Annotated in this window: 45 protein-coding genes, 1 tRNA gene and 1 riboswitch (1 of these 47 only partly in view); of the genes, 15 read left to right on the top strand and 31 right to left on the bottom strand. The window is 72.6% G+C overall.

What is annotated here, in order from left to right; all coding sequences use genetic code 11:
• From ACFY1T_RS31300 to hutU, 7 genes are all read right to left on the bottom strand, one after another.
• Positions 1-745, bottom strand: the 5' portion of a protein-coding gene (locus ACFY1T_RS31300; RefSeq protein ID WP_390791192.1) for a neocarzinostatin apoprotein domain-containing protein. It extends 308 nt beyond the left edge of the window; the window shows 745 of its 1053 coding nt (coding positions 1-745); the start codon lies at positions 743-745; its stop codon lies off the left edge, out of view.
• Between the two features lie 23 nt (positions 746-768).
• Complete coding sequence (locus ACFY1T_RS31295; RefSeq protein WP_390791153.1) at positions 769-1848, bottom strand: hypothetical protein; 1080 nt, start codon at positions 1846-1848, stop codon at positions 769-771.
• A 17-nt stretch (positions 1849-1865) separates the two neighbouring features.
• Positions 1866-2537: an LPXTG cell wall anchor domain-containing protein gene (locus ACFY1T_RS31290; RefSeq protein WP_390791152.1), complete on the bottom strand. Its 672-nt coding sequence runs from the start codon at positions 2535-2537 to the stop codon at positions 1866-1868.
• 113 nt (positions 2538-2650) lie between these two features.
• On the bottom strand, positions 2651-3829 hold the full coding sequence (gene hutI / locus ACFY1T_RS31285) for an imidazolonepropionase (protein WP_390791151.1): 1179 nt from the start codon (positions 3827-3829) through the stop codon (positions 2651-2653).
• A 186-nt stretch (positions 3830-4015) separates the two neighbouring features.
• The gene (locus tag ACFY1T_RS31280; RefSeq protein WP_390791191.1) at positions 4016-5380 is read right to left on the bottom strand and encodes a formimidoylglutamate deiminase; all 1365 of its coding nucleotides are present in this window, start codon (positions 5378-5380) and stop codon (positions 4016-4018) included.
• On the bottom strand, positions 5371-6561 hold the full coding sequence (locus tag ACFY1T_RS31275; protein WP_390791190.1) for an allantoate amidohydrolase: 1191 nt from the start codon (positions 6559-6561) through the stop codon (positions 5371-5373). The genes ACFY1T_RS31280 and ACFY1T_RS31275 overlap by 10 nt, the downstream gene beginning before the upstream one ends.
• Positions 6562-6596: 35 nt before the next feature.
• Complete coding sequence (hutU, locus tag ACFY1T_RS31270) at positions 6597-8261, bottom strand: urocanate hydratase (protein ID WP_390791150.1); 1665 nt, start codon at positions 8259-8261, stop codon at positions 6597-6599.
• A 104-nt stretch (positions 8262-8365) separates the two neighbouring features.
• Here hutU and ACFY1T_RS31265 point away from each other — a divergent pair, with 104 nt between their 5' ends.
• Positions 8366-9727 (top strand): diaminopimelate decarboxylase, encoded by a 1362-nt coding sequence (locus ACFY1T_RS31265; protein ID WP_390791149.1) that lies wholly within the window; start codon positions 8366-8368, stop codon positions 9725-9727.
• A 22-nt stretch (positions 9728-9749) separates the two neighbouring features.
• On the opposite strand, the gene ACFY1T_RS31260 is transcribed toward ACFY1T_RS31265, so the two are convergent.
• Both ACFY1T_RS31260 and ACFY1T_RS31255 read right to left on the bottom strand, forming a co-directional pair.
• A complete protein-coding gene (locus ACFY1T_RS31260; RefSeq protein WP_390791148.1) occupies positions 9750-10595 on the bottom strand; it encodes a MurR/RpiR family transcriptional regulator in 846 nt (281 codons plus the stop codon).
• A 404-nt stretch (positions 10596-10999) separates the two neighbouring features.
• A complete protein-coding gene (locus ACFY1T_RS31255) occupies positions 11000-12382 on the bottom strand; it encodes a cystathionine beta-synthase (protein ID WP_390791189.1) in 1383 nt (460 codons plus the stop codon).
• A gap of 122 nt (positions 12383-12504) precedes the next feature.
• On the opposite strand from ACFY1T_RS31255, the gene ACFY1T_RS31250 reads away from it, so the two are divergent.
• From ACFY1T_RS31250 to ACFY1T_RS31240, 3 genes are all read left to right on the top strand, one after another.
• Positions 12505-13578, top strand: coding sequence for an SGNH/GDSL hydrolase family protein (locus tag ACFY1T_RS31250; RefSeq protein ID WP_390791147.1), 1074 nt, complete (start codon positions 12505-12507; stop codon positions 13576-13578).
• 206 nt (positions 13579-13784) lie between these two features.
• Positions 13785-15005 (top strand): acetyl-CoA C-acetyltransferase, encoded by a 1221-nt coding sequence (locus tag ACFY1T_RS31245; protein ID WP_030865921.1) that lies wholly within the window; start codon positions 13785-13787, stop codon positions 15003-15005.
• A 387-nt stretch (positions 15006-15392) separates the two neighbouring features.
• Positions 15393-16202 carry a hypothetical protein gene (locus ACFY1T_RS31240; protein ID WP_390791188.1) on the top strand — a complete coding sequence of 270 codons (810 nt, stop codon included), beginning with the start codon at positions 15393-15395 and terminating at the stop codon, positions 16200-16202.
• Between the two features lie 35 nt (positions 16203-16237).
• Here the strand turns inward: ACFY1T_RS31240 and ACFY1T_RS31235 are convergent, their stop codons facing one another.
• A complete protein-coding gene (locus tag ACFY1T_RS31235; protein WP_390791146.1) occupies positions 16238-16609 on the bottom strand; it encodes a hypothetical protein in 372 nt (123 codons plus the stop codon).
• 106 nt (positions 16610-16715) lie between these two features.
• Between ACFY1T_RS31235 and ACFY1T_RS31230 the strand changes: the two genes are divergently transcribed.
• The gene (locus ACFY1T_RS31230; protein ID WP_030865915.1) at positions 16716-16946 is read left to right on the top strand and encodes a DUF4287 domain-containing protein; all 231 of its coding nucleotides are present in this window, start codon (positions 16716-16718) and stop codon (positions 16944-16946) included.
• Positions 16947-17094: 148 nt separating this feature from the next.
• Here ACFY1T_RS31230 and ACFY1T_RS31225 read toward each other — a convergent pair whose 3' ends face one another.
• Together ACFY1T_RS31225 and ACFY1T_RS31220 are read right to left on the bottom strand one after the other, a co-directional pair.
• Positions 17095-17943 (bottom strand): Bax inhibitor-1/YccA family protein, encoded by an 849-nt coding sequence (locus ACFY1T_RS31225; protein ID WP_390791145.1) that lies wholly within the window; start codon positions 17941-17943, stop codon positions 17095-17097.
• Positions 17944-18202: 259 nt separating this feature from the next.
• Positions 18203-18282: transfer RNA gene (locus ACFY1T_RS31220), tRNA-Leu, on the bottom strand.
• A 453-nt stretch (positions 18283-18735) separates the two neighbouring features.
• Between ACFY1T_RS31220 and ACFY1T_RS31215 the strand changes: the two genes are divergently transcribed.
• Both ACFY1T_RS31215 and ACFY1T_RS31210 read left to right on the top strand, forming a co-directional pair.
• The gene (locus ACFY1T_RS31215; RefSeq protein WP_390791187.1) at positions 18736-19500 is read left to right on the top strand and encodes an ABC transporter ATP-binding protein; all 765 of its coding nucleotides are present in this window, start codon (positions 18736-18738) and stop codon (positions 19498-19500) included.
• 53 nt (positions 19501-19553) lie between these two features.
• Positions 19554-22106, top strand: coding sequence for an ABC transporter permease (locus ACFY1T_RS31210; protein WP_390791144.1), 2553 nt, complete (start codon positions 19554-19556; stop codon positions 22104-22106).
• 75 nt (positions 22107-22181) lie between these two features.
• Here the strand turns inward: ACFY1T_RS31210 and ACFY1T_RS31205 are convergent, their stop codons facing one another.
• Together ACFY1T_RS31205 and ACFY1T_RS31200 are read right to left on the bottom strand one after the other, a co-directional pair.
• A complete protein-coding gene (locus tag ACFY1T_RS31205) occupies positions 22182-23573 on the bottom strand; it encodes a class I SAM-dependent methyltransferase (protein ID WP_390791143.1) in 1392 nt (463 codons plus the stop codon).
• A 204-nt stretch (positions 23574-23777) separates the two neighbouring features.
• Positions 23778-25163: an NAD(P)/FAD-dependent oxidoreductase gene (locus ACFY1T_RS31200; protein ID WP_030865901.1), complete on the bottom strand. Its 1386-nt coding sequence runs from the start codon at positions 25161-25163 to the stop codon at positions 23778-23780.
• 514 nt (positions 25164-25677) lie between these two features.
• Here ACFY1T_RS31200 and ACFY1T_RS31195 point away from each other — a divergent pair.
• Complete coding sequence (locus ACFY1T_RS31195) at positions 25678-25950, top strand: type II toxin-antitoxin system Phd/YefM family antitoxin (RefSeq protein WP_390791142.1); 273 nt, start codon at positions 25678-25680, stop codon at positions 25948-25950.
• Positions 25947-26216, top strand: coding sequence for a type II toxin-antitoxin system RelE/ParE family toxin (locus tag ACFY1T_RS31190; protein ID WP_390791141.1), 270 nt, complete (start codon positions 25947-25949; stop codon positions 26214-26216). Before ACFY1T_RS31195 ends, ACFY1T_RS31190 begins: the two co-directional genes overlap by 4 nt.
• Before the next feature lie 85 nt (positions 26217-26301).
• On the opposite strand, the gene ACFY1T_RS31185 is transcribed toward ACFY1T_RS31190, so the two are convergent.
• From ACFY1T_RS31185 to ACFY1T_RS31155, 7 genes are all read right to left on the bottom strand, one after another.
• The gene (locus tag ACFY1T_RS31185; RefSeq protein WP_030865900.1) at positions 26302-27243 is read right to left on the bottom strand and encodes a Ppx/GppA phosphatase family protein; all 942 of its coding nucleotides are present in this window, start codon (positions 27241-27243) and stop codon (positions 26302-26304) included.
• The gene (locus ACFY1T_RS31180) at positions 27240-27788 is read right to left on the bottom strand and encodes a DUF501 domain-containing protein (RefSeq protein WP_390791140.1); all 549 of its coding nucleotides are present in this window, start codon (positions 27786-27788) and stop codon (positions 27240-27242) included. Before ACFY1T_RS31180 ends, ACFY1T_RS31185 begins: the two co-directional genes overlap by 4 nt.
• 46 nt (positions 27789-27834) lie before the next feature.
• Positions 27835-28323 (bottom strand): septum formation initiator family protein, encoded by a 489-nt coding sequence (locus ACFY1T_RS31175; protein WP_030865896.1) that lies wholly within the window; start codon positions 28321-28323, stop codon positions 27835-27837.
• A 127-nt stretch (positions 28324-28450) separates the two neighbouring features.
• Positions 28451-29737: a phosphopyruvate hydratase gene (gene eno / locus ACFY1T_RS31170; protein WP_384712847.1), complete on the bottom strand. Its 1287-nt coding sequence runs from the start codon at positions 29735-29737 to the stop codon at positions 28451-28453.
• Positions 29738-30000: 263 nt separating this feature from the next.
• Positions 30001-30690 carry a transglycosylase family protein gene (locus ACFY1T_RS31165; RefSeq protein WP_390791139.1) on the bottom strand — a complete coding sequence of 230 codons (690 nt, stop codon included), beginning with the start codon at positions 30688-30690 and terminating at the stop codon, positions 30001-30003.
• A gap of 2 nt (positions 30691-30692) precedes the next feature.
• Positions 30693-30863, bottom strand: a riboswitch (cyclic di-AMP (ydaO/yuaA leader).
• A gap of 282 nt (positions 30864-31145) precedes the next feature.
• Positions 31146-32174 carry a transglycosylase family protein gene (locus ACFY1T_RS31160; protein WP_390791138.1) on the bottom strand — a complete coding sequence of 343 codons (1029 nt, stop codon included), beginning with the start codon at positions 32172-32174 and terminating at the stop codon, positions 31146-31148.
• Between the two features lie 102 nt (positions 32175-32276).
• Positions 32277-33560 carry a cytochrome P450 gene (locus ACFY1T_RS31155; protein ID WP_390791137.1) on the bottom strand — a complete coding sequence of 428 codons (1284 nt, stop codon included), beginning with the start codon at positions 33558-33560 and terminating at the stop codon, positions 32277-32279.
• Positions 33561-33681: 121 nt separating this feature from the next.
• On the opposite strand from ACFY1T_RS31155, the gene ACFY1T_RS31150 reads away from it, so the two are divergent.
• Entirely contained in the window at positions 33682-34890 is a 1209-nt protein-coding gene (locus ACFY1T_RS31150) for a globin domain-containing protein (RefSeq protein ID WP_390791136.1), read from the top strand.
• Positions 34891-34902: 12 nt separating this feature from the next.
• Here ACFY1T_RS31150 and ACFY1T_RS31145 read toward each other — a convergent pair whose 3' ends face one another.
• The gene (locus ACFY1T_RS31145) at positions 34903-35889 is read right to left on the bottom strand and encodes a nucleoside triphosphate pyrophosphohydrolase (RefSeq protein WP_390791186.1); all 987 of its coding nucleotides are present in this window, start codon (positions 35887-35889) and stop codon (positions 34903-34905) included.
• Positions 35890-35974: 85 nt separating this feature from the next.
• Positions 35975-36601 carry a SurA N-terminal domain-containing protein gene (locus tag ACFY1T_RS31140; RefSeq protein WP_030865876.1) on the bottom strand — a complete coding sequence of 209 codons (627 nt, stop codon included), beginning with the start codon at positions 36599-36601 and terminating at the stop codon, positions 35975-35977.
• A 192-nt stretch (positions 36602-36793) separates the two neighbouring features.
• Between ACFY1T_RS31140 and ACFY1T_RS31135 the strand changes: the two genes are divergently transcribed.
• The gene (locus ACFY1T_RS31135; protein ID WP_390791135.1) at positions 36794-39223 is read left to right on the top strand and encodes a YfhO family protein; all 2430 of its coding nucleotides are present in this window, start codon (positions 36794-36796) and stop codon (positions 39221-39223) included.
• Positions 39224-39277: 54 nt separating this feature from the next.
• Here the strand turns inward: ACFY1T_RS31135 and ACFY1T_RS31130 are convergent, their stop codons facing one another.
• Both ACFY1T_RS31130 and ACFY1T_RS31125 read right to left on the bottom strand, forming a co-directional pair.
• On the bottom strand, positions 39278-40792 hold the full coding sequence (locus tag ACFY1T_RS31130; protein WP_390791134.1) for a protein kinase: 1515 nt from the start codon (positions 40790-40792) through the stop codon (positions 39278-39280).
• Positions 40789-41397: a hypothetical protein gene (locus ACFY1T_RS31125; RefSeq protein ID WP_390791133.1), complete on the bottom strand. Its 609-nt coding sequence runs from the start codon at positions 41395-41397 to the stop codon at positions 40789-40791. Before ACFY1T_RS31125 ends, ACFY1T_RS31130 begins: the two co-directional genes overlap by 4 nt.
• A 270-nt stretch (positions 41398-41667) precedes the next feature.
• Here ACFY1T_RS31125 and ACFY1T_RS31120 point away from each other — a divergent pair, with 270 nt between their 5' ends.
• Complete coding sequence (locus ACFY1T_RS31120) at positions 41668-42513, top strand: hypothetical protein (protein WP_390791132.1); 846 nt, start codon at positions 41668-41670, stop codon at positions 42511-42513.
• 63 nt (positions 42514-42576) lie between these two features.
• On the opposite strand, the gene mfd is transcribed toward ACFY1T_RS31120, so the two are convergent.
• The 3 genes from mfd to ACFY1T_RS31105 all read right to left on the bottom strand — a co-directional run bounded on the left by mfd (position 42577) and on the right by ACFY1T_RS31105 (position 49680).
• Complete coding sequence (gene mfd / locus ACFY1T_RS31115) at positions 42577-46110, bottom strand: transcription-repair coupling factor (protein WP_390791131.1); 3534 nt, start codon at positions 46108-46110, stop codon at positions 42577-42579.
• Positions 46111-46321: 211 nt separating this feature from the next.
• On the bottom strand, positions 46322-48847 hold the full coding sequence (locus ACFY1T_RS31110; RefSeq protein ID WP_390791185.1) for an ABC transporter permease: 2526 nt from the start codon (positions 48845-48847) through the stop codon (positions 46322-46324).
• A gap of 56 nt (positions 48848-48903) precedes the next feature.
• Positions 48904-49680, bottom strand: a complete 777-nt coding sequence (locus ACFY1T_RS31105) for an ABC transporter ATP-binding protein (RefSeq protein ID WP_390791130.1) — start codon at positions 49678-49680, stop codon at positions 48904-48906.
• Between the two features lie 361 nt (positions 49681-50041).
• Here ACFY1T_RS31105 and ACFY1T_RS31100 point away from each other — a divergent pair, with 361 nt between their 5' ends.
• The gene (locus tag ACFY1T_RS31100; RefSeq protein WP_390791129.1) at positions 50042-51631 is read left to right on the top strand and encodes an MFS transporter; all 1590 of its coding nucleotides are present in this window, start codon (positions 50042-50044) and stop codon (positions 51629-51631) included.
• 94 nt (positions 51632-51725) lie between these two features.
• A complete protein-coding gene (locus ACFY1T_RS31095) occupies positions 51726-52586 on the top strand; it encodes a hypothetical protein (RefSeq protein ID WP_390791128.1) in 861 nt (286 codons plus the stop codon).
• A gap of 22 nt (positions 52587-52608) precedes the next feature.
• On the opposite strand, the gene ACFY1T_RS31090 is transcribed toward ACFY1T_RS31095, so the two are convergent.
• Complete coding sequence (locus ACFY1T_RS31090) at positions 52609-53466, bottom strand: alpha/beta fold hydrolase (RefSeq protein WP_390791127.1); 858 nt, start codon at positions 53464-53466, stop codon at positions 52609-52611.
• Between the two features lie 81 nt (positions 53467-53547).
• Here ACFY1T_RS31090 and ACFY1T_RS31085 point away from each other — a divergent pair, with 81 nt between their 5' ends.
• Positions 53548-54108 (top strand): CGNR zinc finger domain-containing protein, encoded by a 561-nt coding sequence (locus ACFY1T_RS31085; RefSeq protein WP_390791126.1) that lies wholly within the window; start codon positions 53548-53550, stop codon positions 54106-54108.
• A gap of 97 nt (positions 54109-54205) precedes the next feature.
• Here ACFY1T_RS31085 and ACFY1T_RS31080 read toward each other — a convergent pair whose 3' ends face one another.
• Both ACFY1T_RS31080 and ACFY1T_RS31075 read right to left on the bottom strand, forming a co-directional pair.
• Positions 54206-55087 carry a cellulose-binding protein gene (locus ACFY1T_RS31080; protein ID WP_390791125.1) on the bottom strand — a complete coding sequence of 294 codons (882 nt, stop codon included), beginning with the start codon at positions 55085-55087 and terminating at the stop codon, positions 54206-54208.
• A gap of 135 nt (positions 55088-55222) precedes the next feature.
• Positions 55223-56734: SUKH-4 family immunity protein (locus tag ACFY1T_RS31075; RefSeq protein ID WP_390791124.1), on the bottom strand; the 1512-nt coding region annotated here is incomplete at its 5' end.

Here is a 56734-nt window from a genome sequence, read left to right as displayed (position 1 = left end):
ACGGGCGGTCCACGCCCCAGGGCTGGGTCGCCACGACCGTGTCCCCGTACTTGAGGGAGACGGTGTAGTCCCCGTGCGCCCCCGCCGCGAGGCTGACGTCCAGCCGGACCTCCGCCTTGCCGCCCGGCGGGATCGTGCCCTTCCACCGGACCTCGTCCCACAGCGGCGCGAAGACCCCGTGGGCGGTCCCGAGCTGGAAGACCGGATCCTTGACGGGCGCCGAGCCGAGGTTGCCGACGGTGACCGTGAACTTCCGGCTGGGCGGGGCGCCGAACCAGGTCAGCACCCCGTCCCCGCCCTCCAGCCGGACCCCGGTGAGCATCGCCAGGCGCGCCGTGCCGGACTCGGCCGGCAGCTCGGCCACCGGATGGTCCGTGATCTTCAGCGGGGCGGCCACGGTGGACTGGTCCCCGTTGACGGAGGTCACGTTGACCACGCAGGGGCAGGGCTTGGGCGGTGCGGCCACGGCCAGCCGGGCGGCGAAGCGCCCGTCGTCGCCGACGGAGACCGCGGCCCCGTCGGCGTTGGCGCAGCTGTTGGTGCCGCCGATCATGTTCTGCCCGCAGACCAGCAGCATCACCAGGGTCTTGGCGCGCCAGCCGGTCCCGGTGACGGTGATCTCGGTGCCCTTCGCGGCCTCCTGGAGCGAGAGCGCCACGGCGGGCTTGCCCTCGGCGGCGAGCGCCGCCGGGGCCGGGAAGAGGAGCAGGGCGCACAGCGCCAGCCCCGCCGCGATGAAGGCCATGGCCCTGCCGCCGACCGTCGCGCTCACCTGAATGCTCCCGTCAGCTCGTGTTCCGGTGCCCGCTCCCCCGCGGGTGCGGGCTCCTCGTCCGCCGTCGCCGCGCCCCGGCCCCGCCTGCCGCGCACGAGGAGCAGCGCGGCCAGGGCGACCCCGCCGAGGCCGAGCAGCCCGGCGCCGACCCGGGCGGCGACCCCCCAGGGCAGGAACCGGGCGGAGGCGGTCGCGGTGGCCGGGGCCGCGCCGGGGGCGGTGACCGTCAAGGTGAGGTCGACGTCGTCGAGGACCGGGGCTCCGGGCCAGGGCTCGGTCAGCGACACCCGCTGGCCGGGGAGCAGTTCCAGGGGCAGGGCGCGGGCGGTGCGGCCCGGGACCTCGCCGAAGAGGCCCTCGGCGCGCAGGGCCAGTTCGGGGGCGAGGGCCACGTTGCCCCGGTTGACCAGGGTGTAGGCGACGACCGTGCGGGCGCCCCGGCCGCGTACGGAGACGTCCTCGACCGTGAGGGCGGCCAGCGTCGGGCCGCCCACGCGCAGGTGGACCCGTACGCCCGCCTCGCGGCCGTCCGCGGCGGCGATCACGGCGGCCGGGTGGTCGCCGGGGAGGGAGGCGGGCGGCAGGGTGACGGTGAAGGGGACCACCGCGCGGGTGCGGGGCGGGACCTTCACGGTGGTGGCGGCCCCGAAGCTGAACCAGGAGCCGGCGCCCGGGTCCGCGCCGCTGCGGGAGCCCTCGGCCTCGGCCGGGCGGACGGCGAGGGCGCCGGCGGCCGTGTTGTAGGCGTCGGCCCCGCGCAGGGTCACGGTGCGCTCCCGGTCGGAGGTGTTGGTCAGGGCCAGCCGGTCCTCCAGGACGGTTCCGGCGGGGCCCGCGAGGTAGAAGTACGGGCGCGCCGGCGCGGTGCCCGCCGCCGCGGGCTCTGCGGTCCAGCCGGCCTCGTCGGCTCCGGAGGCGGCTGGGCCGGAGGCAGCGGGGCCGGAGGTGTCGGAGGCGGCGGTGGCGCCGCCCGCGGCCCCCAGCAGCAGGGCCGCGGCGAGCAGCGCGGTGCACAGGCGCCGGCCGGTGGCGGCCGTGGGGGACAAGGGGGTGGGGGTGTGGAGCACGGGCATGGCCGGGGGTGCTCCGTTCAGGACCGGGGGGCCCGCTGGCCGCGCCGGGTCAGCCAGAGCACTCCGGCGGCGCCGGTCAGCAGCACGGTGGCGCCGAGGGTGCCGAGGGCCAGGGCGGAGTCGGTGGGACCGGTCTGCGGGAGGGTGTCCTGCGCGGCGTCGGAGCCGCCGGACGACGCGGCGCCCGTCACGTCCAGCTCCAGCGAGGGCTTGGGGCTGTTGCCCGGAGTGCAGGTGGTGGTGGTCCCCAGTGCCTTGATGGTGAGCACGCCCGCGGTGAAGGTGACCTTGCCGCTCTTCTTGGGGGTGTAGGTGCCCGAGAGGTCGGTGATCTTGATGGGGGTGTTGGCGGGCACGGCCTCGGGGTTGGACGCTCCCGAGACCGGCACCGACGCCGTCTCGGCGCCTGCGACGAGGACGACGGCGCTGGGGCTCATGGCGCCCTTGCCGAGTTCGACGGGGCTGGACGAGACGCCCTTCTGGAAGGACATCGTCAGCTTGTACCCGTCGCCCTCCTTGACGGCCTTGATGTCGATCGGCGAGACCGCCGACTTGTCCCCGATGGGGGTCTTGCAGTCGTACGCGACGTCGACGACGTCCGCATGGGCTGCGGGGGCGGCCAGCAGGACCGCCGTTCCGGCCAGCGCGGAGGCCAGCGCGAGCGCGGTGGAGCGTTTCCGGTCGGACACCTTCGTCTTCCCCTCGTGCCACAAGTTCCTGACGGGACATCAGATTGGTGGCTCAAGGTACGCCCGGGGCCTTACGGAGGGAAGACAAAGGACAGGCCGGGATTGACCGTTCGTCAGTGCGCGCGGACGCCCTTCTGCCAGACCGCCGATACCAGCGGAACACCGGGCCGGTAGGCCAGGTGGACGTGGCTCGGAGCCTCCAGGAGGGCCAGGTCGGCGCGGGCCCCGGGGGCGATCCGGCCGATGTCGCCGCGGCGCAGTGCGCGGGCGCCGCCGGCGGTGGCCGACCAGAGCGCCTCGTCCGGGGTCATCCCCATGTCGCGCACGGCGAGGGCGATGCAGAAGGGCATCGAGCTCGTGTACGAGGAGCCCGGGTTGCAGTCCGTGGACAGCGCGACGGTGGCGCCCGCGTCGATCAGGCGGCGGGCATCGGGCCACTGCGCGCGGGTGGAGAACTCGGCGCCGGGCAGGAGGGTGGCGACGGTGGTGTCCGCGGCCTGGACCAGGGCGTCGACGTCGGAGTCGGTGAGGTGGGTGCAGTGGTCGGCGGAGGCGGCCTCCAGCTCCACGGCGAGCTGCACGCCGGGGCCGTAGGAGAGCTGGTTGGCGTGGACGCGCGGGATCAGCCCGGCGGCGGCGCCGGCGGTGAGGATCGCGCGGGCCTGGTCGCCGTCGAAGGCGCCCTTCTCGCAGAACACGTCGACCCAGCGGGCGTACGGGGCGCAGGCCGTCAGCATCTCGCCGGTGACGAGGTCGACGTAGCCGGCCGGGTCCTCGGCGTAGTCGGGCGAGACGATGTGCGCGCCGAGGTAGGTGACCTCCTCGGTGTGCGCGGCGGCGATGCGCAGGGCACGGGCCTCGTCGGCGACGGTGAGGCCGTAGCCCGACTTGGTCTCGAAGGTGGTGGTGCCCTGGCGGCGGGCCTCGTCGAGGTGGCGGACGAGGCCCGCTTCCAGCTCGGCGTCGGTGGCGGCGCGGGTGGCGGCGACGGTGGTGCGGATGCCGCCGGCGGAGTAGGCGCGGCCGGACATCCGGGCGTTGAACTCCTGCGTGCGGTCGCCCGCGAAGACGAGGTGGGAGTGGGAGTCGACGAAGCCGGGGATGACCGCGCGGCCGTTCGCGTCGAACGCGGAGTCGGCGCCCGGGGCCCGGCCGGCGGGGCCGACCCAGGCGATGGTCTCGCCGTCGATGACGACGGCCGCGTTCTCGATCAGGCCGAGGGGTGACCCGTCGCCGAGGGAGGGGTCGTTGGTGACGAGGCTGCCGATGTTGGTGACGAGGGTGGTGGTCATGGGTTCCTCTCGGGAGGTTCGTTTCCCCCACCCCGCCCCTTCCCGAAACCGGGGCCTGAGGCCCCGGCCCCCGCTCCTGGGGGCTCTGCCCCCGCACCCGGGTGCACCGGGCGCGGTACGCCGGTATCGGGGTCGGCGGCGGTGCCCCGGGGAACGGGGGAAGGGCGGGTGGGGGGCTTCCGGGCGTCAGCCGCGGACGGCCGCGATCGACTCGGACAGGGCGGACGGGACGTCCGGGACGAGGGTGTGCGCGCCGTCGCGGACGATGTGGCGGCCGCCGACCACCGTGTGGCGGACGTCCGAGGCCGTGGCCGCGAAGACGGCCGTCTCGGCGCCGAGCCGCGGCAGCGGACCTGCCGTGCGCACGGAGTCCAGCGCGATCGTGGTGAAGTCCGCGAGCGCGCCGACCTCCAAGCGGCCCGCGTCCGGCAGCCCGAGGGCGGCGTGGCCGTCCTCGGTGGCGGCCGTGAGCAGGGAGTTCGCCGTCCAGTGGCCCCGGGTGCGGCTGCGCAGGCGCTCGTTCAGCTCCATCGCGCGTGCCTCTTCCAGCAGGTCGATCACCGCGTGGCTGTCGCTGCCCAGGGACAGCGGGCTGCCCGCGTGCTGGAGCCGGGTCGCCGGGCCGATGCCGTCCGCGAGGTCGCGTTCGGTGGTGGGGCACATGCACGTACCGGTGGTGGTCCCGCCCAGCAGGGCGATGTCCGTGTCGGTGAGGTGCGTGTTGTGGACGCCGGTGGTGTGCGGGCCGAGCACCCCGTGGTCGGCCAGCAGCTGCGTCGGCGTGCGGCCGTGCGCGGCCTGGCAGGCCTCGTTCTCGGCGGTCTGCTCCGAGAGGTGCACGTGCAGCGGGGCCCGCCGCTCCTGCGCCCAGCGGGCGACGGTGCCCAGCTGGTCCGCCGGTACGGCGCGCACCGAGTGGATCGCCGCGCCGATCAGCGCGTGCCCGCGCGGCTTCAGGGCCGAGACCCGTTCCGCCCACGCCTCGGCCGCCCCGTCCGAGAACCGCAGCTGGTGGTGGTTGGGGGCCTCGCCGAAGCCCGACGAGAGGTATGCCGTGTCGAGCAGGGTGATCCGGATGCCGGCCGCCGCGGCCGCCTCGATCAGCGCCTCGCCCATCGCGTTGGGGTCGGCGTACGGGGCGCCGCCCGGCGCGTGGTGCACGTAGTGGAACTCGCCGACGTTGGTGATGCCGGCCAGCGCCATCTCCGCGTACACGGCCCGCGCGAGCGCGAAGTACGTGTCGGGGGTGAGGTTCTGGGCGACCTGGTACATGAACTCGCGCCAGGTCCAGAAGGTCCCGGAGCCCACCTGCACCAGCGAGCGCAGCGCCCGGTGGAAGGCGTGCGAGTGCGCGTTGGCCAGCCCGGGAACGGTCAGGCCCCGCAGCACCTCGGCGCCCGGCGGCGGGGTCTCGACCCCGGTCCGCAGGGTGCTGATCCGCCCGTCGGCGCCCCCCGCGGCGGAGCCGCCGATGGACACGGTCAGGGCCACGCCGGGCTCGACGTGCGTGCCGAGCCAGGCGTGTTCCAACCAGTACGTCTTCACCGGCAGGCCAGTCCTTCCAGTACGTCGGCCAGCGCGAGGACACCGGCCACGCAGTCGTCCTCGGGGGCGAACTCCTTCGGCGAGTGGGAGACGCCGGTCGGGTTCCGTACGAACAGCATCGCGGTCGGGACGGCCGCGGAGAGGATTCCGGCGTCGTGTCCCGCCCCGGTGCCGAGGACGGGGACCGAGCCGCCGAGGATGCGGTTCATCTCGTCGCGCAGGGCGTGCTCGAACTCGACGACCGGGGTGAAGGACTCCCGTACGACGGCCAGGTCGATGCCGTCCTGGTCGGCGCGCTCGCGGGCGGCCTTCTCGATGGCGGTGACCACGGTGTCCAGCGTCGCCTGGTCGGCGGCGCGGGAGTCGAGCCAGCCGCGTACCAGCGAGGGGATGGCGTTGACGCCGTTCGGCTCGACGGAGATCTTGCCGAAGGTCGCGACGGCGCCGGCGAGGGCCGCCTCCGTACGGGCGGCCAGGACCGTCGACGCGTACGTGAGCATCGGGTCGCGGCGGTCCACCAGACGGGTGGTGCCGGCGTGGTTGGCCTCGCCGCGGAAGTCGAACCGCCAGCGGCCGTGCGGCCAGATGGCGGACGCGATGCCGACGGCGTCGCCGGACAGGTCCAGGGCCCGGCCCTGCTCGACGTGGAGCTCGACGAACGCGCCGATGCGCGACAGCCGCTGCGGGTCGGCGCCGATCGCCGAGGGGTCGTACCCGGCGGCCTCCATGGCCTCGGGCAGGCTGACCCCGTCGGCGTCGCGGAGCTCGTACGCCTTCTCCTTGGTCAGCTGCCCGGCGGTCAGCCGGGAGCCGACGCAGGCGAGGCCGAAGCGGGCCCCTTCCTCGTCGCCGAAGTTGGTGATGGCCAGTGGCCTGGCGAACTCCACGCCCCTCCTGCGGAGTTCGTCCAGGGCCGCGAAGGAGGACACCACGCCGAGGGGGCCGTCGAAGGCGCCGCCGTCGGGCACGGAGTCCAGGTGGGAGCCGGTGACGACGGCGTCACCGGCGAGGGGGTCGCCGAGCCAGGCCCACTGGTTGCCGTTGCGGTCGGTCTCGTACGCGAGACCGCGGGCCTCGGCCTGCGCCTGGAACCAGGTCCGGCAGTCGGCGTCGGCCCCGGTCCACGCGTAGCGGCGGTAGCCGCCGGATTCGGCGTTGCGGCCGATGGGGGCGAGCTCGTTCCACATGCCGTGGAACGAGGTCGCCCCGGCGGGGTTGTCGCTCACGCGTCGTCGCCCTCGCGCATGGGGACGCGGACGCCGCGCTCGTCCGCCACCGTCTCGGCGATGTCGTAGCCCGCGTCGACGTGGCGGATGACGCCCATGCCGGGGTCGTTGGTGAGCACGCGGCGGATCTTCTCGCCCGCGAGCTTGGTGCCGTCGGCGACGGTGACCTGGCCGGCGTGGATGGAGCGGCCCATGCCGACGCCGCCGCCGTGGTGGATCGAGACCCAGGAGGCACCGGAGGCGACGTTGACCATGGCGTTGAGCAGCGGCCAGTCGGCGATCGCGTCGGAGCCGTCGAGCATGGCCTCGGTCTCGCGGTACGGGGAGGCCACCGAGCCGCAGTCGAGGTGGTCGCGGCCGATGGCCAGCGGGGCGGCGAGGGTGCCGTCGGCCACCATCTCGTTGAAGCGCTCGCCCGCCTTGTCTCGCTCGCCGTAGCCGAGCCAGCAGATGCGCGCAGGCAGGCCCTGGAAGTGGACGCGCTCGCCGGCCATCTTGATCCAGCGGTGGAGGGACTCGTTCTCGGGGAAGAGCTCCAGCATCGCCTTGTCGGTCTTGTGGATGTCCGAGGCCTCGCCGGACAGTGCCGCCCAGCGGAAGGGGCCCTTGCCCTCGCAGAAGAGGGGGCGGATGTAGGCCGGGACGAAGCCGGGGAAGGCGAACGCGCGGTCGTAGCCGGCCAGCTGGGCCTCGCCGCGGATGGAGTTGCCGTAGTCGAAGACCTCGGCGCCCGCGTCCATGAAGCCGACCATGGCCTCGACGTGCTTCGCCATCGACTCGCGGGCGCGGGTGGTGAACCCGGCCGGGTCCTTGGCCGCGTACGCCGCCATGTCGTCGAAGTCGACGCCGACGGGCAGGTACGCGAGCGGGTCGTGGGCGGAGGTCTGGTCCGTCACGATGTCGATCGGGGCGCCCTCGGCGAGCATCTGCGGGAGCAGCTCGGCGGCGTTGCCGAGGAGGCCGATGGAGAGCGGCTTGCGGGCGTCGCGGGCCTCGACGGCCAGCTGGAGGGCGTGGCGCAGGTCGTCGGCCTTGACGTCCAGGTAGCGGTGCTCGATGCGGCGGTCGATGGCGCGCGGGTCGACGTCGATGCAGATCGCGACGCCGTCGTTCATCGTCACGGCCAGCGGCTGGGCGCCGCCCATGCCGCCGAGGCCGGCGGTGAGGGTGATGGTGCCGGCGAGGGTCCCGTTGAACTTCTTGGCGGCGACGGCCGCGAAGGTCTCGTAGGTGCCCTGGAGGATGCCCTGGGTGCCGATGTAGATCCAGGAACCGGCGGTCATCTGGCCGTACATGGTCAGACCGAGGGACTCCAGGCGCCGGAACTCCTCCCAGTTGGCCCAGTCGCCGACCAGGTTGGAGTTGGCGAGCAGCACGCGCGGCGCCCACTCGTGGGTCTGCATCACGCCGACCGGGCGGCCGGACTGCACGAGCATCGTCTCGTCCTGCTTGAGGGTGCGCAGGGTGCGGACCATCGCGTCGTACGAGCGCCAGTCGCGGGCGGCCTTGCCGGTGCCGCCGTAGACGACGAGCTTGTCGGGGTGCTCGGCGACCTCGGGGTCGAGGTTGTTCTGCAGCATCCGGAGGGCGGCTTCCTGCTGCCATCCCAGGGTGCTGAGCTCGGTGCCGCGCGCAGCGCGTACGGGGCGGGGTCCTGACATGGCGGTGCCTCCTCCGATGTTGGGCAATCTATTCACATCCTGGCTTCCTGAATAGATTCAGTCAACAGCTGCGGGGCGGGCGGCCGGATGATTGGCTGGCGGACATGGCTGCCGAGACGCACGCGATGGACGCTCCGGACGCGGCGACGCGCCGGGATCTGGCCGTACGGGCCGCGGTGGAGCAGGGCCTGGTGGGCGGGGCGGAGGGCACGCCGCCCCTGGTCTGCCTGCTGGACGTGGCCGGGATCCGCGCCTCCGCCACCGCCCTGACCGGCGCCTTCGCGGCGGCGGTGGCGCCGGGTACGCCGCTCCTGCACGCCTTCGCCGTGAAGGCCTGCCCGCTCGTACCGGTGCTGCGGCTGCTGGCGGAGCTCGGCCTGGGCTGCGAGGTGGCCGGCCCGGGCGAGCTGGCGCTGGCCCGGGCGGCGGGGGTGGAGCCGGAGCGCACGGTGCTGGACTCCCCCGCCAAGACGGTGGCCGAGCTGCGCGAGGCACTGGCGCTCGGGATCGCGGTGAACGCGGACAACCGCCAGGAGCTGGACCGCCTGGACGAACTGGTCGCGGGCGCTCCCCCGCGCTCACCGATCGGGATCCGCATCAACCCCCAGACGGGCGCGGGCACCATCGGCGCCCTGTCCACGGCGACGGCCACGTCGAAGTTCGGGATCGCGCTGCGGGACCCGGGTGCCCGCGAGTGGCTGGTGCGCGCCTACGCCGACCGCCCGTGGCTGACCCGGCTGCACGTCCACTCGGGCTCCCAGGGCGTCCCCCTCCCCCTGATCGCGGAGGGGGTCCGGGACCTGCACGCCCTCGCCGAGGAGATCAACACGGCGGCCGGACGCCGCCAGGTCGACACCCTCGACATCGGCGGGGGCCTGCCGGTGGACTTCGCCTCGGACGCGCAGGCGCCGACGTACGCGCAGTACGTGGCCGCCCTCCGGGAAGCGGTCCCGGCCCTGTTCGACGGCCGCTACGGCCTGGTGACGGAGTTCGGCAGGTCACTGCTGGCCAAGCACGGGCTGGCGCTCTCCCGGGTCGAGTACACGAAGACCACCGGGGGCCGCCGCATCGCGCTGACGCACGCGGGGGTCCAGCTGGCCACCCGTACGGTGTACGCGCCGGCGGCCTGGCCGCTGCGGATCCTGCCGTACGACGCGAAGGGCGCCCCGAAGACGGGCCCGCCGGTCCCCCAGGACATCGCGGGCCCGGCCTGCTTCGCCGGCGACCTCCTGGCCACGGCCCGGGAGCTCCCGGAGTTGGCCCCGGGCGACCTGATCGCGGTCCCGGACACGGGGGCGTACTTCTTCACGGCCCACTACGGCTACAACAGCCTCCCCCGCCCCGCGGTCCACGGCTTCCGCACCACCCCGGCCGGCGAAACCCGCTTCACCCCGGTCCGCCCGGCCCAGTCCCCCGCCTCCCTGGTGGCGGAGGCGGGGGGCGGCTCCCGGGACGCGCTCCTGTGACGGAGCACCGCTCCGCGGACCGCTACTCCACGAACAGGCCGCGGGACGCCGCGCGGGCGTCGAAGGCCTCCAGGCGGGCCTGGGCATCGGGGAGGGCGTCGGCCATGGCCTCCAGGAGGACGCGGCCCAGCAGCATCGGCGCGCACGCCGTGTCGAAGGCCAGACCCGTGCCCACCGGCGCCGGGATCAGGAGGTCCGAGGAGCGGGCCACCGGCGCGAAGGCCGAATCGGCGACCGTCACCACCGTGAGCCCCGCCTCCCGCGCGTGGTCCAGCGCCTCCGCCACCTCCCGCGGATACCGCGGCAGCGCGAAGCACAGCAGCGCCGAGGCCCCCGCCCCGGCCGCCGCGTCGATCCGGTCGGCGAGCATCGAGCCGCCCTCGTCGAGGAGCCGTACGTCCGGATGCACCTTGGCGGCGAAGTACGCGAACCCGCGCGCCTGGGAGGACGCCGCCCGCAGCCCCAGTACGGGCAGCGGGCTGGAGGCGGCCAGCACCCGCCCGGCCTCCTCGACCGGCGACGGGTCGGCGAGCATCGCCGACAGCTGCCGCAGGTTCTCGATCTCGCCCTGGACGGCCTGCTGGTACTCGTTGTACGCGTCGTCCTGCGCGGCCGCGGCCGCGCGCTCGGCCGGCGCCACCTCGCGCAGGTGCCGGCGCAGCGCCGGATACCCGTCGAAGCCGAGCGCCACCGCGAAACGGGTCACCGAGGGCTGGCTCACCCCGGCCAGCTCCGCGAGCTCCACGCTCGACAGGAACGGCACGTCGGCCGCCCCGCGCACCATGCAGTGGGCGATCCGGCGCTGGGTGGGTGTCAGCCGGTGCCCCTCAAACAGCTTCTGCAGCCGCGCTGCCGGGCTGTCGCTCATCCCGACCCCTCCGTCCCCGTGCTTATTCAGTCACGGAGCACTCTGCATGCGGTTATGCAGCACGGCAAGCCGCGGACCGCTCCGCGAGACGTTCGCGGGCGGGGAGGGCGCGGAAGGAGTGTGCGCGGGGACCGCCGCACCCTCGCTGAGCGAGGGGCGGGACGACGGCGGTCCCCGCGAAGGACACGGGCCGGGTCAGGGCCGTCCGCGTCCGTGGCGTTCGCGCGGTCCGGGAGCCGCTCCGGAAGTACGCCAACGCCGTTCGGTGGTGCCGGCCGGAGCGTTCGCGCCCCTGCCGACAACCACCACTGTGCCGGAGCCGTGTTAAGCCGGTGCTGCCGCCACATGACGGGCCCGTACCTTTTGTGCGACGGGCACTTCGGCCATTCCTCGCGGCAGTTCGGCTACTTCGCGCCCTTGGCGAGGAACGCCAGCAGGTCCTGACGGCTCACCACACCGGTCGGCTTGCCCTCGACCAGCACGATCGCCGCGTCCGCCTCGCCCAGTACGGACATCAGCTCGGAGACCGGCTCGCCCGAACCGACCTGCGGCAGCGGCCGGCTCATGTGCTTCTCCAGCGGGTCCGACAGCGAGGCCTGCTTCGCGAACAGCGCCGCCAGCAGCTCCTTCTCCACGACCGAGCCGATGACCTCGGCGGCCATCACGTCCGGGTGGCCGGCGCCGGGCTTGACGATCGGCATCTGCGAGACGCCGTACTCGCGCAGCACCTCGATGGCCTCGCCCACGGTCTCCTCGGGGTGCATGTGGACCAGGGAGGGGATGCCGCCCTCCTTGTCGTTCAGCACGTCGCCGATGCGCGCGGCGGGGCCGGCCTCCTCCAGGAAGCCGTGTCCCGCCATCCACTCGTCGCTGAAGATCTTGCTGAGGTAGCCGCGGCCGCTGTCCGGCAGCAGGACGACGACCACGTCGTCCGGGCCGAGGCCCTCGGCGGCCTTGAGCGCCGCGACGACCGCCATGCCGCAGGAGCCGCCGACGAGCAGGCCCTCCTCCTTGGCGAGGCGGCGGGTCATCTGGAAGGAGTCCTTGTCGGACACCGCGATGATCTCGTCCGTCACGTCCGGGTCGTAGGCGGTCGGCCAGAAGTCCTCGCCGACGCCCTCGACCAGGTACGGACGGCCCGAGCCGCCGGAGTAGACCGAGCCCTCGGGGTCGGCGCCGATGACCTTGACCTTGCCGCCGGACACCTCCTTGAGGTAGTTGCCCGTACCCGAAATCGTGCCGCCCGTGCCGACGCCCGCGACGAAGTGGGTGATCTTCCCGTCCGTCTGGTCCCACAGCTCGGGACCGGTGGTCTCGTAGTGCGAACGGGGGTTGTTCGGGTTGCTGTACTGGTCGGGCTTCCAGGCGCCGGGCTCGCGCGCGAGGCGGTCGGAGACGTTGTAGTACGAGTCCGGGTGCTCCGGGTCGACGGCGGTCGGGCAGACCACGACCTCGGCTCCGTACGCGCGCATCACGTTGATCTTGTCCATGGACACCTTGTCAGGGCAGACGAAGATGCACTTGTAGCCCTTCTGCTGGGCCACGATGGCGAGTCCTACACCGGTGTTGCCGCTGGTGGGCTCCACGATGGTGCCGCCGGGCTTGAGGGCACCGCTCTGCTCGGCGGCCTCGATCATCCGGACGGCGATCCGGTCCTTCACGGATCCACCGGGATTGAAGTACTCGACCTTGGCAAGGACGGTGGCCTGCAGGCCTTCGGTCACACGGTTGAGCTTCACCAGCGGGGTGTTGCCGACGAGGCTGATCATCGAGTCGTGGAATTGCACCATGTTCTCCAGGGAGGGGACTCCACGGGTTCTCCGGGAGGTCCCGCCAGACTAAGCGGAAAGGGATTGGCCGACCGGCACTACGGGGCAGGTAGGTCATCGAGACCCGACGGGAAAGGGAGGTGGCTCGAGGGGTGTCCAGAGCGAGGACGGCCCGCCGGATCGCGGCGGGCGCGGCGTACGGCGGAGGCGGGCTCGGGCTGGTCGGAGCCGCCGCCGTGGGGCTGGTGCTGGCGGAGGTGCAGTTCGCGAAGCGGACGGTGGGCACCGGGCTCGGTGATCCGCCGCGGGCGGACGGGCTGTACGGGAGCGAGTTCGCGGCGCTGGCCGCCGCCGGTCCGCAGCCCGGCCAGGCCCCGCTGCGGCTCGGCATGATGGGCGACTCCACGGCGGCCGGGCTCGGCGTGCGCCGGGCCAGGCAGACCCCGGCCGCGCTGCTGGCCTCGGGGCTGGCGGCGGTGGCCGAGCGGCCGGTGGAGCTGCGGAACGTGGCCGTCTCCGGGGCCATGTCCGACGACCTCGACCGGCAGGCGGGGCTGCTCCTGGACGGGGAGCCGCCGCCGCCGGACGTGTGCGTGATCATGATCGGCGCGAACGACGTGACGCGGCGCATGCCGCCGACGCAGTCCGTGCGGCACCTGACCTCGGCCGTACGGAGACTGCGGCTCGCGGGCACCGAAGTGGTGGTCGGCACCTGCCCCGACCTGGGCACCATCGAGCCCGTCTACCAGCCGCTGCGGTGGCTGGCCCGGCGGGTCTCGCGCCAGCTGGCGGCCGCCCAGACGATAGGGGTCGTCGCCCTGGGGGCCCGTACGGTCTCCATGGGGGACCTGCTGGGTCCGGAGTTCGCGGCGAACCCGCGCGAGATGTTCGGCCCGGACTCCTACCACCCGTCGGCGGAGGGCTACGCGACGGCGGCCATGGCCGTCCTGCCCACGCTGTGCGCGGCGCTGTCGCTGTGGCCGGAGTCGGACCGGCTGGAGGTGGCGCGGAACGAGGACATGCTGCCGGTGGCCAAGGCCGCGTCGGCCGCCGCCGGGCAGGCGGGCACGGAGGTCACCCCGGCCCGCGGGCCGTGGGCCCTGCTGAAGCACCGCCGCCGCAGGCGGGTCCCGGCCGAGGACCTCACGGCTTCGGCCCCGCGGTCGGCGGGCCCGGCCCTGCCGCCCCGGGCCGACACCCCGTCCCCGAGCTGACGTCCCCCCGGGGGCCGGGTACGTCCGGCCCCCGGGGGCGTTCGAGGCGTGGGGACGCGCCGGGGTGGAACAGAAGCCCCGCCGGGCGCGTTGCACCGGCGGAGCGACCGGCATCACACGCCCAAGTCGGTGACCTCGACCGTACGGGCCGGTAACTTCGCTTGCGGTCCAGCAACGAGCCGCAACTCACCCCCCTTGGAGCCCCGATGCCCGAAGCAGTCATCGTTTCCGCCGCCCGCTCCCCGATCGGGCGCGCCTTCAAGGGGTCCCTCAAGGACGTGCGCCCGGACGACCTGACCGCCACGATCATCCAGGCCGCCCTCGCCAAGGTCCCCGAGCTGGACCCGCGCCAGATCGACGACCTGATGCTCGGCTGCGGCCTCCCGGGCGGCGAGCAGGGCAACAACCTGGCCCGCATCGTGGCCGTGCAGATGGGCATGGACTTCCTGCCCGGCACCACGATCACCCGCTACTGCTCCTCCTCCCTGCAGACCTCCCGCATGGCGCTGCACGCCATCAAGGCGGGCGAGGGCGACGTCTTCATCTCGGCCGGTGTCGAGACGGTCTCGCGGTTCGCCAAGGGCAACTCCGACTCCTGGCCCGACACCCACAACCCGCTCTTCGCCGACGCGGAGGCCCGTACGGCCGCCGTCGCGCAGACCGAGGGCTCCTCGTGGCAGGACCCGCGCGCGGAGGGCCTCGTCCCCGACGCCTACATCTCGATGGGCCAGACCGCCGAGAACCTGGCCCGCCTCAAGGGCGTGACCCGCCAGGACATGGACGAGTTCGGCGTCCGCTCGCAGAACCTCGCCGAGGCCGCCATCAAGAACGGCTTCTGGGAGCGGGAGATCACCCCGGTCACCACCCCGGACGGCACGGTCGTCTCCACGGACGACGGCCCGCGCGCCGGCGTCACCCTGGAGGGCGTCCAGGGCCTCAAGCCCGTCTTCCGCCCCGACGGCCTGGTCACGGCCGGCAACTGCTGCCCGCTCAACGACGGCGCCGCCGCGCTGGTCATCATGAGCGACACCAAGGCGCGGGAGCTGGGCCTGACCCCGCTGGCCCGGATCGTCTCCACCGGTGTCACCGGCCTCTCCCCCGAGATCATGGGCCTCGGCCCGGTCGAGGCCTCGAAGCAGGCCCTCAAGCGCGCCGGGCTGACCGTCGGCGACATCGACCTGTTCGAGATCAACGAGGCCTTCGCGGCCCAGGTCATCCCGTCGTACCGGGACCTGGAGATCCCGCTGGAGAAGCTGAACGTCAACGGTGGCGCCATCGCCGTCGGTCACCCCTTCGGGATGACCGGTGCCCGCATCACCGGCACGCTGATCAACAGCCTCCAGTTCCACGACAAGCAGTTCGGCCTCGAGACCATGTGCGTGGGCGGCGGCCAGGGCATGGCGATGGTCATCGAGCGGCTGAGCTGAGCCGGAGCGGAGGGTAGGGGTCGCCGTGAGGAACGAGCGGCGACGCCTGCCCTCAGCGGTGGCGAAGACCAGCGCGACCGGAAGAGGCGAGCGGCCGAGCTGATTCCACCGTCCAGGCGCCGCAAGGGATCTGCTTGATCCCTTGCGGCGTACTGACGCCGAATCTAATCCCGTCGCGGCCGACCTGTGACCGAATCTCCCCCAGGATGTGACCTTAGTCCTGGGGGTTTGGCATTTCCGCAGGTCAGAGCAGATTTGCAGGTCCCGAGTGTGACGAAAGCCCTGTCCAATTCGTGACGTAATGCACTGCACGCCATTCCCAGGTCAGGACACTCTGATGTAGGAAGTCGGGGGATCGAATCAATCAGGAGTTAGTCAGTGAGCGCCATGTCTCTTGCCCTGCTGCTGACCACGGCCGCCGCCGCGACCGTGGGCGCTGCTGCGCTGCACGCCGTACACGGCCTGCGCAAGCAGGTGACGGCCCTCCGCGGTGAGCTGGCGGCACCCGCCCACACCCGCGGCACGACCGTCCCGCACGCCCGCAGTGCCGTGCAGTCCCCCGCCGCCGAGATACGAGCCGCCGTCGCCGAGGCCCTGGCCGAGGAGCGCGAGCGCGAGCTCGCCGAGGCGCGGGCCTTCTGGGCCGCGCAGGAGGCCCGTGACGCGGCCGACGCTCCCTCGCTGCTGGGCGGGCTGCCCGGCCTCGGCGAGGACGGCCCGGCCGTCTTCCTGCCCCGTCAGGCCGACCTGGTGGGTCTGGAGCCGCTCCTCGGCGACGAAGCCGCCGACGACTACCCCGAGGACTCGGCCGAGCTGGCCGCCGCCCGCCGGCGCCACCCCTCGCACCCCGACTTCGTACCGGTCCAGGCCCCGGCCCCCGGCGCCGACCACGAGCGCACCGTCTCGCGCCTGGAGGAGCTCGCGGAGGCCCGCACGGCCCTCGCGGACGTCCGCCCGGGCCCGCTGGGCACGCTCGACGTGTACGTCTTCACCGACGGCACCACGCTCTGCATGACCCCGGGCCACCGGGAGACGGCCGAGCGCCTCGCCGAGGCACTGCGCTCGGGCACCGCGCCGGTCCTGCTGGGCGGCTCCGGCATCTCGGGCGCCTACGCGCTGACCTTCTCCTGCGGTGACACCCAGGACCCGGACAGCAACGTCTACATCCTCGCGGACCGCGTCATCGCGTCGCTCTGATCCGCGGCGCCACCGCGATCACGGCGCCGCCCTGATCACCGCGTCGCTCCGGCTTCCGCCCGCTCCACCAGCCGTACGGCCTCGTCCAGCATCTCGGACGGGGCCTTCGCTGTGTCCGGGAGCCCCAGCGGCCCCTCGGCGGCGGCGCGCAGCGCCTCCGCGAGGTCCAGTCCGGCCACCGCCACCTGATCCCCGACCACGAACACGCCCGCGTCGGGCATCTCCCGCGCCGGAGCCGCCCCCGCGCCCCGCCACGGCGCCTCCAGCGCCTGGGCCCGTACGGAGAGCTCGCGGGCCAGCTCCAGCGCCTCGGCGGCGGCCCCGCGCCGGAGACGGCTCTGCGGCATGGCCCGCAGCCGGTCGGCGAAACGTTCCACGGCGGCGGTCAGAGGCGAAGTATCAAGCACCCGGCCGACCTTACGCGCCGCCGCGGCGCCATTGCCAACGGGCGAACTCTCCGGCACGGTGGCGTGAAGAGAACAGCACAGAACGGCGATACCTCCGGAGGCGCCCATGTCCGTAGAGTTCTCCGAGCAGACCCACCGCAACATGATCGACAGAATCCCCCTGACCACCGGTCGTGAAGTGTCCGACTGGCTCCGCGCCGTGGACGACGGCCCCTCTCTCGTCCGGTTCGAGGAAAAGGTCAGCTGGCTGCGCGGCGCGCACGAACTCTCGTACGGCCAGGCCAAGGCGATCATCCACGAGTACGACCTGCGCAGGGCGGCCCGCAAGTTCGGCTGAGCCGTCCGCCGGCCCGATCCCCCGACCCGATCCCCCGACCCTCCGTCCCCGACCCCGTACCGACTCCGAAACGCGGGAAGGCCCCGCGAGCGGTGAGCTCGCGGGGCCTTCCCCCTGCCGTCCGCGCCGGCGCGGACGGCAGGGGCGACTAGTCGTCGCCGGAGAGGATCTGGAACAGGCGCAGCAGCTCCAGGTAGATCCAGACCAGGGTCAGCGTGAGGCCGAAGGCCGCCAGCCAGGCCTCGTCGCGCGGGGCGCCGTAGGCGATGCCGTCCTCGACCTGCTTGAAGTCCAGGGCGAGGAAGCAGGCGCCGAGGACGACGCCGACGATGCCGAACAGGATGCCGAGGCCGCCGCTGCGGAAGCCGAGGCCGTCACCGCCCGCGAAGACCGAGAACAGCAGGTTCGCGACCATGAGCAGCATGAAGCCCATGGCGGCCGCCATCACGAACCCGTAGAAACGGCGGGTGACGCGGATCCAGCGCATCTTGTACGCGAACAGCACGGAGGCGAAGACGCACATCGTGCCGAGCACGGCCTGGATGACCACGCCGGCACCGAAGTAGGTGCTGGTGGCCGCGGAGAGGACGCCGAGGAAGAAGCCCTCGAAGGCCGCGTACGCGAGGATGATCGGCGGGGAGGCCTTGCGCTTGAAGGACTGGACGAGCCCGAGGACCATCGCGACGAGCGCGGCGCCGACGGCGATGCCGTACGACTTGTTGACGTTCGCCGGGTCGACCGGCATGGCGATCCACGCGATCGTCGCCGTGAGGATGACCGTGCCGAGCGTCATGGCCGTACGGCTCACGACGTCGTCCATGGTCATCACGTCGGCGCGGGCGGGCGCCTGCGGCATGCCGGTGGCGGCGTCCGTGGCGTAGGGATTCGTCGCGTACGGGTTGGTCCCGGCCTGCTGGTGCTGCGCGTCAAAGCCCGCGTAGCCACCGTTGTCGCGGCTGAACCCCCGTCGCGAGAAGACCGGGTTGCTGCTCCTCATCTCACTCCTCCATGGCCACCGTGCGCGGCCTTGCAACAAGAGTAATGCGTTAGCAAAAATCTGACCCTACTGCTCAGGGAGGATCTTTGCCCACGACCCGCTGCCGCATTTATGCAGACCGCACGACAGATTTCCAATGATTTCCGCACATGGGGCCCGTCGGAGCCGGAGGCCGCCCCGGGGGAGGGAACAGGACGGCGGGGGCGCCCCTGGGGCGCCCCCGCCGTTCGTGTGTTCCGGTGCGTGCGGAACGTTCTCGTGCCCGGAGCCGGACTTGAACCGGCACGGCCTAAGCCAGCGAGGTTTAAGCTCGCCGTGTCTGCATTCCACCATCCGGGCGGGGTGTCGCGGCTCCCGCACAAAAGCACTGAACGCTGTGCCGAGCCTATCCGGATCATCGTGGTCGACAGTGGGCCCTCTATCCGATGTTGTCTGATTTTATTGGCGCTTGAGGGGCCGTCAGGCGCCAGAACGCACGGTGGGCCCGTTACGGACGGCGATCACCCGCGATACGGGATTGACGGGATTTCGACGGCCTTCGCCACCCGCGCGCCACCCCGGGCCACCCCCGCCCGCGGAAGCCGTCCCGAGGCCCTTCCCCCGACGCCGCACCGGGGCCGCCGTCATACCAGAGGAGGAGGCGGCCCGCCCCGTGATCAGACTCCAGTGGGCCAGGGAACGGGCACCTCGGCTGATCCCCCGCGGGGGTGCGCACGGCGACGATGGGAGCGTCCCGCCGATCCGCAGACCGCACCCCGGTCCGCAGCCCGAGGAGTCGCTTCCGTGACCACCATGAACTACGCCCCGCACACCACCCAGGCCGTGGCCGCCCGGGCCACCGGCCTCTCCAAGGTGTACGGCCAGGGCGAGACCCAGGTGGTCGCCCTCGACAACGTCTCCGTGGACTTCGGCCAGGGCCAGTTCACCGCGATCATGGGCCCCTCGGGTTCCGGCAAGTCCACCCTGATGCACTGCGTCGCCGGTCTGGACACCTTCTCCGCCGGCTCCGTCCGCATCGGCGAGACCGAGCTCTCCACCCTCAAGGACAAGCAGCTGACCCAGCTGCGCCGCGACAAGATCGGCTTCATCTTCCAGGCGTTCAACCTGCTGCCGACGCTGACGGCGCTGGAGAACATCACCCTGCCGATGGACATCGCGGGCCGCAAGCCCGACCGGCAGTGGCTGGACAACGTCATCGAGATGGTCGGCCTCTCCGGCCGCCTCGGCCACCGCCCCACCCAGCTCTCCGGCGGCCAGCAGCAGCGCGTGGCCGTCGCCCGCGCCCTGGCCTCCCGCCCCGAGATCATCTTCGGTGACGAGCCCACCGGAAACCTGGACTCCCGCTCCGGCGCCGAGGTCCTCGGCTTCCTGCGCAACTCCGTCCGCGAGCTCGGCCAGACCGTCGTCATGGTCACCCACGACCCGGTCGCCGCCTCCTACGCGGACCGCGTCATCTTCCTCGCCGACGGCCGCATCGTCGACGAGATGTACGGCCCCACCGCCGACGGGGTGCTCGACCGCATGAAGGCCTTCGACGCCAAGGGCCGCACCAGCTGAGGGACGTTCCCTCCCCGTCCCCGCTGACCCCTTACCCCCTGGACTCCTCCACCATGTTCCGTACCGCGCTGCGCAACGTGCTCGCGCACAAGGCCAGGCTGCTGATGACGGTGCTCGCCGTCGTCCTCGGCGTCGCCTTCGTCTCCGGCACCCTCGTCTTCACCGACACCCTCAGCAAGGCCCTCTCCGGCCAGTCCGCCAAGAGCTACGACGGCGTCGCCGTCTCCGTGACCTCGTACGGCCAGGGCCGGGGCGACGACGGCCAGAAGGAGGGCGAGGTCGGCCTCAGCCAGCAGACCCTCGACAAGGTCAAGGCGCTGGGAGGCGTCGACTCCGTCTCCGGCCGCGTCTCCGGCTTCGCAGGCGTCGGTGACGAGAAGGGCGAGCTGATCGGCTCCGGCTGGTCCAACAAGGGCTCCAACTACGCCCCCGTCAAGGACGGCAAGGACCCGCGCTACGCCTTCACCCAGGGCACCGGCCCGGCCAAGGCCGACCAGATCGCCCTCGACAAGGCGACCGCCGACACCGGCAAGTACAAGGTCGGCGACAAGGTCCGCGTCGCCACCAACGGCCCGGTGAAGGAGTACACCCTCTCCGGGATCTTCACCACCGAGGACGGCGCGGTCAGCGCGGGCGGCAGCCTGGTCCTCTTCGACACCGCCGTCGCCCAGGAGCTGTACCTCAAGCCCGGGTACTACGAGGAGCTGTCCGTCGCCGCCAAGGCCGGCACCTCCGCCGACCAGCTGCTCACCGACATCAAGCCGCTGCTCGACTCCAAGCACACCAAGGCCCAGACCGGCGCCGCCCTCGCCGCCGAGCAGGCCAAGGACGTCGAGCGGGGCATGTCGAACATGAACCAGATGCTGCTCGCGTTCGCCGGCATCGCGCTCTTCGTCGGCATCTTCCTGATCTACAACACCTTCACCATGCTGGTCACCCAGCGCACCAAGGAACTGGCCCTGCTGCGCGCCGTCGGCGCCAACCGCGGCCAGGTCATGCGCTCGGTCCTCACCGAGGCACTGGTCGTCGGCGTCGTCTCCGCCGTCGTCGGCCTGGTCGCCGGCACCGGCCTGGCGGTCGCCATGCGCTCCGCGATCGAGGCCTTCGGCGCCAAGCTCCCGGCGGGCGACCTCGTGATCGCCCCCGGCACCGTCGTCGCCGCCGTGGTCATCGGCGTCCTCGTCACCACCCTCGCCGCCCTCCTGCCCGCCTGGCGCACCGGCCGGATCGCCCCGGTCGCCGCCATGGGCAGCGCCCACCTCCCGGCCACCGCGAAGTCCCTGGTCGTACGGAACGTCCTCGGCTCGGTGATCAGCCTCGGCGGCATCGGCCTGGTCCTGCTCGGCGTGTCCATGGGCGGCGAGAACGGCCGCCTGACCGTCGGCGCCGGCGCGTTCTTCATGCTCATCGGCCTGATCGTGGTGCTGCCGCTGCTCTCCAAGCCGGTCATCGGAGCGATCCGCCCCGCGCTGCAGAAGGTCTTCGGCATCCCCGGCAAGCTGGCCGCGCAGAACGCCGTGCGCAACCCGCGCCGCACCGCGGTCACCGCCGCCTCCCTGTCGATCGGCCTGACGCTGGTCACCACCCTGTCGGTGCTCGGCATCACCATGGGCACGGCCGTCGACAAGATGAGCACGGACAAGCTGAAGGCCGACTACAAGGTCTCCATGGCCGCCGAGGGCATGAGCCTGGACAAGTCGGTCGCCGAGACGCTGGCCAAGGCCCCCGGCATCAAGGCGGTCTCCCCCCAGGCCGACGGCTACCTGAGGATCGGCGGCCAGTTCCGCTCCGCCTCCGGCGTCACTCCGTCCGCCATCGGCCAGATGCTGAACATCGACACCCTCAGCGGATCGATGGACAGCCTCGCCAAGGGCGAGGTGGCCGTCGCCGAGACGACCGCGAAGAAGCAGAACCTCTCCGTCGGGTCCGCGCTCGAAGTCCAGTACGACGACGGCCAGAAGGGCACGCTCAAGATCGGCGCCGTCTACAAGGACCTCGAGGGCCTGCTCTCCCCGTACGTGCTCGACAACAAGATCCTCGCCTCGCACAGCGAGGACCAGTACATCCGCGAGGTGTACGTCAACACCGCCGACGGGGCCTCGAAGGCCGCGCAGCAGACGGTGATCGACGCCCTGGGCAAGAACCCGGCGATCAAGGTCTCCACCCAGGAGGACATGCGCAACGAGATGGGCGGCATCATCAACACGATGCTGAACATCATGTACGGGCTGCTCGGCATGGCCCTGATCATCTCGGTGCTCGGCGTGGTCAACACCCTGGCGATGTCCGTCTTCGAGCGGACGCAGGAGATCGGCATGCTGCGGGCGATCGGCCTCGACCGCGGCCGGGTCAAGAACATGATCCGCCTGGAAGCCGTGGTCATCTCGCTCTTCGGCGCGGTGCTCGGCGTCGGGATCGGCGTCTTCCTCGCCTGGGCGGTGGGCACCACCATCTCCAAGGGGGTCCCGAACTACGCCCTGGTCCTCCCGTGGGACCGGATCGGCATCTTCCTCCTGCTCGCCGGCGTGGTCGGTGTCCTGGCGGCCATGTGGCCCGCGCGCAGCGCGGCCCGGCTGAACATGCTGACCGCCATCAAGACCGAGTAGGCGCGGCGTTCCACGGCAGGGACACGGAAGGGCCCCGGGGCACACGCCCCGGGGCCCTTCCCGCGCCGTACGGGCTCATGCCCCCCAGGTGCGCAGCCGCAGCGGCAGCCCCGAGCGCCCGGCCGCCGCGGGCTTCACCGCGAGGACCTGGTTGACGCCGAGCCGGCCGTGCTCGAAGCCCAGCGCCGAGGCCGCCATGTACAGCCGCCAGACCCGGGCCCGCCCCGGTGAGGTCAGCCGTACGGCCTCGTCCCAGTGCTTCTCCAGCCGCGCCACCCACGCCCGCAGCGTCAGTGCGTAGTGCTCGCGCAGCGCCTCCACGTCGCGGACCTCGAAACCGGCCCGCTCCAGCTCGCCCACCGTCGTGCCCAGCGGGGAGAGTTCCCCGTCGGGGAAGACGTAGGCGTCGATGAACTCGTCGATCCGGTGCGCCTCTTCGTCCGGCTCCGGCGGGCGCGCGATCTGGTGGTTCAGCAGGCGGCCGCCGGGCGCCAGCAGGGCGTGCAGGGTGCGGGCGTACTCGCGGTAGCGCTCCGCGCCGACGTGCTCGGCCATGCCGATGGACGAAATGGCGTCGTACGGGCCGTCCTTGACGTCCCGGTAGTCCTGGATCCGGATGTCGAGCCGGTCGGCCAGGCCCTCCTCCGCGGCCCGCTTGCGGGCGTACACGGCCTGCTCGCGCGAGAGGGTGATGCCGGTGACGCGGACCCCGTACTCCCGGGCGGCGTGCAGGGCCATGGAGCCCCAGCCGCAGCCGACGTCGAGGAGGCGCTCGCCGGGCCGCAGGCCCAGCTTCCGGCAGACCAGGTCGAGTTTGTCCCGCTGGGCCTCCTCCAGGGTGGAGCCGGGGCTCCAGTAGGCGCAGGAGTACACCATCGAGGGACCCAGGACGTGCTCGTAGAACTCGTTGCCGACGTCGTAGTGGTGACTGATCGCCTGGCGGTCCCGGGCCCTGGTGTGCGTCGGGCCGCCGCGGCGGGGGGCCTCCTCGGGCGGCGGCGCGGGCGCCGGCCACGGCCGGGCCAGGGCGACGAGGTCGCGCAGGGCGGCCCGGGCGGCGGGGTCGCGCAGCAGCGCGGCGGTCCCGGCGGCCCCCGCGGCCCGCTCCGGCAGCCGCGGAAGCTGGGGGCGCAGGGCACCGAGCTTGCCCAGGCCCGAGCGGCGCAGGGCCGGCGGGGTCTCGGGGACGGCGGCGGGCCCGCGCTCCCAGAGCAGTCCGGCCACCCGGTCCAGCAGTTCGAAGAGGTCGCCCTCCACGGTCAGGTCCCCCGCCACCCAGGCCCGGGCCAGGCCCAGTTCACCCGGCCGCCACAGCACGCGGCGCAGGGCGCGCCGGTTGGCCAGCACCAGGGTGGGTCCGGCGGGCGGCCCGGCCTCGCTGCCGTCCCAGGCGCGAATCCGGACGGGCAGGGGGGCGCCCAGCAGGGTCTCGGCAAGAGCGGCCAGCCGCGGCGCGGCTTCGGTCATCGTAGGCACCTCCGGTAATGATCCGACCGATCGGCCTACCCATTTCGGGCGGGCCTCAATCGGACGACACTCCGAACAGGCCTACGACGGACCCGAACAGGGGCATGCCGACGGGACCGGGGCACGCCGAAGGGGCCGCCCGCACCACGGATGGCGGGCGGCCCCTTCGGGGTCGTGCTGGAGGTGTTGCCGGTCAGGCCCGGGTCAGGAGGCCTTGGCCTTCGCGGCCGGGGCAGCGGCGGCGGCCGGAGCCGGCGCCGGCTTGGCGGCCTCGTAGAACTCCTCGCGCGGGGTCTCCAGCGCACCGAGGGAGACGACCTCGCGCTTGAGGAACATGGCGAGGGTCCAGTCGGCGAAGACGCGGATCTTGCGGTTCCAGGTCGGCATGGCCATGCCGTGGTAGCCACGGTGCATGTACCAGGCGAGCCGGCCCTTGAGCTTGATCTTCGTCTTGCCCATGACGATCATCGCGACGCCCTTGTGGAGGCCGAGGCCCGCCACCGCACCCTTGTTGGAGTGCGAGTACTCGGCCTGCGGGAAGCCCCGCATGCCCGAGATGACGTTGTCGCCGAGGACCTTGGCCTGGCGCAGCGCGTGCTGGGCGTTCGGCGGGCACCAGGCGTTCTCGACGCCGGCCTTGCGGGCGGCGACGTCCGGGACCTGGGCGTTGTCGCCCGCGGCCCAGATGTAGTCCGTGCCCTGGACCTGGAGGGTCGGGGCGGTGTCGACGTGGCCGCGCGGGCCCAGCGGCAGGCCGTAGCGGGCCAGCACCGGGTTGGGCTTGACGCCGGCGGTCCACACGAGGGTGTCGGAGTCGACCTCGAGGCCGTTCTTCAGCACCACGTGGCCGTCCACGCAGGAGTCCATCGAGGTGTTGAGGTAGATCTCGATGCCGCGGGACTCGAGGTGCTCCTTGCCCCAGGTGCCGAGCTTGGGCCCGACCTCGGGGAGGATCTTGTCGGCCGCGTCCACCAGGATGAAGCGCATGTCCTCGCGCTTGATGGTGGTGTAGTACTTCGCGGCGTCGCGGGCCATGTCCTCGACCTCGCCGATCGTCTCGGCACCGGCGAAGCCGCCGCCGACGAAGACGAAGGTGAGGGCCTTGCGGCGGACGTTCTCGTCCGTCGTGGACTCGGCCTTGTCGAGCTGCTCGAGGACGTGGTTGCGCAGGCCGATGCCCTCTTCGACGCCCTTCATGCCGATGCCCTGTTCGGCGAGGCCGGGGATCGGGAAGGTGCGGGAGACGGCGCCGAGCGCGATCACCAGGTAGTCGAAAGGCAGCTCGTACGCCTCGCCGACGAGCGGCGTGACGACGGCGACCTTGCGGTCCTGGTCGATGCTGGTGACCCGGCCGGTGAGAACCTCTGCCTTGGGCAGCACGCGTCGCAGCGGGACGACGACGTGCCGAGGCGAGATGCTGCCTGCGGCCACTTCGGGGAGGAAGGGCTGGTAGGTCATGTACGACCGCGGGTCGACGACCGTGACGGTCGCCTCGCCATAGCGCATCTTCTTCATGATCCGCTTGGCCGCGTACAGGCCTACGTACCCACCTCCTACAACGAGGATCCTGGGACGCTCCGTGGTGCTCATGGAACGAGTATCCAGCACCCACAGGGGTGACGCTCGTGAGCCCCTTCACAAGGTGACGGAAGGCCTCTGCTACACTGCGCGGCCCACGTGACGGAGGTCATGGCGCGAAACGGGAACCAGGGTGTAACAGGATTCGTTGTTCACCCGTCCTGAACTGGCCTCCAAGCCCGCAAGCGGAGTAGACCACCGGGTTGGTGGATACCTACCGAGGGGGTGGGACGGCGCCCCCGTTTCGCACGAACGCTCGGACAAAAGAGGCCCGATGGCCCGCGGAGCGCCCCGAAGGACCCTCCCCGCGGCCCATCGGACCTCTTTTCCTTGTGAAGAACTTCACGAACTTTCTGTGGAGGAGGGGACCTAAGGCCCCCGTAAGGACCTCCGAAAGCCCCCCGAAGGCCCTCGACGACCTTCGAAACAGCCCTCCGTCAGGCGATGCTGTAGAGCATCCCCAGTGGACCCGCACCGATTTGGCGCCGCACGGGTACGTGTACACATCCGCGCGTACACTGCCGTCATGAGTGAGAACGCCGTGACCGTGCGCGAAGCCCGTGCCCATCTCGCGGACCACATCAATCGTGCGGAGCAGGGCGCGCCGACCATAATCACCCGTAACGGCGTCCCGGTGGCTGCCCTGGTTCCCATCGCGGACTTCAACGCACTCGAAGAGGCGGCCGACGAACTGCTCGCCCGCGAGGCGGAGGCCGTGCTGGCCGAAGGCGGGCCGACCGTGACCATGGCCGAGCTGCTGGCCGACCTGTTCAGCGAACGGGGTGACGGCGCGGCGTGAAGTACGCGTTCCGGTTCACCACCGCGGCACAACGGCAGCTCCGGGCCATCGACAGGCCGGCCGCGATGCGCATCCTCGCCGCACTGACCGCGCTGGGAGACGATCCGTACCGTGAGGACGCCGACGTCAAGAAGCTCAGCGGACCGTCCCGCCTCTACCGGCTCCGGGTGGGCGGTTGCCGGATCGCCCATCAGGTCCTGGACGGCGAGCTCGTCATCCTCGCCGTCAAGGTCGGCGACCGGCGCGACGTCCACCGCAGCATCTGAGTCCGATGACGAAGGCGCCCAGGTCGGCTGACCTGGGCGCCTTCGTCACGGCGACTGTGCGGGTCACGACCGCCGGTCGTCCGCCTCAGGCGATGGACCAGGCGATGCCGTCGAGGATGTCGTGTTCCGAGACGACGACCTCCCGGGCTCCGGTGCGCTCCATGATGGCGAGGAGGACCAGGGTGCCCGCGCCGATCACGTCCACCCGGCCCGGGTGGAGGACCGGGATCGCCGCGCGCTCGGCGTGCACCGAGGTCAGCATCCGGTCGGTGATCTCGCGGACCTGCTCGTACGGGATCCGGGCGTGGTGGATCTCGGAGGAGATGTACTCCGGCAGCCCCAGGGCGATCCCGGCGACCGTGGTCACCGAGCCGGCCAGGCCCACCAGGGTGCGCGCCTCGGTCAGCGGGACCGTCTGCTCGACCAGGTCCAGCGCCGCCTCGATGTCGGCCCGTATGGCCGCGATCTGCTCCGCGGTCGGCGGGTCGGTGACCGCCCCGTCCACCACCAGGTGGCGCTCGGTCATCCGGACGCAGCCCACGTCGACCGAGCGGGCCGCCCGTACGTGCTCCTCGCCGACCACGAACTCGGTCGAGCCGCCGCCGATGTCCACCACCAGGAAGGGCTTCTCCATGTGGGTGGTGCCCGTCAGCTCGCGGGTGGCGCCGACGAAGGAGAACTCCGCCTCCTGGTCGCCGGAGATCACCTCGGGCTCGACGCCCAGGATGCCGAGGACGCCCCGGACGAACTCCTCGCGGTTCTCGGCGTCGCGCGAGGCCGAGGTCGCCACGAACCGCAGGCGCTCCGCGCCCAGCTCCTTGACGACCTCCGCGTACTCGCGGCAGGCCGCGAAGGTGCGCTCCAGCGCCTCCGGGGCCAGCCGGCCCGTCTTGTCCACGCCCTGGCCCAGGCGGACGATCGTCATCCGCCGGTCCAGCTCGACCAGCTCGCCGGTGGCCGGATCGCAGTCCGCGACGAGCAGGCGGATGGAGTTCGTACCGCAGTCGACGGCCGCGACGCGGGTCACGCCTTCGGCTCCTGCTGCTCCGCCTTCTGCGCGCACGGCGTGACGCAGGCGCCCTTGGCCCACCACTCCGGCAGCATCGCCAGCGCCTCGTCGCCGAACGGGTTCACGCCCGGGCCGGCGGCCAGCGAGTGGCCGACCAGCACGTGCAGGCACTTCACCCGGTCCGGCATCCCGCCGGCGCTCGGGAAGCCCTGGAGCACCTCGATGGAGTCGCGGCGCCGGATGTAGTCCTCGTGCGCGGCCTGGTACGCGGCGGCGAGCTCGGGGTCCTCGGCGAGCCGGGCCTGCATCTCCTTCATCACGCCGTTGGCCTCGAGCGTGCCGATCGCGGAGGCCGCGCGCGGGCAGGTGAGGTAGTACGTCGTCGGGAAGGGCGTGCCGTCGGGGAGGCGCGGGGCGGTCTCCACCACGTCCGGCTGGCCGCACGGGCAGCGGTGGGCGATGGCGCGCAGCCCGCGCGGCGGGCGGCCGAGCTGCTGCTCGAACGCCTCGATGTCCGCATCGGTCGGCTCGGTCCGGTCGGTCTGGGGCGGGGGCGTCTGCATGCCTGGAGGAAGTCTCTTCGTTCTCGTGGATGGGTGCGGGTACTCGTCACTCGCCGGGGCGGTCTGCCTTGTCGACGCCGTCCCAGACGTTCGAGTACCAGGGCCGGTCGGATCCGGCCGTTCCGGTGCGGTGCCGCTCGGCGGCCCCGGCCCCGGGGTCGGTCATGATGTAGCTGATCTCGCCCGGGCGGACGAAGTGCAGGTGCTTGCGCGCCTGCTGCTCCGCGTACGCGTTGTCCTGCCAGCGGGCCTTCTCGTCGCGGAGGCGTTCGAGGCGCCGGCCCGCGGCCTCGGCGGCCTTCCGCTGCTCCGCGATCTCCGAGCGCTGTGAGACGTACTGGCGCATCGGATACGCGAGGGCGACGACCAGCGTACAGAGGACGAGCACCAGGAGCGCGGCGCGGCCGGTGAGCCGGCTGCGGCGGACCTGACGGCGCGTCTGCGAACGGTAGACGTGGGCGGCGGTCCGCTCGCCGAGCTGCTTGAGCCTGGTCGCGGTGGAGAAGGTGGAGAACCGATCCCGGTTCCCGGCCATTGATCCCGCCTCCCCTGTGTCCCTCTGTCCCTGGGTACGTCGTGCGCGCTACGCAATACGTCCCCGCACACGGTACGGGACCGAGTGCGGGGACGTACGGAGGCCAGCCCCGGAGGGCCTGCCGTGATTAGCCCTTGAAGCGCGGGAAGGCGGAGCGGCCCGCGTACACGGCGGCGTCGTCGAGGATCTCCTCGATGCGCAGCAGCTGGTTGTACTTGGCGACGCGGTCCGAGCGGGCCGGGGCGCCGGTCTTGATCTGGCCGCAGTTCACGGCGACGGCGAGGTCGGCGATGGTGACGTCCTCGGTCTCGCCGGAGCGGTGCGACATCATGCACTTGAAGCCGTTGCGCTGGGCCATCTCGACGGCGTCGAGGGTCTCGGTCAGCGAACCGATCTGGTTCACCTTCACGAGCAGGGCGTTCGCGGAGCCCTCCTCGATGCCGCGGGCAAGGCGCTCCGGGTTGGTGACGAAGAGGTCGTCGCCGACGATCTGCACCTTGGAGCCGATGCGGTCGGTGATGGTCTTCCAGCCGGCCCAGTCGTCCTCGAACAGCGGGTCCTCGATGGAGACGAGCGGGTACGCGGAGACGAGCTCCTCGTAGTACTCGGTCATCTCGGCGGCCGAGCGGGACTGGCCCTCGAACTCGTACTTGCCGTCCTTGTAGAACTCGGACGCGGCGACGTCGAGCGCGAGCGCGATGTCCTTGCCCGGGACGTAGCCGGCCTGCTTGATGGCCTCGACGATGAGGTCGAGCGCGGCGCGGTTGGACTCCAGGTTCGGCGCGAAGCCGCCCTCGTCACCGAGACCGGTGGAGAGGCCCTTGGTGTGCAGGACCTTCTTGAGGGTGTGGTAGACCTCGGCACCCCAGCGAAGGGCCTCGGAGAAGGACTCCGCGCCGATCGGGGCGATCATGAACTCCTGGATGTCCACGTTGGAGTCCGCGTGCGAACCGCCGTTGAGGATGTTCATCATCGGAACGGGCAGCAGGTGCGCGTTCGGGCCGCCGAGGTAGCGGAAGAGCGGGAGGTCCGAGGCCTCGGACGCGGCGTGCGCGACGGCCAGGGAGACGCCGAGGATGGCGTTGGCGCCGAGGGAGCCCTTGTTCTCGGTGGCGTCCAGGTCGATCATGGCCTGGTCGATCAGGCGCTGCTCGGTGGCGTCGTAGCCGACGAGCTCCGGGCCGAGCTGCTCGATGACGGCGAGGACGGCCTTCTCGACACCCTTGCCCATGTAACGGTTGGGGTCACCGTCGCGGAGCTCGACGGCCTCGAAGGCACCGGTGGAGGCGCCGGACGGAACTGCAGCACGGCCGGTGCTGCCATCGTCGAGGCCCACCTCGACCTCGACCGTGGGGTTGCCTCGGGAGTCCAGGATTTCCCGGGCTACGACGACGTCGATGGACGGCACGAGCATCTCCTTCTGGGATGTGACGCTGGGTGTGCGGTGGCATGTCGGGCCGTGGGATGGCCCCGCCGCCTAGAGCCTAACCGGCTCCGGGCACTGGGCCGGCCGACCGCCCGCCCCCTGGGACGAAAAAGGGCCCGAATACCCGTCTTCCGGTACATAGGGACCCCGGCCACCGGTACAAACGCCGCCGCCCGGCGCGTGAGGGAAGACGCGCCGGGCGGTCGGGCTCCGCGGCGCCGCCGGGGCGGCCGCGGTTGTCACTGCGGAGTTCAGCTGAGCTTCAGCTTCTGACCCGGGAAGATCAGGTCGGCGTCCGAGACGATGTCCTTGTTGAGCTCGAAGAGCTTCTCCCAGCCACCCTTGACGCCGTTGGCCTCGGCGATGGTGCCCAGGGTGTCGCCGGCCTTGACCTCGTACGAGCCGTTGCCGGTCTTCACGACCGGGGCGGCCTCGGAGCGCTCGGAGCGGGTGACCGGCGCGGGGGTCTCGCGCTTGGTCTCCTTCTTCGTCTCGGTCTTCTTCGGCTGGGTCTTCTTGGTCTCGGTCTTCGTCTCCGTCTTCTTCGGGGTGTCGGTCGTACCACCACCGTTGTAAGAGGAGTTGGAGAGGCCCTTGCCGCAGACCGGCCAGGCGCCCTTGCCCTGGCCCTTGAGGACCTTCTCGGCGATGGCTATCTGCTGCGACTTGGAGGCCTGGTTCGGCATGCCCTGGCCGCCGTACCCCCGCCAGGTCTGGAGGGAGAACTGCAGGCCGCCGTAGTAGCCGTTGCCCGTGTTGATGGACCAGTTGCCGCCGGACTCGCACTGCGCCACGGCGTCCCACTGGGAGGCGGTGGCGGCGGAGGCCGAGCCGGCCGCCATCAGGGGGGCGGCTACGGCGACACCGGTGACACCGGCGAGCGTGACGATGCGAGCGGCCTTGGAGGCGCGACGGTGCTTGCCCTTGCCGGAAATCAGCATGGAGTTCTCCTCACCGACGCCTACGAGGTGAGCTGTCGGGTTCGGGCTGATGAGTGCCCGGCCGTGCGACGTGGCGCACGACTTAACCCCTAGCCGTTTCCTTGCCGTCTCTCAACGGCCGGTCCCGGCGCCTACCTTGGTTCCCCCGCTCCTGCCTTCGGCGCTTTACGCGACGACTGTTCCCTCCGTCCGCCGGCAGGATTCGGCGATGCGGTCGAAGGAGCCCGCGGTGGCGGGCGACTCAGAAGGTAGACAGGTCTCTCCCCGATGTTCAACGAGGAACACCGGGGAGAAACGGCCCCTACTTGCGCCCTCCTTACGTGCATTTGCGCAGGTGAGGGCGGGGTTTGCAGAAGGCTCCAGGCGGGACACGCCAGTTGACCGGAAGAGACACATGTCTCACTTGCAGATAACGGACATTCAGCCTTTTCCGGGTGTCCGAAGTGCCGCTGTTTTTAACTTAGATCCAGATTCTGGCCGGGCTTGATCAGATCGGCGTCATCACCGATGACCTGCTCGTTGGCCTGGTAGAGCGCGTTCCAGCCGCCCTTGACCCCCTTGGCGGAGGCAATGGTCGCCAGGCTGTCGCCCGCCTGGACCGTGTACGAGGGGTCCGACGCCGCGCCGGAGGCGACGGGCGCCTCAAGGGCGGGCGTACCGCGGTGCTTACCGGTGGCGGAGGGGTCCGGGATGCCCGCCGGGTCGGTGGTGGCACCCGGGGTGCCCGGGGCCGCGGGGGTGGTGGGAGCGGTCGGGTCGCCCGGAGCGGTCGGGGTGCCGGGCGCGGTCGGGGTGCCCGGAGCGGTCGGGGTGCCGGGCGCGGTCGGGGTGCCCGGGGCCGTCGGGGTGCCGGGGGTGCCCGGGAGCACCGGGTCGGTCGGCGAGGTGGACGGCACGTCCGGGTCGGGCATGACGGGCAGTCCGCTGCTGGGCGCGAGCGGCGCCGGCGGAATCGTGAAGTCCGGGGCCGGAGCCGGGGTGGGGGCGCCGAAGTCGCGCGCCTTCGCGCCGGAACCGCCGGCCGGGACCGAGGCGTCGGGGCGCGAGGCGGTCGGAGCGATCGGGGTGAGCGTGCCGGGCAGGCCCGGGTCCACGGTCGCCGCGGGGCCCTGCTGGGTCAGTCCGGCCGCCTCCGAGCAGTGGCCGAACGCCTGGGCGCCCTGGGTGCCCAGCACCCGCTCGGCGACGGCGATCTGCTGCGAACGGCTGGCGAGGTCGGGGCGCTCGGCGAACTCCAGGCCGCCCGACGCCTTCCACTCCTCCTGCGTGAACGAAAGTCCGCCGTAGGACCCGCTGCCGGAGTTGGCGCTCCAGGAGCCGCCGCTCTCACACTCGGCGACCTTGTCCCACGTGGAGGTCTCGGCTGCGCTCGCGCCGGTGGCGGCGAGCAGCGGCAGGGCCAACGCGGAACCGGTGACCCCGGCGGTGACGACTATCGCGGGTACCTGGCGGGGGCGTCTGTGGCGGCCGTTCCCGGAACGCATGAGCTGCACCTTTCGCATAACGGCTGGGTAACGGCAGAACCTAGCCGTCTTAGCACGCGAGTAACAACTCTTGACGGGGGCTGACTTACGGTCAGTGGGCGTTCAGGGGTTTCGGGCTGTGAACTTCACGGGAAGGGTGCGCAGGCCACGCATGATCAGACCCCCGCGCCAGCGAAGCTCGTTGGGCGGAACAGCGAGTTCCAGATCCGGCAGACGCGTCAGCAAAGTCGCAAGCGCCGTCTGTCCCTCAAGTCGTGCGAGCGGAGCGCCCAGGCAGTAGTGGATTCCGTGCCCGTATCCGAGGTGCTGGTTGTCGGTGCGGGAGAGGTCGAGGGTGTCCGGATCGGCGAACCGCTCGGGGTCCCGGTCGGCCGCGGCGAGGACGACGAGCACGGGATCGCCGGCCGCGACGTCCTGGCCGCCGAGGGTCAGCGGCTCGGTGGCGAACCGCCAGGTGGCCAGCTCGACGGGCCCGTCGTAGCGCAGCAGCTCCTCGATGCCGGTCTCCAGCAGGCCGCTCTCGCCGGCGGCGAGGGAGTCCTGGAGGCGGGTGCGCTGACCGGGGTTCATGAAGAGGGAGTGGACGCCGTTGCCGATGAGGTTGACCGTCGTCTCGAATCCGGCGAACAGCAGGATGAAGGCCATCGCGGTGGCCTCGGCCTCCGTCAGGTGGTCGCCGTGGTCGCTCGCACGGATCAGGTCCGAAATCAGGTCATTGCCCAGATCATCCCTTTTACGGTGGATGAGTTCGCCGAGATAGGTCCGCATCTGCTTCACGGAGCGGGCCACCCCGCCCCGCGGACCGCCGCCGTGCCGGATCATCATCCCGGCCCAGTCGCGGAAGTCGTCCTGGTCCTCGCGCGGTACGCCGAGCATCTCGCAGATGGCGTAGATGGGGAGCGGGAAGGCGAACTCGTGGATGAGGTCCGCTTCCCCCCGGCTCGCGAACTGCTCGATGAGGTGGTCGGTCAGCTCCTGGACCCGGGGGGTGAACTCGGCCACCCTGCGCGGGGTGAACGCCTTCGACACCAGCCGCCGCAGCCGTGTGTGGTCCGGCGGGTCGATGTTGAGCAGATGCGTCATCAGCTCCGCCTTGCGCTCCCCCGGGATGCCCGTCTTGCCCTTGGCGTGCGCCGGCTCCGCGTGGTGCGCCGGATTCTTGCTGAGCCGCTGGTCGGCGAGGGCCTGGCGGGCGTCCGCGTACCGGGTGACCAGCCAGGCCTCGACCCCGCTGGGCAGCTTGGTGCGGTGCACCGGGGAGTGCTCGCGCAGCCAGGCGTACGCCGGATACGGATCGGTGGCGAACTCCCAGTCGAACAGGGTCGGGCCCTGGGGAGGGGTGCCGTCTTCGGGGGCTGCGGGGGCTGCGGGGGTCGGCTCATGCACCCGCTGACCGTATCCCGCGCGCCCGCCGCCATCCCATATGGGTGGTTCGCCGCGGCTGTCCGCAGATCCGCCATCGCTTGACCTCACGTTCCCCGGCGTTCCTACTTTCGGTCTTGTGGATGTGAGGATCTTGAAGAGCAGCTTCGCGGTGGTGGAGAGAAGGGCCGAGCACGCGGTCAAGTACTTCTACTCCCACCTCTTCTGGCACAACCCCGGGATCCGCGAGCTCTTCCCCGCCTCCGCCGAGGACATGGAACGCCAGCGCGACCGGCTCTTCGCCGCGCTGACCCACGTGGTCACCCGCCTCGACGACGAAGAGGGCCTGCTCCCCTATCTCCACGACCTCGGCCGCGACCACCGCAAGTTCCTCGCCGGCCCCGAGCACTACGCGGCCCTCGGCGCCAGCCTCCTCGCCGCGCTCGCCCGGACCTGCGGCGAGGCCTGGACCCCGACCGTGGAGAAGGCCTGGTCCGAGGCCTACCAGGTGATCGCCGACGCCATGACGGCCGGGGCCGCCGCGAGCGAGGACCCGCCGTGGTGGGACGCCGAGATCGTGCGCCACCTCCAGTACGGGGAGGACATCGGGGTGCTGACCCTGCGCCCGCACGCCCCCTTCCCGCACCTCCCCGGCCAGTACGCGAGCGTGAGCTGCGAACGGGTCCCGAAGGTCTGGCGCACGTACTCCATCGGGAACGCCCCGCGCCCGGACGGCACCCTCGACCTGCACGTCAGCCGCATCGAGGGCGGCCGCCTGAGCACCTCCCTGGTCCGCGAGGCCCGGCCCGGCGAGGTGCTGCGGCTCGGCGCGGCCGGCGGGCAGCTGACGCTGCGCCGCGCCGACCGGCCCGTCAGCCTCATCGCGGCGGGCACCGGCTGGGCGCCGATCCGGGCCATGGTGGAGGAGCTCGCCGCGGAACCTCCCGACCGGGACGTACGGCTCTTCGTCGTCGCCCGGGACGCGGCGCACCTCTACGACCGCCCGCTGATCGACGAGTACGCCGCCTCCTTCGGCCGGCTCGGCGTCACCTACATCACGCCCGCCCCCGGGCTCCACCGCGACCAGGCCACCGGGCGGCTCGCGACCGCTCTCGGCCACCGGGCCATGTGGCCCGAGCAGGACGTCTATCTCAGCGGGCCGCCGCCGTTCGTCGAGCAGACCGTGCGGGTGCTGAAGGAGCTGGGAGCCCTGCCGGGCAGGATCTTCCACGACTCGCTGCCCGCCGCGGGCACCGGCCACGGCCCGGGCGGGCGTCCCCTCGGCTTCGGCGAGTGGTTCCTCGGCCGCCCCGAGCCGCACTGGCACAACCCTTCGGGCCGCGCGCCCCGGTAGGACCGCCCGCGGTCAGTCGGTGTCCGCCGCGCCGACCCCCTCGGCCGCGCGGATCGCGTCCCGGTAGACGCGGGCCGCCGCGCGCAGCGCGGTCTCCGGGTCGATGCCCGCCGCCTCGGCGCGCGCCGCCAGTTCCAGCAGCTCGTACCCGATGCCCTCGCCGCGGGGCAGTCCCACGGCCACGCCGCCCGTACGGACCCGGCCGGCGAGCTTGGCCGCGAGGGCGAGTCCGGGCTGGCCCAGCGGGATCCCGTCGGTGACCGACTCCCGCTGCTTCTCGACCGCCTTGGTGCGCTGCCAGTGCGCGTTGACGTCCTCGGGGGTCTGCGCGTCCGCGTCCCCGAAGACGTGCGGGTGCCGGTGGATCAGCTTCTCGACGAGGCCGCCGGCCACGTCGTCGATGGAGAACGGCTCTTCCGGATGCTCCTCGGCGATCCGCGCGTGGAAGACCACCTGCAGGAGTACGTCCCCGAGCTCCTCGCGCAGCGCCTCCCGGTCCCCGTCCTCGATGGCCTCGACGAGTTCGTACGACTCCTCGGTGGCGTACTTGACCAGTCCCTCGTGGGTCTGGCGCGAGGTCCAGGGGCATTCGCGGCGGACCCGGTCCATCACCTGGACGAGATCGAGCAGGCGGGCGCCGGGCAGATCGTACGAGCCGGGCAGCAGTTCGAGGTCGGGCATGTCGACCCGGCCGGAGCCGGCGAGGCGGGCCAGTCCGTCGGTGAGCCGCCGGTCGCCCTCTCCGGACGGGATCACCACGACCGTGCGGCCGCCGGCGCAGGCCTCGACCAGCGCCTGCGCGTCCGGGCTCTCGTGCGCGACCTCGACTCCCGCCTCGCGCAGGTACGGCAGCTGCGGATGGCCCGGGTCGGCGCACAGCACCCGGTCCGCGGCGTGCAGCACCTGCCAGGCCGGCCAGGACAGCAGGCCGGGGGCGACCCGGTGGCTCGCGGTCAGCAGGACGATCCGGCCGGCGGCCGTGGCGTCGGGGCCGGCCATGGCGGCCGGGGCCGGGGCGGGCACGGCGGGGGCGGGTTCGGCGGCGTGGTCGTTCACCCTCCGAACCTACCTCCGGACGGGCGGCTCAGGCTCCGGCGGGGGCCTGCTCGGGCCGGGTCCGCTGGACGATCCAGGGGGTGTCCTGGTCACCGAGCACGATCTGCTGCGCGTCCCAGACGCCGTAGCGCGGGTTCACCTCGATGTGCAGGGTCTTCGCGGCGGACGCCAGCTTCTCGACGGCCTTGTCCTGGCTGCCGTAGTGGTCGAAGAGCTTGTCGCGCAGCAGCTTGAACCGGGCGTCCGCGTCGAGCTGCCCGGGCGCCAGCTGGGCCTGCTCCAGGGCCGCCGCGGTCAGCTTCTCGGCTCCGCCCGCCTTCTCCAGCTGCGCCTTGCGGAAGTCCTGGACCTCCTTCTCGCTGACGCTCACGCCGGCGTCCTTCGCGGCGCGCTCCAGCACGACGGTCTGGATCATCTTGTTGAGCTTGACGCGCTCCAGGCCGGGCGAGGACTGGATCAGCTGGGCCGCGGTGGACCCGGTCTCGTTCTGTGCCGCCCGGACGTCGTTGACCTGGGCCTGGAGCGCGGAGGTGGTGATGCGTTCGCCGCCCACGACGGCCGCGGTGCCGGGCCGGGCCTGGCCCGAGCAGGCGGACAGCAGGGGGGCCGCCACGAGCAGGGCGGCGGAGACGGAGAGCGCAGTGCGACGGTGCAAAGGAGCCTCCAGGGCCGGGAGATTGTGCGTCGGTGCACAAGGGCCGTGCGGTGATCGATGGTATGCAGTCAAGCTGATCCGAGCCACCGCTTCGACCAACGATTCCCGGGGTGTTGGGGTACGCGTCTGTTGATGTCGCAGCCACCCGGCGGCCACCCTCCCGTCCACCGGCGGTGCCAGAGTCGGCCCACCATGTCGACACCGCACCGCTCGCCGCGCCGCCTGAGCCTGCGCGGCTCGGCCCTCGCCGCCCTGATCACGGTGGTGGCCGTCTGCGCCGGGGACGCGGTCGCCCGCGTGTTCCCCTACGGACACCGCCACCGCAGCATCAACGACCTCGGCAACCAGTTCGTCCCCTTCCACGCCCACCTGTGGGACCTCCTGCACGGGCGGGCGGAGGGCGGACTGCTGTTCAACTGGCAGTCCGGCTTCGGCACGAGCTTCCTGCCCGACTTCGGCACCTACCTCTCCAGCCCCTTCGCCGTGCTCGTCGCCCTCTTCCCGCGCGAGGACATCGACCTCGCGGTGTACGTGGTGACGGTGCTCAAGACGGCGGCGGCCGCGGCGGCGATGGCCTGGCTGCTGCGCACCCAGCGCCGCGGGCCGTGGTGGGGGGCGAGCCTGCTGGCGGCCTCGTACGCGCTGTGCGGCTGGTCGGTGATCGAGGCCTCCTACAACCCGATGTGGCTGGACGGGCTGATCACGTTCCCGCTCCTGTGTCTGACGGGTGAATGGGCGCTGCGGGGCCGCCGGCCCGCCACCGCCGTCCTCGTGGTGGCGCTCTGCTGGACGGCGAACTTCTACACCGCCTACATGGCGACGCTGGGCGCGGCGCTCGTGCTCCTGGTACGGGTGGTGCTGACGCGCGGGGGCGCACGGGAACGGCTGACCGTGCTCGTCCGGTGTGCCGGCACGACCCTGCTGGGCACCGCGGTGTCCGCGCCGGTGCTGCTCCCGCTGTTCCTCAGCTCGAAGCAGGCCTACCCGGGGTGGACGCGGCGGTTCGACCCGGTGTCATGGCCGGACCTGTTCGCGCGTCTCCTGCCCGCGACGTACTCCTTCTCCTCCCCGGCGCTGTTCGTGGGCACGGGGACGCTGCTGCTGGTGGCGGCCCTGCCGTTCCACGGTGCGCTGCCGGTGCGCACCCGCCTGTGGTGGGCGGGGCTGACGGCGGCCGTGCTGGTCTCCTTCCAGTGGACGCCGACACACCTGGCCTGGCACGTCTTCGCGACCCCGAACGGGAGCCCGTACCGGCAGACGTTCGTGCTGGCCGGGGTGGCCGTGATCGCCGCGTGGACCGGGCTGGCGGCCGGGCTGCCCAAGCCGCGGGCGCTGGCGGCGGGAGCCGCGGTGCTGGCCGCGGCGGCCGCGGCGGCCGCCGGCAGCACGCTGGCCACGGCCTGGGGCCTCGCGCTGTTCTGCGGCGGGTCGGCCGTGGCGGCGGTGGCCTGGTGGTCCCTGCGCCACCGCAGGCTGGTGCTCCCGGCGGCCGGGGCGCTGGCGCTCGTACTGATCGGGCAGGCGGCCGCGACGACGGCGTTCGGGCACAAGGGCAAGCTCGGCGGGCTGGACGACTACCCCTCGTGGGGCCCGGCGCACACGGCGCGCTCCGCGGCGCTCGCGGGCGCCGAGGGCTGGCCCGCGTACCGCACGGACCCGAGCCGGCCGGCGCTGACGGGCAACGATCCGCTGCTGCTCGGCGGGGAGGGCGGCGCGTACTACAGCAGCCACACCCCGGACGTGTTCACGCGCACGATGGTGGCCCTCGGCGCGGGCTGGACCTCTCGCGGGCGCAACGTGCAGAGCATCGACAACCCGGTGACGGACGCGGTCTTCGCGGTCGGCGCCCGCCTGCGGCCCGACGGCACGGTCGGCCGCGCGCGGGTCGTCCCCCCGCTGCTCACGGTCCGCCCGCCGGGGCCCGCGCCCTCGTACGGGGCGTTCGACGGGCCCCCGTTCGCCAACCAGGAGCTGCTGCTGGGCGCCGAGGTGTACGAGGACCCCGTCGCGCCCGGGGTGTGCCGCGCGGGCACGGAGGCCTACCTGTGGGCCCCGGAGTACAACGCGACGGCCCGCCTCACGGACGGCCGCGCCTTCCGCCTGAACGGCAACGCCCCCCGCAACCGGGCGGCCCTCCAGCCGCTCGGCGCGTCCCGCGGCGCCTCCTCGGCGCTGGTCTTCGACGCACCGGCGCCGCCGCGCTGGGCCCTGTCCTGCCTGGACCGGGCCCGGCTGGACCCGGCGGTCGCCGCCCTGCGGGCGACGGCGCCGACGGGGCTGCGCGTCGGCTCCTCGACCGTCAGCGCCAGGGTCCCGGCGGGCACCGAGGGCACGGTGGTCCTCTCCTCCCCGGCGATCGAGGGCTGGACCTGCAACGGCCGGCCGGCCACGCCCTACCTGGGCCTGGTCTCCGTCCCGCTGACCCCCGCCACCACCGGCATCAGCTGCTCCTTCCGGCCCCCGGGCCTCGTCCCGGGGACGGCGGCCGCGGGGACGGCCCTGCTCGTGCTGGCCGGGCTGCTCCTGGCGGAGCGCCGCCGCAGGCCCCGGACCGGCGAGGCCGCGCCCGCGGGCGGCCCGGAGGCCGGCGCGCCCGCGGAGCTCGTCCGGGCCGGGGCCTGAGGCCGGGGCGCCTCGGCGGGCCCGGCCCGGCCGGCCCGGCTCAGCGCACCCGGCTCAGCGCACCTGGCTGAGCCATTGGAGGGTGCGGCGGACCTCCGCCGAGAAGGGGTGGTTCGGGCCGTGGATGCGGTCCGCGTCGAACAGCAGGCGGACCAGGGTGTCGTGGGCCGCGGGCCGGTCTCCCAGGGAGAGCAGCAGGTGCGCTATCCGGCGCCGTACCTCCAGCGGGAGACCCGGGTCCGGGTTCGCGTAGTGGTTCTCGAACAGCGGGAGCAGTGAACGGTATTCGGCCAGGGCCGCCCCCGGCGCGTCGAGCTGTTCCAGGCACTGCGCCGCGTCGTAGCGAAAGCGCAGGGACTGGGGGTCGCCCGCCGGGAACTCGTCCGCGAGGCGGCGCAGTTCGGGCAGGGCGCGGCGGTACTGGCCGTCGTCCATCAGTGTGGCCGCGTACTGCTTGCGCAGGGAGCGGACCACCGTCGAGTGCTCGCCGTGCTCGGCCGCCGCGGCCGGCAGGATCCCGCCGAGGATGTCCACGGCCTGGGTGAGGCGGCCCTGCTCCAGGAGGCTGCGGGCCTCGTCCACCGCGGCCGGGATGTCCGGCTTGGGCGGCGTCGGCGTGGGCGGGGAGGTCGGCTGCGGCGGGATGGTGGCGGCGCGGTCCGGCCACGGTGCCTGCGGGCGCAGGAAGGGGCGGGTCGGGTCGAGCGCGCCGGCCGGGCTGCCCTGCTTGGGCAGCAGCGAGGTCAGGGACTCGTACACGTGCTGCGCGGAGGCCGGGCGGTCCTGCGGGTCCTTCGCCAGGAGGTGCAGCAGGACCGCCTCCAGCTGGTGCGGGACCTCCGGGCGCAGCCGGCGCACCGGGACCGGCGGCTCGTACAGGTGGCGGTGCAGGACGCCGAGGGCGGTGGACCCGGCGAAGGGGACGTTGCCGCTGAGGAGTTCGTACAGCAGCACGCCGAGGGCGTAGAGGTCGGTGTACGGGCCGACGGCGCCGCCCATCGCCTGCTCGGGCGCCATGTACGCCGGGCTGCCGATCGGGGTGCCGGTGCTGGTGAGGCGGGTGGTGTCGGTGTCCATCACGGAGGCGACGCCGAGGTCCAGGACCAGCACGGTGCCGTCCGGGCGGATCATCACGTTGCGCGGCTTCAGGTCGCGGTGCACGATCGGCACCGCGTGCACCGCCGACAGCACCCCGCACAGCTGCGCGACCACGGCGACCGCCCACGGCCAGGGGTACGGGTCGTGCTGCGCGAGGTGGTCGGCGAGGTCGGTGCCCTCGACGTAGCCCATGACGAGGAACAGCTCGTCGCCGTCGCTGCCCGCGTCGTGGACCGTGACCAGGCCCGGGTGGTCCACCTGCGCCGTCACCCGGCACTCGCGCACGAAACGGCGGCGCAGCTCGTCGGCGACGGAGCCGGGGCCGGCCACCTTGTCGGGGCGCAGCAGTTTGACGGCGACGCGGCGGTCCAGCCGCTGGTCGTACGCCGTCCAGACCTGGCCCATGCCGCCCTGTCCCAAGACGGACGCCAGCCGGTAGCGCTCGCCGATGATCCGGTCGTCGTCCGTCACCGGGCCGGGCCCTCACCGTCGTTGCCGGGGGCCTGCGGGTTGGGGTTCGGGTTCGGGTTCGGGTGGGGGTGCGGCGTCTGCTTGCGCAGCAGTTCGCTCAGCTCGTCGAGCTCGGCGCGCACCTGTCCGATGCGCGGCGGCGTGGCCGGGCCGGGGGCCGGGGTCGGCGTGGAGCCGGGGGTGGGGGTGGGCGTGGGCGTCTGCTGGTGATGCTGCTGCTGCGCCGGCGGATATCCGTACGCCGGGCGCTGCGGGTGCTGTTGCGGCGGTACGTACGGCGCGGGCTGCGCCGGGTACCAGGAGGCCGTCGGGGCCGCCGCCCGGCCCGAGTGGTGCTGGATGTCGGCGACGAGGAAGTACACGCAGGTCAGGAACCCGGTGATGATGACGCCGAAGGCGCCCGTGTTGCCCTGCCAGCCGTCGGTCCGGGGCGTCGGGTCGGCGCCGATCAGCGCGACCCAGCCGACGGTGAGCACGCAGTTGACGGCCAGCAGCCACCAGTCCCGGGGTTTGCGGGTGACGACCGCGAGCCGCAGCATCGTGCCCCAGCCCAGGAAGCCGCAGCTCAGGATGGGCAGCAGGGCGAACAGCACGCGCAGTGCCACGACTCCCCCGGTACTGGGCTGGGGGCCTTGCTGCGGCGGGAGGCCGGGGCCGTGCATCGCTGCTCCTGACGGACCGTGTCGACGAAGTTTCGGGTCTGAGCGTATACAGCGTTTCCGGCCGCCAGTGAGGGGATGTGCGCAACCGTTGCAGGGTCGCCGCACACCTCCCGGCGGACGCGGGCCGCGAGGGGCGCGCGGAAATCGAGGACGCCCCCTGACCGGCGGCGACTACCCTCGGCAGTCGAGTTGTTGTTCCAGGGGGGAATCCACATGCGAAGCCGGACCATCGGCGTGTCGGTGCTGACCACGACGGCCTTGTTCGGACTGACGACGGCCTGCGCGCCGGTCGGCGGGAGCAAGGCCGCCGACATCGGCCGGGCCGCCCGCGCCGCCGCGTCGGCGTCGGCCGGGGCCACGCCCGCGCCGGCCGCGAAGGGCAAGGCCACCGGCATGCTCGCGGACCTGTCGGGCGCCGAGATCCTGAGCCAGTCGCACGAGGCGATGCGCAAGGTCGAATCGACCCGGGTCGTCGCGAAGATGCACGAGGAGGGCAGCCCGCTCGAGTTCGACCTCACCCTCGACAAGAAGGGCAGCTGCAAGGGCACGGTCCGGTACGACGGGATGGGCAAGGTGGACCTGATCAAGTCCGCGGAGCTGATCCACTTCAAGGGCGACGCCGACTACTGGCGGGCCACGGCCGCGAAGGAACACGCCCCCAAGAGGCAGGCGGACGCGATGGTCACGATGCTCGCCGACCGCTGGCTGAAGATGCCGGTCTCCGACGCCAAGGCCGCCGCGATGAAGCACATGTGCGATCTGGACAAGCTGACGGACGGCCGCGGCCGGCCCAACCCGCTGGCCCGCAAGGGCGAGACGGTCACCATCGACGGCAAGCAGGCGATGGCGGTCATCACGGCCGCCAGGAACGGCACGGAGACCGACTACATCGCGACCCAGGGCACTCCGTACGTCCTCAAGTCCACCGTCTCGGGGGACGAGACCGGCGAGGTCCTCTTCTCCGCCTTCGGCGCTCCGGTCGACACGGCCCTGCCGGAGGGCGCGGACGTACTGGACCTGTCGAAACTGGGCGACGGCGGAGCGGCCGAAACGGTCTGAACCTCCGCGGCCCGCGCCGCGGCCGGGGCGCTCCGGCAAGGAGCGGTCCCGGCCGCGTACGCGTTACGACCCGAGGATCGTGGTGAGGAACTCCCCGGTCCAGGCCAGCAGCTCCCGCCCGACCAGCGGCTTCCCGCCCACCCGGGCCGTCTTCGGCCTCGGGACGAGCACCTGCGAAGTGGCGGGCTTGAGCACCGTGCCCGGGTACAGCCGCTTGAGGCGCAGCTCCTGCGATTCGCGCAACTCCACCGGGCCGAAGCGGATGTTGGGCCCCTGGAGGGTGATGTCGCCGACCCCGCAGGCCCGCGCCAGCATGCGCAGCCCCGCCACCAGCAGCAGGTTCTCCACGGGCTCCGGCAGCTTGCCGTAGCGGTCGTGCAGCTCCTCCCGTACGGCCTTGATGTCCGCCTCGGAGTTCGCCGACGCGATGGACCGGTAGGCCTGCAGGCGCAGCCGCTCGCCGGGCGCGTAGTCGTGCGGGACGTGCGCGTCGACGGGCAGCTCGATCTTGACCTCCAGCGGCGGCTCCTCCTCCACCCCGCCTTCGACGGCGGCCCGGTAGTCGGCGACGGCCTCGCCGACCATGCGGATGTAGAGGTCGAAGCCGACGCCCGCGATGTGGCCGGACTGCTCTCCGCCGAGCAGGTTGCCCGCGCCGCGGATCTCCAGGTCCTTCATCGCCACGTACATGCCCGCGCCCATCTCGGTGTGCTGGGCGATCGTCGCGAGCCGCTCGTGCGCGGTCTCGGTCAGCGGCTTCTCCGGCGGGTAGAGGAAGTACGCGTACCCGCGCTCGCGGCCGCGGCCGACGCGGCCGCGCAGCTGGTGGAGCTGGGAGAGGCCGAAGTTGTCGCCGCGCTCCACGATGAGGGTGTTGGCGTTGGAGATGTCGATGCCGGACTCGACGATCGTCGTCGAGACGAGCACGTCGAACTTCTTCTCCCAGAAGTCCACCACGACCTGCTCCAGCGCCTGTTCGGACATCTGCCCGTGCGCCGTCGCGATCCGCGCCTCGGGGACGATCTCGCGCAGCTTGGCCGCCGCCCGGTCGATGGACTCGACCCGGTTGTGGATGTAGAAGCACTGGCCCTCGCGCAGCAGCTCGCGCCGGATGGCCGCGCCGATCTGCTTCTCCTCGTACGGGCCGACGAAGGTGAGCACCGGGTGGCGCTCCTCCGGCGGGGTGGTGATGGTCGACATCTCGCGGATGCCGGTCACCGCCATCTCCAGGGTGCGCGGGATCGGGGTCGCGGACATCGTCAGGACGTCGACGTTGGCGCGCAGCTTCTTCAGCTGTTCCTTGTGCTCGACGCCGAAGCGCTGCTCCTCGTCGACGATGACCAGGCCCAGGTCCTTGAACTTGGTCTCCTGCGAGAACAGCCGGTGCGTGCCGATGACGATGTCGACCGAGCCTTCCTTCAGCCCCTCCAGGGTGGCCTTGGACTCGGTGTCGCTCTGGAAGCGGGACAGCGCCTTCACGTTGACCGGGAACTGGCTGTAGCGCTCGGAGAAGGTCCCGAAGTGCTGCTGCACGAGCAGCGTGGTCGGGACGAGCACGGCGACCTGCTTGCCGTCCTGGACCGCCTTGAAGGCCGCTCGCACGGCGATCTCGGTCTTGCCGTAGCCGACGTCGCCGCAGATCAGGCGGTCCATGGGGACCGACTTCTCCATGTCCTCCTTGACCTCGGCGATGGTGGTGAGCTGGTCGGGCGTCTCCGCGTACGGGAAGGCGTCCTCCAGCTCGCGCTGCCAGGGGGTGTCCGGGCCGAAGGTGTGGCCGGGGGCCGCCATGCGGGCGCTGTAGAGCTTGATGAGGTCGGCGGCGATCTCCTTGACCGCCTTCTTGGCGCGCGCCTTGGTCTTGGTCCAGTCGGCGCCGCCGAGCCGGTGCAGGGTCGGGGCCTCGCCGCCGACGTACTTGGTGACCTGCTCCAGCTGGTCGGTGGGGATGTAGAGCCGGTCGCCGGGCTGGCCGCGCTTGGCGGGGGCGTACTCGACGAGGAGGTACTCGCGGGTGGCGCCCTGGACGGTGCGCTGCACCATCTCGATGTAGCGGCCGACGCCGTGCTGTTCGTGGACGATGTAGTCGCCGACCTCCAGGGTGAGGGGGTCGACGGACTTGCGGCGCCGGGTCGGCATCCGGCCGAGGTCCTTGGTGGCGGTGCGCTGGCCGGTCAGGTCGGTCTCGGTGAGGACGGCCAGCTTCAGCGCCGGGTCGACGAACCCGTTGTCGAGGGAGCCGCACGTCACGTGGACGATCGACGGCTCCAGGGTGCGCAGGTCGGCCTCCAGGCGGGCCGCGATGCCCTCGCCGCCGAGCACCTCGACGGTGCGGGCGGCCGGGCCGTGGCCCTCGGTGAGGTAGACGGTGTGCCAGCCGTCGGCGATCCAGCCCTTGGTGTCGGCCAGCGCCCGGGCGGTGTCGCCGCGGTAGGCCTCGGGGGCGTGCATGCCGAGCTTGAGGGTGTCCCCGCCGCCTTCGGCCTCGCCGGCGGCGAACGGGGAGACCGACCACCACATCATGCCGAGCTCGCGCGCGTGCTCGCGTACGTCCGCGATCCCGCGCAGCGAGGCCGCGCCGACGTCGATCGGGGCCTGGCCGCCGCCGGCGGTCGCGGCCCAGGAGGCCATCAGGAACTCCTGGGAGGTCGCGACGAGGTCGGCGGCGCGGGTGCGGACCCGCTCGGGGTCGCACACGACGGCCATGGACCCGGCCGGCAGGACGTCGATCAGCAGTTCCATGTCGTCGACGAGGACCGGCGCGAGGGATTCCATGCCCTCGACCGCGATCCCCTCGGCGATCTTGTTCAGCAGTTCGCCGAGCTCGGGGTGGGCCTCGGCGAGGGCCGCGGCCCGCTCCCGCACCTCGTCGGTCAGCAGCAGCTCCCGGCAGGGCGGGGCCCACAGTCCGTGCTCGGCGACCTCCAGGGAGCGCTGGTCGGCGACCTTGAAGTAGCGGATCTCCTCGACCTCGTCGCCCCAGAACTCCACGCGCAGCGGGTGCTCCTCGGTGGGCGGGAACACGTCGAGGATGCCGCCGCGCACGGCGAACTCCCCGCGCTTCTCGACGAGCTCGACGCGGGCGTAGGCGGCCGCGGCCAGCGCCTCGGTCACCTCTCCCAGATCGGCGCTCTCGCCGTGCCGCAGGCTGACCGGGACCAGGTCCCCAAGCCCCTGGACCTGCGGCTGGAGCACGGACCGGATCGGTGCGACGACGACGGAGACGGGCCCCGCCGCCGGGTCGTCCTTGCTCGGGTGCACGAGCCGGCGCAGTACGGCGAGCCGCCGGCCCACGGTGTCGCTGCGCGGGGAGAGCCGCTCGTGCGGAAGGGTCTCCCAGGACGGGTACTCGGCCACTTCCTCGGGCGGCAGGAAGGAGCGCAGCGCGGCGGCCAGGTCCTCGGCCTCCCGCCCGGTGGCGGTGACCGCGAGCACGGTCCGCCCGCTCCTGGCCGCCAGCGCGGCGATGGCGAAGGGCCGCGCGGCCGGGGGTCCGACGAGGTCCACGTGCATGCGGTTGCCGTCCCCGGCCGCGGTGACCGCCTCGGCGAGGGCCGGGTCCCGGGTGACGGCGTCGAGCAGTCCGTGCAGGCTCATGAAAGGAGGCTTCCGTCCGGTGAAGGGGCAACGCGAAGGGCCCGACACGTCTCACGGGCCGGGGCTTCCCACCCTACGACGCGCCCCGGTCCCCCGCGCGAGGGATTGCGGTCACCGCGGGGCGCGGGGACGGCCGGGGACGGCCGTCGGCCCCGGTCGGCCCCGAAGGGCCGGCCGGGGCCGGCGGTCCCCCGAACGAACGCCGAGCCGGTTACTCGCTCGCGATCGCGTTCAGTACGTTCATCCGCCCTGCCCGGAAGGCCGGGACCAGTGCGGCGAACAGGCCCACGAAGGCCGACCCGGCGAAGACGCCGATGATCGTCGGCCAGGGGATCTCCAGCACCTTCAGGCCCTCCAGGGCGAGCAGCTGCTGCGCGGTGGCTCCCCAGCCCATGCCCAGGCCCAGGCCCAGCAGGGCGCCGAAGAGGGCGATGACCACCGATTCCAGGCGGATCATGCGGCGCAGCTGGCGGCGGGAGAGGCCGATGGCGCGCATCAGGCCGATCTCGCGGGTCCGCTCGACCACCGAGAGGGCCAGGGTGTTCACGACGCCCAGGACCGCGACGATGATCGCGAGGCCGAGGAGCCCGTAGACCATGTTCAGCAGCTGGCCGACCTGGTCCTTGAGGGACTTCTTGTAGTCGGTCTGGTTCTGCACCTGGTACTGGGGGTACTGCGCGAGCGCCCCCTTGACGGCGGAGTACGCGGCGTCCGCCTTGCCGTCGGCCGCCTTGGCCAGCAGCATGAACGGCCGCGGCATCCGGTCGGCCGGCAGGAACTGCTCGGCGGTCGCGGTGCTGATGTACATCACGCCCTTGTCGAGGTTGCCCTCGTCGGAGGTGATCGCGGCGACCTTCAGCCTGGCGGTCCGGCCGCCGGTGAAGGCGACCGTCAGCTCGTCGCCGAGCTTGACGTGGTGCTCGTCCGCGTAGACGGAGCCGACCGACATCGCGTCCTTGCCGTACGCCGCCGCGTGCTCGCCGGCGATCATCTTGCGCCGGACGTCCTGGGCGTAGGTGGGGTCGTTGACGCTGATGCCGTCCTTCTTGACGGATCCGTCGGGGGCGGTGATCTCCGCCTCCACCTGCCGGTACGCGGTGACGTGGTCCAGGCCCTTGGTGTCGCGCAGCGCCTGCTCGGCCTGCGGCATGATCGGCTGGCCGGTCTGGGACTGGACGATGTAGTCCGCGCCGACCGACTTGTCGAGCTCATCGGTGGCGGAGGCCACCATCGAGGAACCGACCACCGACAGGCAGGCGACCAGCGCCAGTCCGATCATCAGGGCGGCCGCGGTGGCTCCGGTACGGCGCGGGTTGCGCAGCGCGTTGCGCTCGGCGAGGCGGCCGACGGACCCGAAGGGCCGCAGGACGATGCCGGAGAGCAGCCGGACCACGAGGCCGGCGAGCAGCGGGCCGATCACGATGAAGCCGATGAGGGTGAACAGCACGCCCAGGGAGAGCCAGAGCGAGCCGGCCGCGGCCTTGTCGGCGGCCGCGGCGAGGAACAGCCCCGCGCCGCCGATGCCGGTGAGGACCAGGCCCACGGCGGCCCGGATGCGGCCGGCCTTCTTGTCGCCGGGGGTGCCGGCTTCGCGCAGGGCGGCCATCGGGGAGACCTTGCCGGCCCGGCGGGCCGGGATGAAGGCCGAGACGACGGTGACGATGATCCCGAGCACCAGGCCGACGACCGGGGTGGTCCAGGCGATGGTCAGGTCGTCGGTGGACAGGTGCATGCCCATCTGGCCCATGAGCTGCATCAGGCCGACGGCCAGGCCCACGCCGGCGCCGACCCCGAGGACCGAGCCGACCAGGCCGAGCAGGAAGGCCTCGACGATCACGGACTTGAGTATCTGGCCGCTGTCGGCGCCGATGGCGCGCATCAGGCCGATCTCGCGGGTGCGCTGGGCGACCAGCATCGAGAAGGTGTTGAAGATGAGGAAGATGCCGACGAGGAAGGCGATCCCGGCGAAGCCGAGCATCACGTACTTCATGACGTCGAGGAAGGAGCCGACGTCCTTGCGGTTGGCGTCCGCGGATTCCTTGGCGGTCTGGAGCTTGTACGTGTCCGCGCCGACGGCCTTCGCGATGTTCGTCTTCAGCTGCTCGTCGCCGACCCCGTCCTTGGCGGTGACGTTGACGTGCGTGAAGAGGCCGGGGCCGCCGAGCAGCTTCTCCTGCGCGGTGGGGGTGTCGAAGTAGACGATCGCCGCACCCGGGTTGGTCACGGTGAAGGTGGCGATGCCGCTGATCTTCGCGCGGATGTCACCGGTGATGGCGATGGTGCGCAGCTCGTCGCCGAGCCGCAGGTGGTGCTTCTTCGCGGTGTCGGCGTCGACCATCATCTCGGTCGGGCCGCGTGGGGCCTGGCCGGAGGTGATCTTCATCGACTTGAGCTCGTTGTCGTTCCAGTTGCCCGCGATGGTCGGGGCGCCGGTGGTCGAGCCCATGTTCTCGTTCTCGGCGTTGACCACCGTGACCGACATCGAGACGACGGCGCCCTCGGCGCTCTTGACGCCCTCGGCGCCGCGCACCTGCTCGACGGCGGAGGCCGGCAGCATCTCGGGCTTGCCTCGGTTCGGATTGTCCTCGCCGCCCTTGGCCTCCTTCGGGCTGACCGTGACGTTGGCGGTGGTGACACCGAACAGCTTGTCGAAGGTGGTGTTCATGGTGTCGGTGAACACCAGGGTTCCGCAGACGAAGGCCACGGAGAGCAGGACGGCGACGGCCGAGAGCGCCATCCGCCCCTTGTGCGCGACGAAGTTGCGCCGCGAGGTCTTCAGTACGGTGCCCGCGCTCACGAGGTCCGCCCGCGCGCGTCGAAGTCCTTCATCCGGTCGAGCACCTGGTCGGCGGTGGGCTCGTACATCTCGTCCACGATCCGGCCGTCGGCCAGGAAGATCACCCGGTCCGCGTACGAGGCGGCCACCGGGTCGTGCGTGACCATCACGATGGTCTGGCCGAGCTCGTCCACCGAGCGGCGCAGGAAGCCGAGGACCTCGGCACCGGCCCGGGAGTCCAGGTTTCCGGTGGGCTCGTCGCCGAAGATGATCTGCGGGCGGGCCGCGAGGGCGCGGGCCACGGCCACGCGCTGCTGCTGGCCGCCGGAGAGCTCGGTCGGGCGGTGCTTGAGGCGTCCGGCGAGGCCGACGGTCTCGACGACCCGGTTCAGCCACTCCGCGTCCGGCTTGCGGCCCGCGATGTCCATGGGGAGCGTGATGTTCTCCAGGGCGTTGAGCGTGGGCAGCAGGTTGAAGGCCTGGAAGATGAAGCCGATCCGGTCACGGCGCAGCTGCGTGAGCTTCTTGTCCTTCAGCCCGGTGATCTCGGTGTCGTCCAGGTGGATCTGTCCGCTGGTCACCGTGTCGAGGCCGGCGAGGCAGTGCATCAGCGTGGACTTGCCGGAGCCGGAAGGCCCCATGATCGCCGTGAACTGGCCGCGCTTGATGTCCACGTCGACCTCGTCGAGGGCGACCACGCGGGTCTCCCCGGAGCCGTAGGCCTTGACGACCTTGCGCGCCCGGGCCGCGACGGCTTCATGCCCTCCAGTACCCCCGTGCCTGGTTTCGGTCATAGCCGCTGTCACGGTGCTTCCCCTCGTTGGTTCGCCGCTCGCGCTGCCGCGCGCATGGCTGGATCTCGCCGTCTTGGCGTCTTGAAGTCTGCGGGGCGGAGGCGGTCGGCGCCCTGGTGCCCATCGCCGTATCCACCGGGGGGTTAACCCCACCCCTGCCCGTAGGAACCAGTTAAGGACCTCCCCGGGCGGTCCTCCTCCTCCGCCGGGACGAATGACCCCTGGCCCCTTGTGAGGAGCAACCCCTAGGGGTTCTGCATCCTTTGGCGGATCACCTCTGGGGGATACCGGGGGGATACCGCCGGATACCCCGCGATGAGATGGTGTTCCCCGCGGATACGTGCACGGTGAAAGGATCTTGGTGGGCGCAGAGGAGAGCACGGGCGAACGCACCGGGACCGGACCGGAGACCGGACCGGGGACCGGCGCGGCGGCCACGGGCGCGCGGACCCCCCGTACCGCCCTGGTCAGTGCCCTCATGCTGGCGATGGCACTCGTCGCCCTCGACAGCTCCGTCGTCTCCACCGCCGTCCCGCAGATCGTCGGCGACCTCGGCGGCTTCTCCGTCTTCTCCTGGCTCTTCGCGGGCTACCTGCTGGCCGTCACCGTCACGCTCCCGGTCTACGGCAAGCTCTCCGACACCTTCGGCCGCAAGCCCGTACTCCTCTTCGGCATAGCCCTGTTCGTCGTCGGCTCGCTTCTGTGCGCGCTCGCCTGGAACATGGCCGCCCTCATAGCCTTCCGCCTCGTCCAGGGGCTGGGCGGCGGCGCCCTGCAGGGCACGGTGCAGACCCTGGCCGCCGACCTCTATCCGCTCAAGGACCGCCCGAGGATCCAGGCCCGGATGTCCTCCGTCTGGGCCGCGTCCGCGGTGGCCGGCCCGGCGCTCGGCGGGCTCATCGCCTCGTACGCCGACTGGCGCTGGATCTTCCTGATCAACCTGCCGCTCGGCGGCCTGGCCCTGTGGATGCTCGCCCGCCACCTGGTGGAGCCCGTACGGTCCCCGGGCCGCCGCGGCCCGATCGACTGGGCGGGCGCCCTCGGCGTTTTCGCCTGTGGCGGCCTGCTGCTCTTCGCCCTCGTCCAGGGCGGGGTCGCCTGGCCCTGGCCGTCCGCGCCCTCCCTGGGACTGCTGGGCGCGAGCGCACTGCTGGCGGCCGTGGTCGTCCGGATCGAACGCCGGGCTGCGGAGCCGGTCATTCCGGGGTGGGTCTGGCGCCGGCGCACCATAGCCGCCGTGAACCTGGCCCTCGGCGCACTCGGGGTGCTCATGATCGCCCCGATGGTCTTCGTCCCCACCTACGCCCAGTCCGTGCTCGGCCTCGGGGCCGTCAGCGCCGGGCTCGTCATGTCCGCGATGACCCTCACCTGGCCGCTGTCCGCCGCCTTCAGCCAGCACGTCTACCGGCGCATCGGCTTCCGCAACTCCGCCGCCGTCGGGATCTCGCTGGCCGCCGTGATCCTGTTCTCGTTCACGCTGCTCCCCTACCCCGCCCGGCCCTGGCAGCCCACGCTGATCATGCTGCTGCTGGGCGCCGCCCTCGGCCTGTTCCAACTGCCGCTGATCGTCGGGGTCCAGGCCACCGTGGGCTGGTCCGAGCGGGGTACGACGACGGCCTCCGTGCTGTTCTGCCGCCAGGTCGGCCAGAGCCTCGGGGCCGCGCTGCTCGGCGCCGTCGCCAACGCGACGATCGCCGCCCGGCTGGCGCACGCCCCGATGTCCGGGCTGCCGGACCACCTCGACGACGTGTCCAAGGCCCTCGACCGGCCGGACCTGCTCCCCGCGGCCGCCGCCGACTACCTGCGCCGGTCGGTGGCCGCCGCCGTGGACCACATCTTCCTTGGCGCGACCGCCGCGGCCGTCGCCGCGCTGCTCGTCCTGCTCTTCGTGGCACCCCGGCGGTTCCCGATCCTGGAGGAGCACCAGGAGCAGGCGCGGACCGACGCCTAGCCCTGGAAGGCGCCCCCGGGTACGGCTTGTCATGACCCCGGTCAACGGAGTAGACCTCGAGTCCTGCATCCGAGATCCGTTCCGGGGGGACGACATGGCTTCCGCACTCTTCGCACTGGCGTTACTGGCCGCCCTGGCCGGGCCGATCGGCCTGCGGCTGCGCCGCCACCCGGGGTTCGTCACCGGCCGCGACGGCCGCCTCTCCACCTCCATCACCCTGGCCCTGGCCTGGACGGTGATCCTGGTCTGGCTCCTGCTCACGATCCTCGCGTACGGGCTCACCGCGGGCGGCGGCGCCGGCTGGTTCTCCGGGGAGCACGGCCCGCTGTCCTCCCTGACCACGGTGTACCTGCCGCTGCTCGGCGGCCCGTACGTGGCGATGATCGCGGCGAAGACCGTCGTCGGGATCCGCCTCGAGAACGGCAGCATGGCCAAGCCCGCCCCGAAGCCCACCGGCTCCGGACAGCGGCCGCTGCGCGAGCTCATCGCGAACGACAGCGGGCGCACCGACCTCGTCGACCTCCAGTACGTGGCGCTCAGCGCGGTCACCATGCTGTACGTGGTGCTCTTCTTCCTCTCCGACGTGGGCGGCGGGCTGCCCCGCCTCCCCGCCGAGATCTGGGCGCTGACGGGCGCACCCGCCGGGGCGTACCTGGTGAACAAGATGGCCACGCGCGCGAATCCGGTGATCACGCGTGTGGTCCCCGCGGACGGCGCGCTGGTCGTGGAGGGCGGCGGCTTCGGCCCGGAGGCCCGGGTCGAGCTCGACTCCACCGTCCTGCCCACCGAGTACGACCCGGCGACGGGCACTTTGACCGCGCGGCTCCCGGCCGCCGGCGCACCCGCCGCGTTCACGGTGGTGGTCACCTCCCGCGGCCTGCGCAGCGACCCGTACCGGCACGCGCCCGCGGCCCCGGCGCCCGTCCCGGCCACGACCCCGCGGCCGGCCGGCTAGCAAAGGCAGGGGCGGGGCCCGGTCACGGGAGCTTCGCGAGGAAATCCCCGATCAGCGGGGCGATCTCCGCGAGGTGCGTCTCGAGTGCGAAGTGCCCCGCCCCGTCGATGACGTGCACCTCGGCGTCCGGCGCGTCCCGCAGGTACGCCTTGGCCCCCGCCGGGACGAAGAACGGGTCCCCGGCGCCCCAGACGACCAGGACCGGCACCCGGGAGGCCCGCAGCCAGGCCTGCCAGGCGGGGTACCGGTCGAAGTTCGAGGAGTAGTCGAAGGCGAGGTCGGCCTGCGCGTCGGCGCGGCCCGGCAGCCCGACGTAGTGCACGTCGAGCGTCCGTCCGTCCGGGGAGACCAGGCCGGGGTCGGCCACGCCGGCCTCGTACTGGAAGCGGATGCCCTCGGGGGTGAACAGCCCGCGCACCTTCTCCTCGTCGCCCGGCACCTCCCGCCGGTGTCCGGCGAACGCGCGGGCCGCGTCGGAGAGCCCCTCTTCGTACGCGTTGCCGTTCTGCACGATCAGGCCGGTCACCCGCTCGGGGCGGCGCGCGGCGATCCGCAGCCCGACGGGGGCGCCGTAGTCGAAGACGTAGAGGGCGAAGCGGTCCAGCCCGAGGGCGTCGGTGAAGCCCTCCACGACGTCCGCGAGCCGGTCGAAGGTGTAGGTGAAGCCCGCCGGGGCCTCGGTCCGGCCGAAGCCGGGGAGGTCGGGGGCGATCAGCCGGTACGGGGTGTCGCCGAGGGCGTCCATCAGCCGGGCGAACTGGTGCGAGGAGGTGGGGAATCCGTGCAAGAGCAGCAGGACCGGCCCGTCGGCCGGGCCGCTCTCGCGGTAGGCGACGCGGACCCCGTGGACGTCGGCGGTACGGTGCTGGACGAGCGACATCACATGCCTCCAATGGCCTTGTTCCCATTAGTCTCACTCGGGACTTCTAACGGGTCAAGTGCTTCGCGTAGCATTAGCGCCATGACGTCGACCCCGCCCTTCCCCCTCACGGGCGAACCCCTCGCCCTCGACCTGCTCAACACCCGCCCCGCGGGCGCGGGCGATCTGATCGCAGGTCCGGAGGGACTCTCGGCCTGGCTGGCCGCACAGGAGGGCCGGCTCGGTCCGGCCGGGAAGGCCGGCCCGGAGGAGGTGGCCGCCGTACACGCCCTGCGGGAGGCGGCCGGCGCTGCGCTCGCGGCCGCGCGGCGCGGCGAGCGCCCCCCGGCGGGCGCCCTGCGCACGCTGAACGAGGCCTCGGCGGGAGCCCCGGCCCACCGGGAGCTCGCCTGGACCCCGGAGACCGGACTGACGGCGGCCGCGCACCGCACGGGCACCCCGGCCCGGCGGCTCGCGGCGGAACTGGCCGACGCCGTGGCCGGACTCCTGACGGACCCCCGGGTGCGGGACGTGCGGGAGTGCGAGGGGGCGGACTGCGTCCTGCTGTTCCTCCCCGCCAACCCGAGGCGCCGCTGGTGCGTGGCCTCGGCCTGTGGAAACCGCGCCCGCGTGGCCCGCTACTACGCCCGCCACAAGCCCTGACCGGCCGCCGGTCCCGGGCCGGCCGACTGTCCCGGGCGGGCGGCAGTCCCGGGCGGCCGGCAGTCCCGGGCGGCCGGCCGTCCCGGGCGGCCGGCCGTCAGCCCTCGGCCGGGGCCCGGCCCGTCAGCGCCGCCAGGCTGGAGCGGACGTGGTTCATGTGCGCCCGCATCTCGTCCTGCGCCTCCCCGTGCTCGCGCAGGATCCGCTCCGTCTCCCGGCCCGTCCGCTCCTCCTGCACCCGGGCCTCCGCCAGCAGCTCCGCCGCCCGCGCCTCCGCGTCCTCCTGCCCGTGCCGCGCCGACTCCTCCACCTCCGCGTACTCCCGGCGCGCCTCCGCCAGCCGGACCTCCGCGTACCGCTCCAGCTCCGCGTGGCGGGCCTCCAGATCGGCCTCCCGGGCAGCCAGCTCCCGCTCCGCCGCGTCCCACCGCTCCGCGTGCTCCTGCTCGCGGTCGGCCAGCAGCCCGTCCGACCGGCGCCGCATCTCCGTGAGCGCCGCCTGCGCCTGCGTCCGCCACTCCGACGCGTCGTCCTTCGCCTCCGCGCGGATCGCGTCGGCCTCCCGCCCCGACCGCAGCAGCCCCTGCCGCGCCCGGACCTCGGTCTGCTCGCGCACCGCGTCCGCATCCTGGCGCGCCAGCTCCGCAGCCCGGTCCGCGTACGCCTCGGCCGCGCCCATCGCGTCCACCGCGTCGGCCCGCGCGTCCCGGCGTACGGTGTCGGCCTCCTCCTCCACCAGCAAGAGGATCCGCCGCGCCCGCTCGCTCAGCTCGTCGTACGTCTGCGGAGCCAGCGCGGCCACCGCCTCGCGCAGCCGCTGGGCCTCCGCCTCCATCCGCTTCGCGAGGACCGTCAGCCGCGCCACCCGCTCCCACGCCTCGTCCCGGCTGCCGGAGAGCCGGGCGAGATACCGGTCGACCTCTTCCGTGCGGTAGCCGCGACCTCGTACGGTCGCGAAACCCGGTCCGTGAGGTGACATGGGAGCAGTCATCCTGGAAGCGCCTCTCTCGGGGTGATTCCTGTCAAGGATGCGCCATTTGCGGCCAGAAGCCGGAATGGCCGGGCCGGGACCCCGTACGAGGGTCCCGGCCCGGCCATCCGCCCGATCATCCGATCAGAGCAACCCGTCCCACATCTGTTCCAGCAGCACCGACCACCAGCTCTCCGGCGACGCCAGCGCCGCGCTGTCGAGCCCCGCCAGATTCGTCTGGAAATCGACGGTCCAGCGCCCGGCCTGCTCCGGCGTCAGATGCTGCCGCAGCCGCCACATGTGACCCAGCATCGCCAGCGAGCGGGCGAACTGCGGCAGGCTCGAATTCACGAACTGCGGCGGCACCGGAGCACCGCCCGGACCGGCCTCCACCGGGACCGCCACTATGTGCGCCGTCCCGTACTGCACGCACAGCGCCTTGCCGAAGTCGCTGCCCACCACCAGGTACGAGCCCGCGTCGGACGCCGGCTGCACCTGCCGCTGCGCCGCCAGCTCCGCCAGCGTGGGCACCGGCTGGCCCGGCACCGCCTGCGCCCAGAAGAACGGCCCGAAGTCCGTCGGCAGACCCGCCCACACCAGGGTCTGCGCCACGATCTCCGGCACGCCCTGGCGCGACACCGCACGCTGATCGAAGCGGAACACGCCCTGCGGGCCGAAGGCCCCGGCCAGCTCAGCTCCGATGGCGTCCAGCGGAATCGCCGGCTGCAGCTGCACCTGCGGCACCGGCACCCGTACCGGCGCGGGGCGCGCCGGGCCGTCCGCCACCTGGTGCAGCTCACCCTGATGGGTCAGCAGGTGCCGCATGCCCTGCTGGCGGCCCGCGTGGTCCTTGCCGTACGGGGCCACGCTCGTGATCCGGACCTGCGGCCAGGTCTCCCGGATCATCCGGGCGCAGTAACCGCCGGGCAGCTCACAGGACTCCAGCTCGGTGTGGAGCTCCAGCACCTGCTGCGGCGGCACGTTCATCGCGCGCAGCTCGTACAGGATCTGCCATTCGGGGTGCGGGGTGCCGGGCGCGGAACGCCGGATGAGCTGCTGCTCGGAGCCGTCGGGCGCGCGGTAGCGCAGGACGGCCTGGTAGCCCGGGCCGACCGTGGGCGCACCGGCGGGCGCCGGGGGCTGCCCGGCGGGACCGGGACCGGCCTGCGGCTGCCCGGGCGGGCCGGGGGGCGCGGGCGGCTGACCCGTCACGGCCGGACCCGCCAGCATCGTCGCGGCGTGGTCGAGCCCGCCCCCGGACGCACCGGGAGCCCCCGGCGGACCGGGCGGCTGGGGTACGCCGGGACCGGCGAGCATCGTGGCGGCCTGATGGGCCGGGCCCCCGGGAGCCCCGGGCGGGCCGGGGGGCGCGGGCGGCTGACCGGTCACGGCCGGACCGGCCAGCATCGTCGCCGCATGGTCGAGGCCGCGCCCCAGCGAACCGGGAGCCCCCGGCGGACCGGGAGGAGCCGGCGGCTGACCCGCACCCGGAGCACCCGGAGCACCCGGAGCACCGGGCGGACCCGGAGGCGCCGGCGGCTGACCCGTCACGGCCGGACCCGCCAGCATCGTCGCCGCATGGTCGAGGCCGCGCCCCAGCGAACCGGGAGCCCCCGGCGGACCGGGAGGAGCCGGCGGCTGACCCGCACCCGGAGC

It is taken from the genome of Streptomyces sp. NPDC001194, from assembly GCF_042896985.1.
Taxonomy (GTDB): domain Bacteria; phylum Actinomycetota; class Actinomycetes; order Streptomycetales; family Streptomycetaceae; genus Streptomyces.
This window is presented reverse-complemented; position numbering and strand designations above follow the sequence as displayed.

What these genes read in the sequence shown, in the direction of transcription:
- ACFY1T_RS31295 (WP_390791153.1), bottom strand. Translation starts at nt 1,848, where the DNA reads ATGCCCGTGCTCCACACCCCCACCCCCTTGTCCCCCACGGCCGCCACC.
- hutI (WP_390791151.1), bottom strand. Translation starts at nt 3,829, where the DNA reads ATGACCACCACCCTCGTCACCAACATCGGCAGCCTCGTCACCAACGAC.
- ACFY1T_RS31275 (WP_390791190.1), bottom strand. Translation starts at nt 6,561, where the DNA reads ATGTGGAACGAGCTCGCCCCCATCGGCCGCAACGCCGAATCCGGCGGC.
- hutU (WP_390791150.1), bottom strand. Translation starts at nt 8,261, where the DNA reads ATGTCAGGACCCCGCCCCGTACGCGCTGCGCGCGGCACCGAGCTCAGC.
- ACFY1T_RS31265 (WP_390791149.1), top strand. Translation starts at nt 8,366, where the DNA reads ATGGCTGCCGAGACGCACGCGATGGACGCTCCGGACGCGGCGACGCGC.
- ACFY1T_RS31260 (WP_390791148.1), bottom strand. Translation starts at nt 10,595, where the DNA reads ATGAGCGACAGCCCGGCAGCGCGGCTGCAGAAGCTGTTTGAGGGGCAC.
- ACFY1T_RS31245 (WP_030865921.1), top strand. Translation starts at nt 13,785, where the DNA reads ATGCCCGAAGCAGTCATCGTTTCCGCCGCCCGCTCCCCGATCGGGCGC.
- ACFY1T_RS31240 (WP_390791188.1), top strand. Translation starts at nt 15,393, where the DNA reads ATGTCTCTTGCCCTGCTGCTGACCACGGCCGCCGCCGCGACCGTGGGC.
- ACFY1T_RS31230 (WP_030865915.1), top strand. Translation starts at nt 16,716, where the DNA reads ATGTCCGTAGAGTTCTCCGAGCAGACCCACCGCAACATGATCGACAGA.
- ACFY1T_RS31225 (WP_390791145.1), bottom strand. Translation starts at nt 17,943, where the DNA reads ATGAGGAGCAGCAACCCGGTCTTCTCGCGACGGGGGTTCAGCCGCGAC.
- ACFY1T_RS31215 (WP_390791187.1), top strand. Translation starts at nt 18,736, where the DNA reads ATGAACTACGCCCCGCACACCACCCAGGCCGTGGCCGCCCGGGCCACC.
- ACFY1T_RS31210 (WP_390791144.1), top strand. Translation starts at nt 19,554, where the DNA reads ATGTTCCGTACCGCGCTGCGCAACGTGCTCGCGCACAAGGCCAGGCTG.
- ACFY1T_RS31205 (WP_390791143.1), bottom strand. Translation starts at nt 23,573, where the DNA reads ATGACCGAAGCCGCGCCGCGGCTGGCCGCTCTTGCCGAGACCCTGCTG.
- ACFY1T_RS31200 (WP_030865901.1), bottom strand. Translation starts at nt 25,163, where the DNA reads ATGAGCACCACGGAGCGTCCCAGGATCCTCGTTGTAGGAGGTGGGTAC.
- ACFY1T_RS31195 (WP_390791142.1), top strand. Translation starts at nt 25,678, where the DNA reads ATGAGTGAGAACGCCGTGACCGTGCGCGAAGCCCGTGCCCATCTCGCG.
- ACFY1T_RS31180 (WP_390791140.1), bottom strand. Translation starts at nt 27,788, where the DNA reads ATGCAGACGCCCCCGCCCCAGACCGACCGGACCGAGCCGACCGATGCG.
- ACFY1T_RS31175 (WP_030865896.1), bottom strand. Translation starts at nt 28,323, where the DNA reads ATGGCCGGGAACCGGGATCGGTTCTCCACCTTCTCCACCGCGACCAGG.
- eno (WP_384712847.1), bottom strand. Translation starts at nt 29,737, where the DNA reads ATGCTCGTGCCGTCCATCGACGTCGTCGTAGCCCGGGAAATCCTGGAC.
- ACFY1T_RS31165 (WP_390791139.1), bottom strand. Translation starts at nt 30,690, where the DNA reads ATGCTGATTTCCGGCAAGGGCAAGCACCGTCGCGCCTCCAAGGCCGCT.
- ACFY1T_RS31160 (WP_390791138.1), bottom strand. Translation starts at nt 32,174, where the DNA reads ATGCGTTCCGGGAACGGCCGCCACAGACGCCCCCGCCAGGTACCCGCG.
- ACFY1T_RS31145 (WP_390791186.1), bottom strand. Translation starts at nt 35,889, where the DNA reads ATGGCCGGCCCCGACGCCACGGCCGCCGGCCGGATCGTCCTGCTGACC.
- ACFY1T_RS31135 (WP_390791135.1), top strand. Translation starts at nt 36,794, where the DNA reads ATGTCGACACCGCACCGCTCGCCGCGCCGCCTGAGCCTGCGCGGCTCG.
- ACFY1T_RS31120 (WP_390791132.1), top strand. Translation starts at nt 41,668, where the DNA reads ATGCGAAGCCGGACCATCGGCGTGTCGGTGCTGACCACGACGGCCTTG.
- mfd (WP_390791131.1), bottom strand. Translation starts at nt 46,110, where the DNA reads ATGAGCCTGCACGGACTGCTCGACGCCGTCACCCGGGACCCGGCCCTC.
- ACFY1T_RS31110 (WP_390791185.1), bottom strand. Translation starts at nt 48,847, where the DNA reads ATGGCGCTCTCGGCCGTCGCCGTCCTGCTCTCCGTGGCCTTCGTCTGC.
- ACFY1T_RS31105 (WP_390791130.1), bottom strand. Translation starts at nt 49,680, where the DNA reads ATGACCGAAACCAGGCACGGGGGTACTGGAGGGCATGAAGCCGTCGCG.
- ACFY1T_RS31095 (WP_390791128.1), top strand. Translation starts at nt 51,726, where the DNA reads ATGGCTTCCGCACTCTTCGCACTGGCGTTACTGGCCGCCCTGGCCGGG.
- ACFY1T_RS31090 (WP_390791127.1), bottom strand. Translation starts at nt 53,466, where the DNA reads ATGTCGCTCGTCCAGCACCGTACCGCCGACGTCCACGGGGTCCGCGTC.
- ACFY1T_RS31085 (WP_390791126.1), top strand. Translation starts at nt 53,548, where the DNA reads ATGACGTCGACCCCGCCCTTCCCCCTCACGGGCGAACCCCTCGCCCTC.
- ACFY1T_RS31080 (WP_390791125.1), bottom strand. Translation starts at nt 55,087, where the DNA reads ATGTCACCTCACGGACCGGGTTTCGCGACCGTACGAGGTCGCGGCTAC.